A 55,239-nucleotide genomic window follows, 5' to 3' on the forward strand; every position below is an offset into this window, starting at 1 on the left:
GCAGGTGGGCATCGTCGAGGCGATGAAGCTGATGAACCGGGTCGAGGCGGGGGAGCCCGGCCGCGTGGTGCGAGTGCTGGCGGAGGACGGCGAGGCCGTCGAGTACGGCCAGCCGCTGTTCCTGCTCGCCCCCTCGCAGCCCCGCTGACCAGCGTGCGGCCGCCCCCTCCCGGACACGAGGGGGCGGCCGCGTCGTCGTGCGCGTCAGCGGACGGGTTTGCGCCCCCGCACCAGGGTGTCGGAGGCGGTCAGCGGGGTGGCGCTGACGTCGGTGAAGCCCGCCTCCCGCAGCCACGACAGGTAGTCCCGCACCGGGTACTCCGCGCCACCGGCGGTCAGCAGCTGCATGTTCAGGCTCAGCAGGTGGTTGCGCGCGGTCTCCGGGCGTTCGGGGTCGATCATCGCGTCGTAGACCATCAGGCTGCCGCCCGGCGGCAGCGCCTCGAACGCCCGGCGGGCCAGCAGCCGGTTGTGCTCGGCGTCCCAGTCGTGCATGACGTGCCCGACGACGTAGGCCTCGGCGGGCGGCAGTTCGTCGGTGAAGAAGTCGCCGCCGTGGAACCGCACCCGGCCGGTCAGCTTCAGCCGCTCCATGTGCTCGACGAACAGCGGTTCGATGGGCGGCAGGTCGAAGCAGCCCGCCGCCAGGTGCGGGTGCGCCTTGGCCAGCTCGGCGGCCAGGTTGCCGCGCGCGCCGCCGAGGTCGACCACCGAGGCGTGCTCGCTCCAGTCCACCGCGTGCGCCAGGGCGGGGCCGATGGCCCGGCTCGCCCCGTCCATCGCGGCCATGAACCGGGCCAGCACCTCGGGGTTGGCGTAGAAGGAGGCGAAGTCCGCGGCGCGCTCGTTCTGCATCCGCCCGGTGCGCAGCAGGTCGCCGAGCTTGCCCCAGCCGTGGTACTGCCAGTTCACCATCGTCAGGAATCCGCCGACGTAGCTGGGTTTCGCCTTGTCCAGGTAGATGTCCGCGGCGGCGCTGTTGCGGTACTCGCCGTCCTGCTCGACGAGCAGCCCCTCGGCGCGCAGCGCGCCCAGGAAGTCGGGCACCGCGCGCGGGTGCAGGCCCAGCCGCTCGGCGATGCCCGCCGCGTCCAGCGGGCCTCGGGCCAGCAGCGAGAACAGGTCGATCTCGACCGCGGTGAGCAGCACCTTGGCGGCCCAGAACGAGGTGCCCAGGTCCAGCAGCGCCGCCGGGCCGGGTTTCTGGTCGGTTGTGGTCATCGTGAGGGGTTCCCGTTCGCTAGTGGAGGACGTCACCGCGGGCCGGTGACGGGTTCGACGACTCCGGCGCCGCCGTCGACGGTGACGACCTGGTCGTCGGTGAGCAGCCGCGTCGCGTCCCCGGTGGCCACCACGGCGGGCACCCGGTACTCGCGCGCGATGATCGCGGGGTGCGACAGCAGCCCGCCCTGATCGGTGACCAGCGCGCCGATGTTGGGGAACAGCACCGACCACTCGGCGGTGGTCTGCGGGCACACCAGCACGTCGCCGGGACGCAGGGCGCCGAACCCGGACTCGTCGACGATCACCCGGACCGGACCGGTGTAGCGACCCGCCGAGGCGGGGATGCCGCGCACGGCAGAACCCGACCCGCCGTCGTGCGCCTCGTGCTTGGCCAGGTTCCCGGCGGCCTCCCGCCACACCCACATCCCGGCCCGCACGACCAGGCGCGCGTCCTCGGGCAGCATCTCCAGCACGGCGGCGGGCGGTCCGCCGGGGCCCTCGGGCGGGCGGCCGTAGCTCGGCGGGCCGGGGTTGGCCTGCGCCCAGGCCAGCTCGGCGGCCCGCGCGCGGACGATCCCGTCCGGCCGCTCACCGCCCGCCAGCGCGGCCAGCGCCTCGGGCAGCTCCAGCAGGAACACCTCGTCGACGCGGTCGAGCAGACCCCGCGCGACCAGCCGGTCGCCCACCACCAGCACCGCCCGGCGGATCAGCGCGGCGGCCAGCTTGGCCAGGTTGCCGCTGTCGTCGCGCAGCGGGTACGCGGCCTGGGCGCGCCGCAGCGCCCGGTTGAACCGGGGCAGGTGCTCGGGGGTGCGGGCCAGCTCGGCCCGTGCCCGCGCGACCGCCCCGGCCCGCTGCCGCACCAGCTGCAAGGCGTCCTCGGCCGGGTCGAAACCCTGGTCGAGCCTGCCGCGCACCAGCGCCAGCACCAGTTCGGGCGTCTCGGCCATCGTCGGGTTGGCGATGTCCAGCCCCGCCGCGCGCAGCGCGCAGTCCCGCAGGTAGCGGTCGAACGCCTCGGCGAACGCCGGGCTCGCGGCGGCCAGCGCCGACCGGCTGGGCGTGCGGTCGTCGGCCAGCAGCGCCCGCAGCGCGGGCTCGCCCTCGGCCAGCCGGACCAGCTCGGCCAGCCGGTGCGACGGCTCGGTGGTCCGCCCCGGCAGCCCGGTCAGCAGGACCAGGGTGCTCGGGGTGTCCCAGCCGAGCAGCTCGGCGCAGGCCAGGCCCAGCTCGCCCAGCGCGAGCATGCCCGCGCCGCCGATCCGGAAGTGCGCCTCGGACGCCTCGTGCGCCAGCTCCAGCAGCCGGGTCAGGTGCGCCCGCAGCTGGTCGTCGTCCAGCGCGGCGGGGTCGACCTCGTCGCGTTCCCGCTCCAGCGCGCCGCCCAGCCGGGGCAGCCAGTCGGCGTGCCAGCGCCGCACGGTCCCGGCGGGCTCGTCGGCCCGCACCGCGGCCATGACCTGGTTCAGCTTGGCGGCGAACCCCGCGGGCCCGTCGGGCATGGCGAACCGCGAGTACAGCCAACCGCCGATCTCGCGCAGCTCCAGCGACTGGCCGAGGCTGTAGGCCAGCAGGTGGCGCAGGTTGTCCGCCTGGCCGCGCAGCACCGTCGACCTGGCCATCGGCGACAGCGGCCGGGCCGCGTAGTTGGACCGCCGCCAGAACCCCGGCGGCGGCTGGACCGGCCTGCCCGCTGGCCTCGGCGGCGGGTCCGGCAGCGCGGTGATCGGCCTGGCCTGCAGCAGCCACAGCCGCCCGTCGGCGAAGGCCCACTCGATGTCCTGCGGGCGGCCGAAGCGCTGCTCGACGTGCCGGGCCAGCTCGGCCACCAGCAGCGCCCGCGCGGGCGTGAGCGCGTCCCGCGCCCCGGTCACCAGGGTGGCCATGTCGTCGACTACCGACCACTCCTCGGCGTCGCTCCGCCCGGCGGCCAGCCGGTCGCCGAGGCCGCGCACCGCGCTGATCCGCACCTGGTCGCGCCGCCCGGTGACCGGATCGGCGCTGAACGCCACCCCCGCGGCCTCGGCGCGGAGCATGCGCTGGATCAGCACGCCCATCCGGCGGCGGCCCGCGCCGTCGCCACGCGCGCCCTCGTAGACCGCGACCCGGTCGGTGAACGCCGACGCCCAGCACGCGCGCACCGCCGCGCCCAGCGCGGTCGGACCCCGCACGCCGAGCACGGACTCGTACTGGCCCGCGTAGGACGTGCCCACCAGGTCCTCGTCGGTCGCCGACGAGCGCACCGCCACCGGCCGCTCACCCAGCTCCTCGGCGATGGCGGCGAGGGCGCACGCCACGTCGTCGGGCAGCTCCGGCCCGTCGCGCCGGTCCACCGGCCCGGCGGCCAGCGCCCGGTCCAGCGCGTCCGCCGTGAGCACCCAGCCCGGCGGCACCGGCAGCCCGGCCGCGCTCAGCTCCCCCAGCACGGCCGACTTGTGGCCGACCTCGGCCACGTCGCCCAGCCCGACCTCGTCCAGCGGGCGCACGAACGCCACTGCCTCCACCGCGCACTCCTCACTGCCCGCGCCGCTCACGGCGCACCGACCACGACGGCCGCGTTGAACCCGCCGAACCCGCGGGCCAGCACCAGCGCGGTGCGCACCGGTCCCGGCCGGGCCTCGGTGACCAGGTCCAACGGGATGTCCGGGCTCGGCCGGACGTTGATCGACGGGGGGATCACGCCGTCCCGGACCGACAGCAGGGCGGTGGCGACGTCCAGCGCGGCCCCGCCCGCGTACAGGCGCCCGGTCATCGTCTTCGGCGCGGTGACCGGCACGCCGCGCGGACCGAACAGCGCCACCAGCGCGTCGGTCTCGGCCCGGTCCAGCTCCGGCACGCCCGCCGCGTCGGCGAACACCACGTCCACCTCCTTCGGCGACAGCCCGGCGTCGGCCAGCGCCAGCGCCGCGGCCCGGCGCAACCCCGGTTCCCCACCGGAACCGGGGCGCGGGTCGAACGTCGCGCCGTAGCCGGTGATCCGCCCGTAGCACCGCGCCGCGCCGCGCTCGCGCGCGCTGCGCTCGTCCTCCACCACCAGCACCGCGCCGCCCTCGCCCGGCGCGTACCCGTTCGCGCGCGGGTCGAACGGCAGGTAGGCGGTCTCGGGGTCGTCCGACCGGCTGAGCATCCCGGTGGACAGCTGGCACACCAGCGCGTACGGCGACAGCGGCGCCTCCGTGCCGCCGGTGACGACCAGCCGCGCGCCCGCCCGCACCACCCGGCGGGCCTGGGCCAGCGCGTCCAGGCCGCCCGCCTGCTCGGTGGCCACCACCCCGCACGGCCCGCGCATCCCGAACCTGATGGAGGTCTGCCCGGTGGTCGCGGCGTAGAACCAGGCGATGGACTGGAAGGCGGTGACGTGCTCCGGTCCCCGCGACCACAGCCTGCCCAGCTCGGCTTGGCCGAACTCGTTGCCCGCGCTGGAACTGGCCGTCACCACGGCCATGTCGTACTCGTCGAGCCCCGGTTCCTGCGACGGGTGCGCGCCCGCGTCCCGCAGCGCCGCTTCCGCCGCGCACAGCGCGAACTGCGTCCACCGGTCGGTCTGCCGGACCAGCTTCGTCGCCATGTGCTCGTTCGCGTCGAACCCGCGCACCTCGCCCGCCAGCCGCACCGGGTACCCGCTGGCGTCGAACCGGGTGATGGGTCCGATGCCGCCGCGCCCGGCCAGCGTGGCGGCCCAGTGCCGCGCCACCCCGGTGCCGGTCGGCGCCACGACGCCCAGCCCGGTCACCACCAGCCCGGCGCGGCCGCTCACGCCACCCGCCCCGGCCGGGCCAGCAGCATCGCCGACTGGAAGCCGCCGAACCCGCTGCCCACGCTGAGCACCACGTCCAGGTCGGCGTCGCGGGCGGTGCGCGGCACGTAGTCCAGGTCGCACTCCGGGTCGGGGGTGGTGAGGTTGGCCGTCGGCGGCACGGCCTGGTGCTCCAGGGCCAGCGCGCACGCGGCGATCTCCAGCGCGCCGATCGCGCCCAGCGAGTGACCGATCATCGACTTGATGGAGCTGACCGGCACCTCGTAGGCGCGCGGGCCGAGGCTGCGCTTGAACGCCGCCGTCTCGTGCCGGTCGTTCTGCCTGGTGCCCGAGCCGTGCGCGTTGACGTAGGAGATGCGCTGCGGGCCGATCCGCGCCGAAGCCATGGCCCTGGTGATCGCCTCGGCCATCTCGCGGCCGTCCGGTTTGAGCCCGGTCATGTGGAAGGCGTTGCTGCGGTTGGCGAACCCGACCACCTCGGCGTACACGTGGGCTCCGCGCCGCCGCGCGTGCTCCCGCTCCTCCAGCACCAGCACCGCCGCGCCCTCGCCCAGCACGAAGCCGTCCCGGTTCAGGTCGAACGGGCGGGAGGCGTGCTCGGGGCAGTCGTTGTTGGGCGAGGTCGCCTTGATCGCGTCGAAGCTGGCCACCGAGATGGGGGAGATCGGCGCGTCCGTCGCGCCCGCCACCACCACGTCGGCCGACCCCTCCTCGACCAGGGCCGCGCCGTGGCCGATGGCGTCCAACCCGGACGTGCAGCCGGTGGAGATCGTCGCGGCGGGCCCCAGCGCGCCGCAGTCCCACGCGACCTCGGCCGCGAAGGTGCTGGGCACCAGGTAGTCGTAGAGCTGGGGCACGCCGAACCGGTGGTCCACCACCCAGTCCCGGCCGCCGTCGCTGACCACCACGTACTCGCTCTCCAAGCCGATCGTGCAGCCGACGGCGCTGCCGATCGCGACACCGGCCCGCTCGGGCGGGTCGAACTCGACCCCGCTGTCGGCCACCGCCTGCCGGGCGGCGACCACGGCGAACTGCGCGGCCCGGTCCATCCGGCGGATCTCCTGCGGGGTCAGCCCCTCCTTGGCCGGGGAGAAGTCGCACTCGGCGGCGACGCGGGAGCGGAACGGGCTCGCGTCGAACGTGGAGATCGTCCTGGTCGCGGTGCGCCCGGCCATCAGCAGCTCCCAGAACGCCTTGGTGTCGCCCGCGCCCGGCGAGACCACGCCGATGCCGGTGACCACCGCGCGCCGTGCGCTCATCGGACGCCGCCGACGTCGGGTTGCGGCTGGGCGGGCGCGGGCAGCGGCTCGGTGTCCACGTGACCGAGCTCGGGCCGGGGGGCCAGCGGGCACAGGTGGAACACCGCCTCGGCGGGCTCGCCGGTGCTGTTGCGGACGCTGTGCCGGACGTCCTTGGGCACCAGCAGGCCCTCGCCCGCGGCCAGCTCGACCGGCTCGCCGTCGACCCGCACGGTCAGCGCGCCCGCGACGACGTAGAGGAACTCCTCCGAGTAGGGGTGGTAGTGCTCGCTGACGTACTCGCCGGGCGCCATCCTCAGCACGCCGAGGAAACCGGTCGTCGCGCCGGTGGTCGCGGGCCCGAGCACCACCCGCAGCTCGCCGCCGCGGCGCCGGTTGGGGGTGACGTCCTCGGCCGCCACCTTCGTGATCCTGGGTCGGGGCAACGGGACTCCTCTCACGCGGGCCAGTGGCCACCCACCGTCGCCGACCTCCGTGGAGAAACGCTGGGGAAGCCGTGGTGCCCGGATGGAGGTCCGCCGGCGGCGCGCACGACGGTGCTTCGAGCCGGGGGGACCACCATCGGCGGCCGGACACCGCCCAGGCGTGTCCGAGGAGTGTCCACGGACGCCGCGCCCGCCGGGCGTCCCTGACCGGGAGGTCGGCGCACCGCGATGTTCCAGATCCTCATCCCCCTCTGCCTGCTGGCCAACGGGCTCACCGCGGGCGGGCTGCTGGTCTCCGTGGTCGGCGTGGCGCCGGTGCGCCTCGCGCTGCCCGCCGACCGCGCGGTCCAGCTGCACCAGCTCCTGCTGCCGCGGCTGGAACCGCTGATGCCCGCCCTGCTCGCGGCGGGCGCGGTGCTCAACGGCGTGGCCGGGTTCTCCGCGCCCACCACAGCCACCCACGTGCTGTGCATCGTCGCGTCCTCGTTGCAGCTCAAGGCGGTCCTCGTGGCGGTGACCAAGAACGCGCCCATCAACCGGCGGCTGGCCGCGCTGGACGCGGACGCGCTGCCCGCCGACTTCGCCGAGACCGATCCGCGCGAGACGTGGCGCAAGTGGAACACCGTCCGCGCGGTGCTGGTGATCGCCTCGCTCGCGGTCAACGCCGTCATCGTCGGTCTGCTGCTGTGAAAGGCGTCCGCGTGTTCGACACCGTGCTGATCGCCAACCGGGGCGAGATCGCCCTGCGGGTCGCCCGCACCTGCCGGGAGCTGGGTCTGCGCACGGTCGCGGTGCACTCCACCTGCGACCGCGACTCGGCGGTGGTGCGGCTGGCCGACGAGTCCGTGCAGATCGGCCCGCCCTCGGCCAGGCACAGCTACCTCAACGTGCCCGCGGTGATCGAGGCCGCGGTGCGCACCGGCGCCGGGGCGATCCACCCCGGCTACGGGTTCCTGTCCGAGGACGCCGATTTCGCCGAGGTCTGCGAGAGCAACGGCATCACCTTCGTCGGCCCACCCGCCCGCGTGCTGCGCGCCCTGGGCGACAAGGCGGCGGCCCGCGCGTTCATGGCCGCGGCGGGCCTGCCAGTGCAGCCGGGCAGCACGCGCGCGCTGGACAGCGCGGTGGAGGCCAAGCGGGTCGCCGACGACATCGGCTACCCGGTCATCGTCAAGGCCGCCGCGGGCGGGGGTGGCCGGGGCATGGCCGTGGTGCGCGACCCGCGCGAGTTCACCGCGGTCTACCGGCGGACCCGTGCCGCGGCGCGGACCGCCTTCGACGACGGCAGCGTCTACGTCGAGCGGTTCCTGGACACCGCCAGGCACGTCGAGGTGCAGGTCCTGTGCGACGCGCACGGCAACGGCGTCGCACTGGGCGAGCGGGACTGCTCGGTGCAGCGCAGGCACCAGAAGCTGATCGAGGAGAGCCCCGCGCCGCACCTGCCCGCCGAGCTGGCGGAGCGGATGGCCGAAGCCGCGGTGCGCGGCGCGCTCGCCGCCGGGTTCGTGGGCGCGGGCACCTTCGAGTTCCTGGTCGGCCCGGACGGCGAGTTCACCTTCATGGAGGTCAACTGCCGCATCCAGGTCGAGCACCCGGTCACCGAGGTGACCACCGGCGTCGACCTGGTGCGCGAGCAGCTGCTCGTGGCGGCGGGCAGGCCGCTGGGCTTCACCGCCGCGGACGTGGTGCGCCGCGGCGTGGCCGTGGAGTGCCGGGTCAACGCCGAGGACCCGGCACGCGGCTTCGCGCCCGCGCCCGGCGTGCTGGCCGAGTTCGAACCGCCCGGCGGGCCGTTCACCAGGGTGGACACCCACGGCCGGGCAGGCATGCGGATCACCCCCGACTACGACTCCCTGCTGGCCAAGGTGATCACCTGGGCGCCCGACCGCGAGCAGGCGCTGGCCCGGATGCGGCGCGCGCTGGCCGAGTTCCGGGTGTCCGGCAAGGGGATCAGCACCACGATCCCGTTCCTCTCCGAAATCCTCGACCACCCCCTCTTCCGGGACGGCGCGCACTCCACCTCGCTGGTGGAGCAGGTGCTGGCCGCCCGACCGGCGTGAAAGGACCACCCGGCATGACCGCGACCGCGTCGCCGCACCTGACCAAGGACCGCGTCTTCGACCTGATCCAGGGGTACCGCAACACCAGCCTGCTGCGCACCGGCATCCGGCTGGGCGTGTTCGACTGCCTCGCCGAGGGGCCGCTGACCGCCGGGGACGTCTCCGCCCAGCTGGACCTCGACCCGAGAGGCGGCCTGATCCTGCTCAACGCGCTGGCCGCCATCGGGCTGCTGGAAGTGGCCGACGGCGTGTTCTCGCTCGCCCCCGGCGCGCGGGAGTGGCTGGTCAGCGGCAGCGCGGGATCGGTGGCCAACCTGGTCCACGTGCTGGCCAGCGACTGGGAGTGGGACGCGCTGAAGGTGCTGGACGAGGCGGTGCGCACGGGCGGAACGGTGGTGCGGGAGCAGGCCGAGACGCCGGACTTCCGCTACTGGCAGGACTTCGCCACCCACGCCACCGCCGCCACCGGCCCGACGGCCGACCTGGTCGCGCGCGAGCTGGCCGGGTGGATGGCCGCCCGGCCGTCCGTGGACGTGCTCGACGTGGCCTGCGGGCACGGCCTGTACGGCTACGCGCTGGCCGCGCGGGATCCGTCGGTGCGGGTGTGGGACCTGGACTGGCCGCACGTGCTGGAGATCGCCGCCGGGCACGCCGAGCGGCTGGGCGTGCGCGACCGCGTGCACCACATCCCCGGCGACATGTTCGAGGAGCCCCTGGGCGGCCCCTACGACGTGGCGCTGGTGACGAACGTGCTGCACCACTTCTCCGAGGAGCGCGCCACCGAGCTGCTGCGCAGGGTCGCGGGGGCGCTCAAGCCCGACGGCAGGCTCGTCGTCGTCGGGTTCACCCTCACCGACGAGCCGCCGGACCGGGACCCGGCGCCCTACCTGTTCTCGGTCCTCATGCTGGCCTGGACCACGGCGGGGGAGGTGCACACCGAACGCGCCTACGACCGGATGCTCACCGCGGCCGGGTTCACCGCGCCCGCGGTGCACCGCCTGCCCAACGTCCCGATGCGCGTCCTCATCGCCGACCGCGCCCACCCGTGACCCGCTGGGAGCCCCGATGTACCGAAGCCTGATCGTCGCCCGGTTCAACCCCGACCACGCGGGCGTGATCGCGGAGATCTTCGCCGAGTCCGACGCCACCGAGCTGCCGCACCGGCTCGGCGCCTCCGCCCGCACGCTGTTCCGCTTCCACGACCTGTACCTGCACCTGATCGAGTCCGAGCAGGACATCGGCGCGGGGGTGACGGCGCTGCGCGACGACCCGCTGTTCCAGCAGGTGAACACGCGCCTGAGCCCTTATGTGCGCGCCTACTCGCCGGATTGGCGCAGCCCCCGCGACGCCATGGCCGAGCCGTTCTACTCGTGGGAGGCGGTGTGATGGACCACGGGCTGACCGGGCGCACCGCGCTGCTGACCGGCGGGACCAGGGGCATCGGCCGGGCCGCCGCGCTGGCGCTGGCCGCGGCGGGCGCCAACGTGATGGCGTGCTACCGGCGGGACGAGGAAGCCGCCGCGTCGCTGGAGGTCGCGCTCAAGGAGACCGGCGGCGACCACCACGTGGTGCGCGCCGACGTGGCCGACCCGCGCGAGGTGGCGGACCTGGTGGCCGAGGCGGGCGCGCGGTACGGGCGGCTGGACGTCGTGGTGAGCAACGCCGCCACGGTCAGCCACCACCCGCTGGGCGAGCTGTCGCTGACCGAGTGGCAGCGCACCGTCACCACGAACCTCACCGGCCCGTTCACCCTGGTGCAGCACGCCCTGCCGCTGCTGCGCGAGGGGGCGTCGGTGGTGCTGGTCGGCTCCCGCGTGGCGCGGGCCGGGATGCCCGCCGCCGCCCACTACGTCGCGTCCAAGGCCGGGCTGGCCGGGTTGACCAGGGCGCTGTGCAAGGAGCTGGGGCCGCGCGGCATCCGGGTCAACCTGGTGGCGCCGGGGATCATCGAGACCGAGGCCACCGCGGCGCTGTCCGCCGAGCGCCGCTGCGCCTACGAGGCCAAGGCCGCGCTGGGCAGGCTCGGGCGGGTGGAGGAGGTGGCGGGCGCGATCCTGTTCCTGGCGGGCGACCTGTCCGGCTACGTCACCGGCGCGACCCTCGACGTCGACGGAGGGGTGTGAGCCGTGTACCGGGTCATGCTGAGGATGCGCGTGCGGCCCGGCGGCACCGGGCTGTTCGAGGAGGTCATCGCCGAGGTCGCGGCGGCGGTGGCGGCCCGGCCCGGCAACCTCGGGCAGCGGGTGTTCCGCGCCGACGCCGGGGGAGCCGACGGCCCGGCGACCTACTACGTGTTCAGCGACTGGGTCGACGAGGAGGCGTTCCGGGAGCACGAGCGCAGCGCGGAGCACCGGGAGCGCATCGCGCGGCTGGGCGCGGTGCGCGAGGAGAGCGCGATGACCACGATGACGCCGGTGGCGCAGTGGGGCGCGCCCGCGCTGTGAGCGCGGACCACCCCGGCGCACCGCGGGGTGGTCCGCCGCCCGCGGCGGGTCACGCCCCCGGCCCGCCGCGGTGGAAGTCCACGATCATGACATCTCGGGTGCCCGCGACGTCATTCGTCCGAGGGCATATCGGGGTCACGTCGTGCAGAACCCTGGCGTCGTCCACGTAAAGCGTTTCGGCGGGCCGGGTCATGGTCCGCTCGTGGAGGACTTCACCGTCCAACGAGTAGATCCTGGTGGCCCCACCGCGGCAGCGGTAGTCCACCACGTGCACCGCGAAGGCGTCGTTCCCGTCGCGGTGCACGCCTTCCGGCGTGGGAGTGGCGGGAGGACCGCCGCTGGTGATGCGGAAGAGGTGGACCTCGATCTCCCACGCGCCGGTGTGCGACAGGGCCTGCGACACCACGGTGCAGTCGAATTCGACCAGAGCGGTGAAGATCCGATGATCGCTGGTCGCCGCCTCGATGGCGGAGTAGTGCCGTTGGATGCCGCCCGCGTAGCCGTTGTGCTGCAGGCTCTGGTGGTAGGGGCCGTGCGGCCGCTCGCGCAAACCGCTGTCCGAGGAGATCCGGAACCGTCCGTACCTCCTGCTGCGGAACCTCTCGCCCTCCCTGAGGTAGCCGTCGACCGGGAGGCGCTCCCACGCGGTGCCGAAATTCCGCCACGCATCGGGGCAGCCGGTGCACTCGAGCACCTCTTCGGGCTCGACGAAAGCGAAACCCTCGCGCCGCAGGCGCGGAACGACCTCGGCGGCGATGCGCGCGCCGCGCGGCGGGGGGCGACCGGAGGGCGAGTCCTGTGGTGCGACCATCGAGCTCCCTTCGGGTCGGACCGCTCGCGGGCCGTGCTGCGGTGTATCGCGGTGTACCGAGGTGTAGCGCGGCGGCGAGCGAGCGCATGACGGCGTCGACTCGTGTCGACTGGAGAGAGCAATGCTGCTCCCCGGCGGGAGTTTTTGTCGACGGATCCCCGACCTAATCACTCGCACGAAGTAGTTGACGTCGATGTTCTCCGTCGATCGGGTGGCTTACTCACCTCTTGAAGTGTTGCTTCCGGTGTTCGCTGATCGTCGCAAAGCGACTGATCGTCCCGGTCGGGTGAGACCACGATTCGCTGATTGATATGAATATTCTTCTGTGAACACTCCGTGCCGCATTCTTGCGGTCAATGGGCGGTGGGTGGTTGGGATCGGCTTCCTGGACTGGTGCGATACAGTCGTGCCGACGGGATGGGCGGCGCGCGTCCACGAACTCCTCGTGTGCTGTCCTCACATCGTCGAACAGGTCAAAGTCGGTTTCAACCGGTTTCCACGTGACGGGGGTGTGCTCGCCGTGTCCCGATCAGACTTGCGGGCGCTATTCCACTCCAACAGCCGTGAGCTCAAGGCGGTGGACGTTTTCACCGATCGGGAGGACGAGTGGGCTGCGGTCATCCGGAGCCTGGAGAACCTGACCGCCGCCACCGGCGCGCCGGATTTCGACGTCAACGACCTGGAATCGCCGCGTCGCAACGTGCTGGTCTTCTACGGTGTCGGCGGAATCGGGAAGTCCGCCCTGTCGCGGGAGATCGCCGAGCAGTTGGCGGGCCAGCCCGACGGCCCGTCCCAGTGGTCCACGCCCGATCCGCCGCTGGCCAGGACGGTCCCGGTGCGGATCGACCTGGCCAGGCAGGCGGGCGTCGACTTCGAGTCCGTCGTCCTCGCGGTGCGCTTGGCCCTCACGGCCCTCGGCCGCCCGATGCCCGCCTTCGACCTCGCGTTGCGCCGCTATTGGGAGCACAACCACCCCGGCGAGCCTGTCGAGGAGCACCTGCGCGGGTACGCGACGTCGAACCGGGCGGCCAGGTCGCTCTCCTCCCAGATGCAGTCCGTGCTCGCCGACGTCGCTCAGGCGCTGGGCTTCCCCGCCACGATCGGCGCCCTGATGGGCAAGGGGCTGCGGACCCTGGTGCGGACCCTGCGCGACCGCAAGCGGCACGTGCTGGCGCTGGCCGAGTGCCACCGGCTCCCCGACCTGCTGGAAGCGGACCCGAACCTGGACGTGCTGAGCTACTGCGCCCACCTGCTGGCCTGGGACCTGGCGCACCTGCCCCGCGAGCACACCGCCACCCCGGTGGTCCTGCTCGACACCTTCGAGGACGTCAGCGATCGGGGGCAGCGGGACCACGAGCGGCTGATCCAGCGCATGGTCTGGCTGATGCCCAACGCCCTGTTCGTCATCACGGGGCGCAACCGCCTCCAGTGGGACGACGAACGCCTGGAGGGGCAGTTGGACTGGGTAGGCACCCGGTGCTGGCCGCTGACCGCGGTCGGGGCCACCGAGGAACCCCGCCAGCACCTGGTCGGCCACCTCTCCCGCGACGACTGCGAGTCCTACCTGGCGAACCGGCTGAGCCGGGACGGCAAGCCGGTCATCCCGCCGGAGATCCGCGAGGTGATCGCCCACCGCTCCCGAGGGCTGCCGCTCTACCTGGACCTCGCGGTGATGCGGTTCCTCAGCCTGTACCAGCGGTCGGGCGACGTGCCGCGTCCCGAGGAGTTCAACCACGACTTCACCGCGCTGGTCGCCCGCGCCTTCCGGGACCTCACCACCGAGGAGCGCCACGTCGCCCGCGCGGTGAGCCTGCTGGACTCCTTCTCCGTCCCGCTGGCGGCCGCGGCGGCGGGGTTGTCCCAGGAGGGGCCCGTGCTCCGCCTGATCGAGCGCCCCGTCGTCGACAGCGACCAGGGCGCGGTCCGTCCCCACCGCCTGCACGACCTGGTCCGCTCCGCGATCCTGGAGGCCGACTCGACCGGCGCGGACCGCTGGAGCCCGGCGGACTGGCAGCGGGCAGCCCAGCGCGCTTTCGACGCGCTGGGGCGCGAGTGGCGGGCGAGCAGCCGGACCGCCGACCGCAGGTTGCTGGTGGACTGCCTGCTCCAGGGATTGCGGTTGGCGCGCGACTTCGACCTGGACCTGGCGTGGCTGGTCGACGCGGCCTTCGCCTACGTCCAGGACTGCGTGTGGGAGCCGGTGGTGCTCCCGCCGCCCTCCGTCCAGGTGCCCGACGACCCGGTGGCCCAGGACAACCCCGCCGCCGCGCTGGCGGTCGCGCTCACCGCCATCGCGGGCAGGCAGCGCGGACACCGGCGGAGCGCGGCCGAGCGGTTGCGCGTGGTGGTCGACTCGGGGCGGCTGCCCGTCGAGCTCGCCGAACTGCCGCGCTACTTCCTCGCCGAGTGCGATCGCGACCTGGGCAACTTCGCGGAGTCCTTGGCCGGAATGCGGTGGGTGGTGGACCACGGCAGGCGGCTCGCGCCCAGCGCCACCCGCGGGTTGCTGCACCTGTCCCGCAGGCTCGGCCACTTCCGGCAGGCTCGTGCCCTCTGCGAGGCGCTGGGGGCCGAGGGGCGCGGGCACCGGGCTTCCGGGGAGATCTGGTGGCCGCACGGGCACATGACCAGGGCTTGCGCGTCGTTCGCGCACGGTCGTGAGGAAGCGCTGCGCCGAGGCGAGCACGGCGAAGCCGCGCTCGCCCAGGCGTGCCTGGCCTTCGCCGCCGCGTTCCAGGACCGCCACCGCGCCGACGAGCAGATCGAACGGGCCGAGCGGATGCTGGCAGGCGCCGCCATCCGCTGGGCGGAACTGCAGGTCAGGATCGCGCAGCTGCTCCGCAACGCGGGGGACGGCGACGACCTGCCCGCCGAGGCGACCGCGGTGGCGGCTGAAGCCAAGGGCAGCGGCTTGACCTCGTCGGTGGCCTACGCGTGGCTGGCCCTCTGCTTCCACATGGCGGTGCTCGACTCCGGGGGAGGGGTCGAGGCCGCGCGAGCGCGTCTCCGGGAGCACGTCAACGGCGCGGAGTTCGCCTACCTGTTGGAGATCAGCCACATGATGACGGGGACGGCTCCCCCGGCCGACCTGCCGCTCGCGGACTGGGTCGACGGCGCGGCGGCGGCAGGCGCCCGGTGGCGGCAACTGGTCCTGGACCGGCGGCAGGAGATGACCGCCGTCAGAGGGAGTTGAGTTCCGTGGCCACTTACACGTCCTTGGACGACATCGACATCCGGGCTTTCGCCCGCGACTACGGGCTGTCCGACCCGCGCCTGGAGCCGCTGGCGGGCGGCGCGGCCAACTCGAGCTTCCTGGTGCGCTCGGAACTGGGGCAACACGTCCTGACGGTCCTGGACAACCACGACATGTCCAGCGCGGTGGTCGTGGCCCGCCTCATGCGCGCTCTCGTCGAGCGCGGTGTACCCACGACCGAAGTGGTCCCGGACGCGCGAGGCCGGTTGGTGTCGGTCGTGGGCGGCAAACCCGCGGTGCTCAAGCGCTGGATCGACGGCACCGTCCTCGATCCGCTGCCCGACCGCCTCCTGCCCGAGGCGGGCAAGGTGCTGGCCACCCTCCACGAGGTGCCCACCGGTCTGCCGGGACTGCCCAGCGGAACCCGGCGGCTCTCCGCCGACCAGCGGCACCGCATCGGCGACTTCGCCGACCGGGACTTCAGCCTGTGGCTGACCGGGCGCCTGGCGCGGGTCCGGGCCGAGGACGTCCACCGCGTTCCCGTGGTGGCGCACGGCGACCTGTTCGCCGACAACGTGATCGTCCGCCCCGACGCGAGCCTGGCCGTCATCGACTGGGAAACGGCGTCCCTGGACGACCCCCTGCTCGACCTCGGCATGGCCGTCGTCGGACTCGCCCGGACGGGGGACCGGCTCCCCGCCGGTCGGGCCGAGGCGCTGATAGCGGGCTACACCAGCGTCCGCCCGCTCACCGCCGACGAGCTGGCCGCCGTGCCCACGGCGATCGAGCACGCCGCCCTGATCATCGCCTTCCACCGCTACTACCGCCACAACGTGCGCTTCCCGAACCCGGACAGGGCGGACAGCCACCAGGAGATCGTCCGGTTCGTCCACGAGCTGGCGGACTTCCGCCCCGTTCCGGTCGGGACAGGCGCGTGATCGGCGAAGGGGGGTCAGCTCACCGGCACGGCGGGCGGTAGCCGTTGACGCGCAGCCCGCGGAAGGCGAGCCGGTTCGGGGTCTTGCCGACGAAGACGAGGCCGCGCGCCTCGGCCACGGCCGAGGCGAACGAGTGCGACGGCTCGCCCAGCTCGGGCAGCCACGTCCAGCCGTCGGGGGCGAAGCTGAAGAACCTGCGCACGAGCCTGCCGTCGGTCGAGGGCACGCGGGTGAGCCACTGGGCGCCACCGCTCCAGCGCGAGGCGGAGCGCAACTGGACGTAGAGGTCGTCGGTGGCGCTGTAGGTCAGCCAGAAACCGGCCGAGTCGGACAGGTCGGCCTGGGCTTCGAACTGGTTGCCCAGCCACACCACGGCCACGTGCCACTCGGTGCCGAGGAACTCCACCCTGGCCGCGTACCCGTGGCGCTCGCGCACGAGCAGGCTGCCGGTGGCGGGCACGGTGGTGCCCTCGCCGGAGGCGAGCCACTGCTGGAACCGGTCGATCGACGGGGTCGCGCACTCGTGGCCGCGTCGGGTCGGGATGTCCGCGTGGGCGACCGCGGTCGAGCCGACGAGGCAGAACGCCACCGCGGCGGCGAGCGCCGCGAACGTCCTGGTGAAGGCGACCGCCGCGGCACCGTGCGTAGAAGCTCCGCGCATTCGCCGGAAACTAGCACACCGACCGGCGCGGTGGTGATCTCGCCGGGTGGCCGTCGGAGCCCCGGCTCCCGGATCGGGGGAAAGCCCGTTCCGCCTGCCCCACCACCGGTCCCGCGTCCGTCAGGGGACCTCAGATCACGCCCTGGCGCAGCGCGTAGGCCACGGCGTGGGTCCGGTTGCGCAGGTTGAGCCTGCTGAGCAGGTTGTGCAGCACGTTCTTGACCGTGCGCTCGGAGTAGACCAGCTTCTCGGCGATCTCACCGGTGTCGAACCCGTCCGCGAGCAGCCGGATCACGTCCACCTCGCGCGGGGTGAAGCCGTTGGGGCCCAGGCCGCGCGGGTCGGAGGCGTTCTCCTGCAGCTCCTTGAGCGCTTGCAGCATCGCGCCGAGCTGTTCGGGGGGCAGGTCGCCCCGGCCCTCGTGGGCGTCGTGGACGGCACGCGCCAGCCGCGCCTGATCGCCGGCCTCCGTGCGCGGCACCAGGACGACCAGTCCGCGCCTGATGGCGGTCCAGAGCTCGACCCGCCGCAGGTCGTCGGCGATGATCACGAGGCGCTTGATGTCCGGCGGGAGCAGCTCTCGCAGGCCTGCGTCGGCGACCGCGACCGTGACCTCGGCCTCCGCAGGCTCGTCGACCGGCTCGACGCCGGTGGCGACCTGGAACATCGCGCGCAGGCCCGAGGCGACGAGCGGGTCGGTCGCGTGAACCGAGACCCGGACGGAGGCACGACGCGCATGTCCGCCCTGGGTGTGGCGGCGGTCGATCGGCCAGGCGGTGTGCGAACTCATGTCCACAGCGAACACGGCCGTCCTGCCTGGACACCAGCTCTGCCGGGCGGCAGCTTCTCGGCGGGCGAAAGCTGCCGGTCCGGCCGCGGCGCGCGGTGCCGGTCGGCCGGGTCGGTCGCCTGGTCGGGGGCTGCCGACCGGTGGTCCCGCGCGGTGACCGTCCGGTTACGCCCAGCGCTCGGTTTTCCGCGGACGGAGTCTGCCGGTTGAATACACGTGTGCTCAAGGCGGACGAGACGATGCCTGCATTCGGTCAGGCGCTGTTGGGGCACCGGCGGGCGGCCGGTCTGTCGCAGGCGGACCTCGCCCGCGCGACGGGGATGAGCGTCCGCGCGCTGCGCGAGCTGGAGCGCGGGCGGGCGAAGTCGGCCCAGCAGCGCTCGGTCGCGCTGCTGGCCGAGGCGCTGGCGCTCAGCGGCGGCGAGCGGGAGCTGTTCCTGGCACTGGCGGAGCAGGGCCGTCGCCGCCGGAACCGGCCGGTCGACCCGGCGGTGCTGCACTCCCTGCCGCTGGTCACCGACCTGGTGGGCCGCGAGCGGGAACTGCGGGAGCTGAACGAGCTCAGCGCGCGGTCCTCGACCGGGGTCGTGGTCGTCACCGGCCCGCCCGGCGTGGGCAAGACAGCGCTTGCCGTGGCGGCGGCGCACCAGCTCGTGCGGAACTTCCCGGACGGCTGCCTCGCGATCGACCTGAACGGCGTCGGCGACCGGCCAGTGGCGCCGCGCGAGGCCCTGCGCAGGCTGCTGGTCGCGCTCGAGGTGCCGGGCGACCGCGTTCCGGAGGGGGAGGACGAGCGCGCCGAGCTGTTCGGGGTCCTCCTGCGGGAGCGGCGGGTGCTGGTGCTGCTGGACAACGCGCTCGACGAGGCGCAGGTCCGGCCGCTGCTGGGCGCCGGTCCCGGCGGCATGACGCTGGTGACCTGCCGTCGCGCGCTCAGCGGGCTCACCGCGGCGCACCGGATGACGCTCGTGCCGCTGACCCCGGCCAGCGCGGTGGAAGTGCTCGCTTCCGCACTGGGGGAGGACGTGCGGCGGACGGCGCCGGAGGCGGCCCTGGAACTGGTGTCCTGCTGCGGGAACCTGCCGCTGGCCGTGCGGATCGCGGGCAACCGCCTCGCGACGCGTCCGCACTGCTCACTGGCCCACTTCGCGGAGCAGTTGCGTGACGAGGAGGTGCGGCTGAACTCCCTGTCGGCGGGTGACCGCCAGGTGCGGTCGGCGTTCGAGGTCTCCTACCGGCGGCTGTCCCCGTCCGCGCGCCGGGTGTTCCGGCGGCTCGCGGCGATCCCCGGTGACGGCTTCGACGCCGAACTCGCCGCGGCGGCCACCGGTGTGCCGCCGAGCCAGGTGGGCGCCCCGCTCGACGAGCTCGTCGAGGTGTCCCTGCTGTACCGGGTGCCGGAGGGCCGCTTCCGGTTCCACGAGCTGATCCGGCTCTACGCGGCGGAAGTCCTCGTGGACGTGGAGCCGGTGCGGACGCGGGAGGAGCTCCGCGACGCCCTGCTCGCCCAGTTCGGGCAGCGCGACCGGGACGAGTCCGGAGCTGCGCCCGACACCGGTGCGGGGACGATCGGCGACGACCGCGGGCGGGCGCTCCCGCACGTGGGTCGCGGGATGGAGCTGACGAGGCTCTGTCGCGGCGGGGCGAACCCGGTGGCGGGTGTCCCGGAAGCCCGGACGCGGGCGGTCCTTTCGCCTGCCCGCTCGGCGGACACGCGCCGTCCGGGTGGCGCGGGCGGTGTCGCGGGTTTGCTGTCGTGCTGATGGCGGCTGGTGCGCTGGTTAGGTTGGAGCGGTGGACGACAGGACGGACACCCCGTCGCAGTTCGGCGAACTGCTGCTGAGGCACCGGCGCGCGGCCGGTCTCAGCCAGCGGGCGCTGTCCCGGTTGTCCGGTGTCAGCGAGCGCGCCCTGCGTGAACTGGAACGCGGTCGGGCGCGCGCGGCGCAGCGCCGCTCGGCGGAGGTGCTGGCCGACGCGCTGGGGCTCGCGGGCGACGCCCGCGCCGAGTTCCTCGCCGTCGCGCGGGAGGGACGCAGGCGCACCGCGCGGGAAACCGCCGCGGGCGCGGCTGAGCTGCCCCCGCTGCCACCCGACCTGGTCGGCCGCGAAGCGGAGCTGCTCCGGCTGCGCGACCTGGTCTCCGCCCATCCCGCCGTGGCGATCGTGGGACAGCCCGGCGTCGGCAAGACCGTGCTGGCGACGTTCGCGGCGCAGCAGATGCGCGACCAGTTCCCCGACGGCTGCTTCGCGGTCGACCTGCGCGGCGTGGACGAGCAGCCGCTGCCGACGCGGGCGGTCTTCGAGCGGTTGCTCCGGGCGCTGGAGGTGCCGCAGAACGAGATCCCGGCCACCGAGGCCGAGCAGTCCGGGGTGTACCGGGCGGTGCTGAGCAGGCGCAAAGCGCTGATCCTGCTGGACAACGCCGCCAACGAGGCGCAGGTCCGCCCGTTGCTCACCGCGGCGCCGGGCTGTCGCACCCTGATCACCTGCCGCCGCACGCTGGCGGGTCTGGAAGGGGTGCGCTGGCTCCAGCTCGGTCCGCTGGCTGACTCCGACGCCACCGCGCTGCTGCTGTCCATCGTCGGGGGCCGGGTCCGGGCCGCGCCCGGTGAGGCGGCGGAACTGGCGGCGCTGTGCGGCAACCTGCCGTTGGCGCTGCGGATCGCGGGCAAGCGGCTGGCCACCATGCCGCACTGGTCGCTGGACTACCTGGCCGGTCAACTGCGCGACGAGCGCATCCGGCTCACCTCGTTGTCGGCGGTGGACCTGCAGGTGCGGTCGGCGTTCGAGGTGTCCTACCGCCGCCTGTCACCCGGCGGCCGCACGGCGTTCCGCCGCCTCGCGGCCGTGCCCGGCGAGGACTTCGGCGTCGACCTGGCCCGGGTGGCGACCGGGATGACCGCCAGGCAGACCCACGCCCACCTCGACGAGCTGGTGGACGCCAGCATGGTGCTCCTCTGCGGGGAGCAGGGCAGGTTCCGCTTCCACGACCTGATCCGGATCTTCGCGCGGGAGCGGTGGGAGGCCGAGCACGACCAGGCCGAGCGCGACCGGGTCACCGAGACCGTGCTGCGCCACCTGCTGAGCACGGCGTGCGCGGCGGGAGCGGTGTTCTTCCCCGACGGCGCGCGCAGCGACGAGTTCGCCTCGCTCGACCAGGCGCGCACCTGGCTGGAGCAGGAGGCCGCCAACTGGCTCGCGGCGGTGCGGGAGGCGGCGCGGCGCGGCTGGCACCGGGAAGTGCTGGAGCTGGCCAAGTCGATGCACTGGTACTCCGACGACCACTGGTTCACCGTGCCGTGGGAGGAGGTCTTCGGCGCGGGCGTGGCGGCGGCGCGGGAGCTCGGGGACCGGTCGTCCGAAGCGCAGCAGCTCAACTTCGTCGGCTGGGCGGTGCGGCGGGAGATCCCCGCGCTGGCGGCCCACGAGCAGGCGTTGCGCGTGGCCGTCGCGGCCGGTGACGAGTTGGAGCAGGTCTGGGCGCTCGGCTACTGCGGTTCGATCTACGCCAAGCTCGGCGACGGGGAGCGCGCGCGGGAGGCTCTTCGGCGGGCCGTGGCGCTGTCCGCCCGGTTCGACTTCTGGACCGTCCAGCTGCCGGTGCGCCACCGGTACGGGAGGCTGCTGCTCCGGCTCGGCGAGGCCGGGGAGGCGCTGACCGTCATGCTCGACCTGCTGGCGCAGGCGGAGGCCAACAGCGCGGGCGAGCTGCCGCTGCCGCGCAGGCGGCTGGTGGTGATCCTGATCGAAGGAGTCGCGCTGTGCCTGCACGGCATGGGGCAGTGCGAGCAGGCGGCGGACATGTTCACCAGAGCCGGCGCGGCCTACGTCGAGAACGGCTCGAAGATGCTGGAGGCGTACGCGGCGCTGCGGGAAGGTCGTTGCCGGATCGACGCGGGTGACCACGAGCGGGCCGCCGCGGTGCTCGGACGCGCGCTCGCCCTGTACGCGGAGCTGGCGATGCCCGAGGAGCACGCCCAGGTGGAGGCCGAGCTGGCGCGGCTGCCCGGAAGCGGCGGGCGGGAAGCGCCCGCGACCGGGTTCCGCTGAGCCGCCCGCGGTCAGCGGCCGGGAACGAGGACCCCGCACGGGCTGGCGGTCGCGGTGGCGGCCTGCGGGAACTGATCCGGATGCGGTGGCGACTACTCCTACGAACGGCTTGGAGCGCACCCGGAGCCGTGGCGGGATTCGCTCCGGTGCCCGCCCACCCGCCCTCTTCCGGGAGTCGCGCCGAGTGGCGACCGCCGGTCGCCGCGAGCCGACACGACAGCGGTGAGGAGTTGCAGTCTTGCGCGTGGACATCGCCGTCTTCGACGGCATGGACGACTTGGACGTGGTGGGGCCGTTCTCGGTGCTGAGCCTGGCGGGCCGCGCCGGTCTCGGCGTGGCGGTGCGGCTGACCGCGGTCGCGGGGCCGGCCAAGGCGACCACCCAGGGCGGGTTGACCCTGCACGGGGGCCCGTGGGCGCCCCGGAACGCGGACGTGCTGATCGTGCCGGGAGGCGGGTACGCGACGGGTGGAACGGTCGGGGTGCGCGCCGAGATCGTCGACGGGCGGCTGCCCGCCGCGCTGGCCGCGGGGGCCCGGCCCGGCCTGGTCTTCGCCTCGGTCTGCACGGGCGCGCTGCTGCTGGCGGCGGCAGGTCTGGTGACCGGGCGGCCGTGCACCACGCACCACCGGGCCGTCGACGACCTGGCCGCGGCCGGTGGCGAGCCGGTCGAGGCGCGCGTGGTCGACGACGGCGACCTGGTCACCGCGGGCGGCATCACCTCCGGTCTGGACCTGGCGCTGTGGCTGCTGGAGAGGTTCCGCGGGCCGGAGGCGGCGGGCTTCGCGCAGCGGGTCCTGGAGTACGAGCGCAGGGAACCGCTGTGGCGCTCCGGGCGGCACGAGTCGCGGACTGCGGCCGACGAGCGGGAAGCGAGCGCTTGGTGAGGCGAGCACTGCTGGTCCTGGGCGCGGTGCTGCCGCTGCTCGCGGTGACCGCGTGCGGCGGCGCGCAGAGCCGGTCCTCGGCGGGGGCGGCGTCCTCGGCGACCGGACCGGTCACCGTCGAGGACTGCGCGGGCCGGGCCGTCACGTTCGGCACCATGCCGGAGCGGGTGGTGGCGCTGGACGGGTACGCCGCGCAGGCCCTGGTCCGGCTCGGCTTGGCGGACAAGGTCGTGGGCACCGGCTTCCCCGCCCCGTTCGCCGCGGACACCTCACCCCACCGCGAGCAGCTCGCGAAGATCCCGGTGCTGTCGGACAAGCCGCCGGTCACCGAGGTCGTCGCGGCGCAGCGGCCGGACGTGGTGGTGACCGCCTTCTCGGCGTTCGGCGGTCCACCCGGCAGCCCGAAGGACGCCGACCTGACCACGATGGGCGTCAAGGGGCTGACCGCGTGCATGCCCGGGGGCGGGGACGCGGGCGGTGGCGGCGCGCTGACCGACCTCACCCCGACCTACGACTACCTGCGCAAGCTCGGTGCCGTGTTCCGCGTCCCCGACCGCGCCGAGCAGGTCGTCTCGGAGCTGCGGGCACGTGCGCGGGCGGTGGCCGACCGGGTCGGTCCGGCGGGGGCGAAGCCCCGCGTGCTGGTGCTGCAGGACAACCCGGTGGCGGGGCAACCGATCCAGACCGCGGGCGTCAACACCATCGCGCACGCCCTGATCACCATGGCAGGCGGGCAGAGCCTGTTCACCGACATCTCCTCGATGCACGCGGAGGTCTCGCCCGAGCAGGTCGTCCAGCGCGACCCGGAGGTGATCTGGGTCGTCACGGACTACACCTTCGCCAAGGTGAGGGGGCCGGAGCTGGTCGACGCGGTCAAGGACAACCCGCTGCTGGCGAACACGACCGCCGCCAAGCGCGGGAGGATCGTCTCGACCTCGCAGTTCCGGGTGTCCTTCCCCAGCCCGCTCAACGTCGACGGCCTGGAGCAGCTCGCGACCCAGATGCGCGGGGGCTGACATGACCACCACCATCGACGAGCTCGCGGCCCCGGACGCCTCCCGCGCGCGGCGGCCGCGCGCGGCGGTCCTGCCCTACCCAGCCCTGCTCGCGGTGCTGGCCGCCGCGCTGGCCGGGTCGACGCTGCTGGCCACCGGTGTCGGCCCGGTCGGTGTCCCCGCCGACGAGGTGGCCCGCATCCTCGCCCACCACCTGACCGGTGGCGGTGACACCGCGGCCACCAGCGACCTGATCATCTGGCGCATCCGCTTCCCGCGCGTGCTGCTCGGCGCCGTCGTGGGCGCGGGCCTGGCACTGGCCGGGGCCGTCGTGCAGGGCGTCGTGCGCAACCCGGTCGCCGACCCGTACCTGCTCGGCCTGTCGCACGGCGCCTCGGTGGGCGCGGTCCTGGTGCTGACCACCGGAGCCGCGGCGCTGGGCGCGCTGACCCTGCCGGTGGCGGCGTTCGCCGGTGCCGCCGCCGCGATGGCGGTGGTGCTGGTGATGGCCCGCCACCGCGGTCGGCTGCTGCCGGTGCGGCTGATCCTGGTCGGCGTGGCCATCGGGCACCTGTTCGCCGGGGTCACCTCGTTCGCGCTCGCCCGCACCGACAGCTCCGCCGCCCAGCAGCAGATCATCTTCTGGCTCCTCGGTGGGCTGTCCGGCGCGCAGTGGGCCACCTTGCCGGTGCCCGCCGCGGTGGTCGCGGGAGGTGTCGCGCTGCTGCTGGTGCGGGCGCGGCGGCTGAACGCGCTGGTGCTCGGCGAGGAGGCGGGAGCCGCCCTCGGCGTCAACACCAGCAGGCTGCGCTGGTACCTGCTGATCCTCACCACCCTGGTGACCGGCACCGTCGTCGCCGTCTCCGGCGGGATCGGGTTCGTCGGGCTCATCGTGCCGCACCTGGCCCGGATGCTGGTCGGTGCCGACCACCGGCGGATGCTGCCGGTCACCGCCCTGCTCGGCGCGCTGTTCCTGCTGTGGGCCGACGTGGCCGCGCGGATGCTGATCTCGCCGGCGGAGCTGCCGATCGGCATCCTCACCGCGTTCCTCGGCGTGCCGTTCTTCCTGCTGGTCATGCGGGCCCGCGGCCTGGCCACCCAGGAGAGCGCGTCATGAGGCTCGACATCGACGCCGTCTCGGTCGCGCTGGGGGGCCGCCCGGTCCTCCACGAGGTCGACCTGACCGTGCACCCAGGGCAGTTCACCGCGCTGGTCGGTCCCAACGGCAGCGGCAAGTCCACCCTGCTGCGCGCGGTCTACCGCGCTCGCCGCCCGGACGCGGGCGCGGTCCGGCTCGACGGCCGCGACCTGTGGGCGATGCCCGCCGCCGAGGCGGCCCGGCACACCGGCGTGCTCATGCAGGAGCAGCACACCGGGTTCGAGTTCACCGTCGCCGAGACCGTGGCCCTGGGCCGCACTCCCCACCTCGGGCTGTTCGACAGGTTCACCCGCGCCGACCGGGCGGCCGTCGACGAGGCCGTGGAGCGCACCGGCCTGACGCCCTACCGGGACCGGAGGGTGGGCGAGCTGTCCGGCGGCGAGCGCCAGCGGGTGCTGCTGGCCCGCGCACTGGCCCAGCAGCCCCGGCTGCTGGTGCTGGACGAGCCGACCAACCACCTCGACATCCGCCACCAGCTCGACATCCTCGAACTCGTCCGCGACCTGGGCATCACCGTGCTGGCCGCGCTGCACAGCCTGGATCTGGCCGCCTGCTACGCCGACACCGTCGCCGTGCTGCGAGCGGGCCGTCTCGTCGGGCACGGCAGGCCCGAGGAGGTGCTCACCCCGACCGCGATCGCGGAGGTGTTCGACGTGGACGCCACCGTCCACCACGACGGTGGGGCCACCAGGTTCGCGCTGCGACCGCGCTGCGTGTGCCCCGAGCAGCTGTGCCACTGGAGCTGCCGCACCCGCAGGGCCGCCGCGCTGACCGAGACCACCGACGTCCGGTGAGCCGCACGCCCGACCGAGGGCACCCGCGGTGCCCGACATCAGGTGGTGACGGTGGTCACGGGCAGGAAGTGACGACCGCGCGGAAACCGCTGACAGCACCTCACTAGCAAGAAACTAGCTACTAGCGGGCCGCTTGCCGCGCTCCGGACCGGCGTTCACCCTGTCGGTGTGGAAGAAATGCGGTACATCAACGCCAACGGGGTGAACCTGGCATTCACCCAGAGCGGGACCGGGCCGCTCGTCGTGCTGTTGCACGGTTTCCCGGAGAATCACCACTCATGGCGCCACCAGGTCGAAGCGATATCCGCCGCGGGTTTTCAGGTGATCGCTCCGGATTTGCGGGGTTTCGGGGAGAGCGGTCGTCCCGAGCGGGTGGAGGACTACTCCGTCGTGCACTACGTGGGGGATGTGGTCGCGCTGATCGCGGCGGCCGGGGCCGACCGGGCCGTCGTGGTCGGTCACGACTGGGGCAGCGTGCCCGCCTGGGGGCTCGCGATGATGCGGCCCGACCTCGTGCGCGGCGTCATCGGGATCAGCGGACCGCCGATCCCGAGAGGACCGGTCGGCATGGCCACCGGCTCGAAGGGCGTGTTCCCGGACGGCAGGCGGTTCTACCTGGACTACTTCCAGGACCAGGGGGTGGCCGACGCCGAGTTCGACAGCGACCCGCGGGCGACGTTGCGGGGGATGCTGCACACGCTGAGCTACGAGAACCCGGCCGACGACGTCGACCAGCGGATGGTGGTCCGCCCCGGTGCGGGGATGCTCGGCACGTGGCGCGACCCCGGACGACTGCCCGGCTGGCTGTCCGAGCGGGATTTCGACGCTTTCGCGCGCCCCTACGAGGTGCACGGATTCACCCCTTCCCTCGCCTTCTACCGCAATCTGGACCGCAACTGGGAGTTGACCGCGCCGTTCGAAGGCGTCCGGTTGACCGCGCCCGCCATGCTCGTCCTGGGGGAGCGGGACGTGGTGCGATTCATGCCCGGTGTCCCGGAACTCGTCGAGCGGCTCCCGGACGAGCACCCCGGTTTTCGTCGGACGCTGGTCGTCCCCGGCGCCGGGCACTGGGTGCAGCAGGAGCAGCCCGAAATCGTGTCGAAAACCATCATCGAATTCCTCGAGGAGTTGTCATGACCTTCTTCCCGCCCACCGCCGACGACCCCGCCTGGACGGCCCGCCGCGCCGTGATCGTGCCGAGCGGGGAAGGCGAGACCAGGGTGATCAACGGCGACGTCTTCACCGTGAAGCTCAGGGCCGCGCTCTCCACCGGCTCCCTGGGGTTCCTGGAGGCCGACGTCCCACCGGGCATCGGCGCCGACCCGCACGCGCACGGCACCGAGGACGAGGCCTTCTACCTCGTCTCCGGCGACGTCGAGTTCCTCAACGGCGACACCAGGCGGCTCTGCCGCGCGGGCGACTTCGTGTTCATCCCGCGCGGCACCCGGCACGGCTACACCAACGTGGGCAGCGGGACCGCGAAGCTCCTCGTCTTCTTCACCCCCGGCGGCGCCGAGGACTTCTGGCTGGAGGTCGGCGAGCCGCCGACGCCGCGGAACATCGGGGTGCCGTGGAACGAGGAGCAGTTCAAGGCGATCGAAGACCCCCTGCGGCGGTACAACATGACGATGTACCCCGAGGAGTTCGCTCCTCACCGGCGCAATGGGAAAGAGTGAGCGGACGCTTCGCGTGGCGCTCGCATCGCGGTAGCATCGCGTGGTGAGCGCGAATGCCGAAAGGGCCTGGCCCACAGCGCACGACGACGAGCGCTGTCGGACTTTCGTCCCACTGCTGGAACTGGTGGGCCGCCGCTGGGTGGGATTGATCATCCTCGCCGGAATGCGCGGTGCCGAACGATTCGGCCAGTACCGGGCGATGGTCGGCGGAATTTCCGACAGCGTTCTGTCGCAGCGGTTGAAGGAACTGACCCGGTGCGGGCTGATGAACCGCACGGTCGTGCCGACGACCCCGGTGACCGTGCGCTACCGGCCGACGGCCGACGGCGTCGCGCTGGTCGCGGCGCTGCAGCCGCTGATCGATTTCGCCAACCGGACGCGGCTGTTCGACGCCGCCCCGGCGGACTGCTCGACCGGCGGCTAGGCGATCGCCATCCGCCCTGGTGCGGAGAGGTGTCATCGAGCTCCTGCGGTCAATGGAGGGGTAGGAAGTTGCAACCGTCCAACCGTGGCAGCGAGTAGCTGATCTCGTCGCCGGTGAGGTCACCGGGAGTGGGAAGTCACCCTGGAACCGGTGGCGGCGAGCCCGAGGGGTAAACCGGGCGACGCTGTGGCGGCAGTGCCGCGGACGAGCCTGAGCAAGCTTTTCTCCTTTTCTTCCGGTGAACCGGGTCGCCACGCCCGCGCCGGTCCGGGGCAACCCGCCGATAATCGCACTGCCACCTACTCGCCGGGTGGTGCCTCGCGGCGCAATTGGGCAAATCGGATCACCCGCGCCGGGGCAGGATTCGACGGCCGCCCTGGCCGCTGCGCGTTCCCGATTCGCTCAGACGCGGATGCGCAGCACCTTCACGTGCCGCTCGTCGAACCGCTCGAAGTGGAACCTCATGCCCGCGATCGGGCTGCCGGGGAAGTCGCCGGTGATCGTGCAGGTCACCACCAGTCCGGTGGCGGCCGGTTCGACACCGGTGACCACGTGCTCCACGAGGGGGACCTCGGCGCGCCAGGCCCGGATGGCGTCGATGCCCACGTGCTCCCGGCCCTCGTCCTCGACGAGGGCGTCATCGGTGAACAGCTCCAGGTACGCCTCGGTGTCCGGGGAAGAGGCGCGCTCGAAGTAGCGCTGGATGATCCGGGGTGCGGTGATGGTGGTCGTCATGCCGGTCTCCTGTTCGTGCGGGTGGAGCTGCGGTGGGCGCACCGCTGACGTCGGTGGCGCGGTCGTCGCCCGGGCCACCTGTGACTGCTAGAATAGAAGCGAATGACTTCGATGTTAGCAGTGACTCGTGGGAGGTCAACACGTGGCGGCGAAGATCCGACTGGAGGACCGCGAGTGCCCGCTGTCGACGGCCCTGGGCTACGTCGGCGAGTGGTGGACGCTGCTGATCCTGCACGACTGCTTCGACGGCTACAGCCGCTTCGACCAGTTCCAGGACAACCTCAAGATCTCCACCAGCATGCTGACCGGCAGGCTCAAGACCCTCGTGGCCAACGGGCTGCTGGAGAAGAAGCCGTACCAGACCAACCCGGTGCGGTACGAGTACGTGCTGACCGAGCTCGGCCGGTCGTTGCGCCCGGTGGTCGTCGCGCTCGCCGCGTGGGGGAACGCCCGGCTCGATCCCGCCGAGCGCAGCATGATCCTCGTCGACGCGGAGACCGGGGAGGAGGCGGAGCCCGTCCTGGTCGACCGGAAGACCGGGCGGCGGGTCGACGGCGACGACTTCGTCTTCACCGCGGGCCCCGCCGCCAGCGCCGCCTTCCGGGACCGCTACGCCGCCACCGCCGAGGCGGTCGGCGGGCGGTCGGGTCGGTGACGCCGACGGCCTCGGATCGCCGCTGACTCGACGTCGCCGCCGACGTTGTCCGTCCACTGTGGATGATCGGCGGTCGGTGCGCCGGGCGTGGTGGACCGCCGTGCGCGGCGGGGCGGGGTTGCCCGCGTCGGGAGTGGCTGCTAACTTAGAAGTCACTTGGCCGTCGCATCGACGGCGACTCCCGCTGCCCGTGGCATCGAGGAGATCCGCTCTGCGCGGGCAGGCGATCACCTTCGGCACGGGCGCCGCTCCAGCGCGCCCGACCGGCCCGCCTCCCGCGAATCACCCGGAGGAACGCATGAAGACCTGGTTCATCACCGGTGGCACCCCTGGCGGGTTCGGCATGGCCTACGCCGAGGCCGCGCTCGAACTGGGCGACCGCGTCGTGCTGACCGCCCGCCGTCCCGACGAGCTGGCCGAGTGGGCCGACGGCCACGGTGAGCGGGTGCTGGTCCTGCCCCTGGACGTGACCGACGCCGAGCGGGTCCGGGCCGCGGTCTCGACGGCCGAAGCGCGGTTCGGCGGCATCGACGTGCTGGTCAACAACGCGGGGCGCGGCTGGTACGGCTCGGTGGAGGGGATGGACGAGACGGCGCTGCGCCGCCTGTTCGAGTTGAACTTCTTCTCGGTGGTCACCACGACCCGTGCGGTGCTGCCGGGGATGCGGGCCCGGCGCTCCGGGTGGATCGTCAACATGTCCTCGGTGGCGGGGCTGCGCGGTGTCGTCGGTTTCGGCTTCTACACCGCCGCGAAGTTCGCGATCGAGGGGCTGACCGACGTGCTGCGCCAGGAGGTCGCGCCGCTGGGGATCAAGGTGCTCGCGGTGGAGCCGGGAGCGTTCCGCACGCGGGCCTACGCGGGGTTCGCCGACGAGCCGGTCGAGGAGGGCATCGCCGACTACCGGCCGATGCTCGAATCCGTCCGGGCGGGCATGGTCGAGCAGGACGGCAAGCAGCCGGGAGACCCCGAACGCGGCGTCCGCGCGGTCATCTCGGCGATGGGGTGGGAGAACCCGCCGAATCGGCTGGTGCTCGGTGCCGCCGGGCACGCCGCGGTCGTCGAGCAGTTGCGGACCGCCTTGGCCGAGGTCGAAGCGGGGGAAGCGCTTGCCAAGGCCGCGGACTTCCCCGCTGACCAGGTGTCGCGGCAGCGCTCGCCGGTGGCCTGACCGGTCAAGGCCGGACCGGGCGGGTCGCTTTCGCCGGAATCGCGAGGCGCACGAATGCGGGTTCGCTGCCACCGTGCTCTGTCTGCGGCTCGCCGCAGGTGCGCGCGGACATGTCGAAAGTAAGGAATTCACTCGTTCGGCTGATCAATTCCACTCTGCGTAAAATTCGCGGCAGCACGGGGCCTCATCAGGGGGAAGTGGCGGGATGGGCGCCACCCGGGAAGCGGCACGAGCAGGCCCGAGCGCCCGTCCGGCTCCCCGCGATCGTCCGGCCACGCCGTTCCGGCGCACGTGAGCGCGCAACAACCGGGTCGACCCCGTGATACAACGGTTGAACCCCGAAAACCGCCGCAGTAGTGAGTGGGGAGCCTTTGTCCAATCCCGTGTTCCGCGGTGTCGACGACCTGCTGACGCTGGTGCGCAACCTGGTGCGCAGGCCGCGCTTGTTCGAGCGGGACCGCGAACTCGGCGTGCGCGGTGACCTGCCGCTGCCGCTGGTCTGCCTGGTCCGCGAGCCCGGCGCGGACGGTTTCCTCGCCCGCCTCGACCAGGCGCTCGACGCCAAGCTGCCGAAGGTGCCGCACGTGCTGGTCGACGTGGCCGAGCCCGGCGAGCGCTCGGAGGCCGTGCTGCCGCTGCTGCACCAGCTCCACGTCAAGCTGCGCGACCAGCAGTTGGGCCGCAACCCGCTCCGGCGGTTCGACCACTACGAGCTGGCCCACCACCTGACCGGTGTGGAGCTGCCGCCCCGGCAGGTCAAGCGGGAGGAGCCCGTCGAGACCGCGCTGCGCGCGTGGAGCAGCGGCTCCCCGCTGTCCGGCCCGGCGGCCGAGGTCGCGGACAAGGCCGGGGAGCGCGCACAGCTGGTGATGGCGCTGGCGAAGTTCGCCGGACGCCTGATCGGCCTGTACTGGGGCCGCGACCGCGTCCCCGGACTCGGGCGCGAGCGGCGGTGGTTCATGGGCCAGCCCTACATGGTGCCCAGGCACTCCCACGACTTCCTCGACTTCGCCGCCCGGCTCACGCGGGAGCGCCGGAACTTCGAGAACCCCGAGCAGGTGCGCAAGCTGCTGGTGCACGCCTTCCTGGAAGACCTGCGGGTGGCCTACCGGCGCACCAGGCTGCGGTTCCTGCCCCGCCGCCGGGGACTGCGGCGCACCGCCTACGTCACGGTGCTGCTGGACAACGTGGACGCGCCGGGTGGCTGGGAACTGCTGCGGCTGGTCAACGAGGTGCGCAACGAGACCGGCCAGCTCGACCCGCTGCTGATCATCACCGCCAGCCGCGAGCAGCCCGCTCGGCTTGCCGAACCGCCGGGGCCGAACAAGCCGAGCGTGGCCAAGAAGGCGCTGCGCGCCTGGAAGGACCGGTTGCCCAGGCGGCGGCAGCTGCTCGCCGAGGACGCCCGCTACCTCTTCGTCACCCTGCCCGGTGCCGTCCCGCCCGACGACGCCGGGCTGGACGACCAGGACAGGCAGGCGTGGGAGTCCGAGGCGCGCGAGCAGCCGAGGCCGGAACCGCGGCTGGCGCGCCGGGGCGTGGGGGAGATGATCGCGGTCTGCACGCTGCTGGCCGCGCTGGTGGCGCCGGTCATGGCGATCAGGGACCACTGGCGCGCCGACTGCGCCTTCTTCGGTGCGGTGTCCGGCGGTGTCGCCACCGCGCTGGCCCGCATCGGCGGTCACGACCAGTGCGTCGGCTACAGCGACCGCGACAGCCAGGTGTTCGGCACGAACGCGCGGCTGCGCCTGGCGCAGGAGCACGTCTTCGCGCAGAACCGGATCGCCGAGCGGCTGCACCGGGACGTCCGCGGCCGCCCCTACGTCAGCCTGGTCTACTTCGCGGGGCTGACCGCGAACGACAGCGCCCCGGCCACCGAGCACTCCGTGGCGGAGGAGCTGGAGGGCCTGGTGATCCGCCAGCGCGAGCAGAACACCACCACCTCCACGGCGGAACCGCTGCTGCGCGTGGTCGTCGCCAACGGCGGCACCGGGATGGCCGCCGCCGCGACCGTGGCCCGCGACATGATCGTCCCGCTGACCCGAGCCGATCCGAGCATCCTGGGCGTGGTCGGCCTGGACCGCAGCGTCGCCCAGACCGAGGAGGTGATCGCGGAGCTGGGCAGGCACGGCATCCCGACGCTGGGCACCACGCTGACCAAGGTGGGGCTGGGCGAGCTGTCGCCGCTGTACTTCCAGCTGGTGCCCGACAACGGCAAGCAGGCGGAGCTGCTCAGCGAGTACGCGCGCCGCATCGGGGCGACGGCGGTGACGATCTACCACCCGCCGGTCAACGGGCCCAACACCTACGTCACCTCGCTGGTCCAGGTCATGCGCGACCGGCTCGGCGGCACCGGCGTCGGGGTGTCCACGACGGGGTGGGACGACTCGCCCACCGATCTGCCCTCGCTGTGCGCCGACCAGCGCGACCGCAGCCGCGAGATGGTGTTCTACGCGGGGCGGGAGGACGACTTCGGTGACTTCCTGCGCACCGTGCGCCGCAACTGCGCGGACCCCACCGCGCTGCCGCACATCGTGGCCGACGACGCGACGTCCCGGTTCGTCGCCCACGCCCCTGGCCGGGCCCAGAACGAGTTCAACGGCCTGAGCATCTCCTACGTCGGGATGGGCGGGCTGGTGGTGCTGGCGGGGCAGCGCTGCGTCGAGGGCAGGTCGGAATCGCTGGCGGGCGGGGCCTCCGCTCTCGACGCCTTCTGCGCGGGGTACCGGGAACTGCGCGAGGAGCTGGCGTCGCTGCCCGCCGAGGACCGTCCCGTGATGCGGTGGCCGGGGGAGCGGGTCGGCGGCCTCTACGACACGGCTGGTCTGTTCGTGGACGCGGTGCTGCGGCTGGGGGCGTCCGACCCGCCGCCGCACCGGGCGGCCGTCGCCCAGGTGTTCCGCGAGATGACCTTCCTGGGCGCGACCGGGGCCATCGAGTTCCGTGAGTCGCGCATCGCCAACGACCGCAACCTCGCCGTGCTGACCATCGCCAACGTCCGCGACCTGGAGGGCGGCGAAGGCGTTCCGCGCTGCGTGCTGATGATCGGCACGCTCTACAGCGCGGACCAGCCCAGGGAGGGCAACGGGTGCCCGCGGCCGCCGGGGCCGTGATCGCGGTGGACCGCGCCGCGCGGTACCCGCGGCGATCAGCCGCCGCGGGTCAGGAAGCCCGCTCGGCGGGGGTCAGCATGGCGACCGTGCTGTGGGGCGCCTCCTCGCCGAGCATGATCTCGTAGGTGTCGTCGTTCGCGGCTTCGGCCGCGCGCGTGAACATGGCCCGCTCGAACTCGACGAGGGCGGCCTCCGGGTCGTCGGGGTGCGCGGCGATGGCCCTGCCGAGTTCGGCTCCGTCCAGCATGGCCAGGTTGGCCCCTTCCCCGTTGGGCGGCATGAGGTGGGCGGCGTCGCCGAGCAGGGTCACCCCCGGCACGCGGTCCCAGCGGTGTCCGGCGGGCAGGGCGAACAGGCGGCGCAGGACCGGCGGGGTGTCGCTGCCGGTGATCAGGGTGGTGAGCTCGGGGGCCCAGCCGTCGAACTCCTCGACGGTCCGCGCGGTCACGGTCGCGGCGTCGTCGGGGTCGACGTCGGCGAGCCAGTCCCGCGGCTTCAGCAACTGCGCGTAGGCGTGCAGGGTTCCGCCGCTCTCCCGGTGGGCCAGCAGGCCCCTGCCCGGCGCGAGCGCGAACAGCGATCCGGCGCCGACCGCCGCCGCGGCGGCGGGATGGCGGGCGTCGGCGTCGAACAGGAACGTCTCGACGAGGCAGACGCCGGTGTACCGGGGTGTGCTGTCGGACAGCAGCGGGCGCACCCGTGACCAGGCGCCGTCCGCGCCGACGAGCAGGTTCGTGACCACGGTGGTGCCGTCGGCCAGCCTGACCTCGTGGCGGCCCGCGCCCAGCGCCCGCACACCGGTGACCTTGCTGCCCCACCGGACGGTGCCGCGCGGGAGCGAGTCGAGCAGCAGTCGTCGCAGCGCGCCGCGCTGCACCTCGGGGCGCGCTCCCGTGCCGTCGTCGGGGCGGTCGAGCAGCACGGTCCCCGTCCGGTCGAGGACCCGGTAGGACTCGCGCCCCTCCAGGACGAGTTCGCGCAATCCCCCGAGCAGGCCCGCCGCGTCGAGCGCCGCTTGGCCGCTCCAGGGCTGGACGTCGAGCATCCCGCCCTGGCGGCGCGTGGTCGGCGATGGCTCCGCCTCGTGGACGGTGACGGGGACGCCGTGCAGGTGCAGCACGCGGGCCAGCACGAGACCGCCGAGACCGGCTCCGATGATCGTGACAGGGGTGGTCATGGGTTCCTCCGGCGCACTTGTTGGATCGGCGATCCAAACGCTAGCACGATTTTGGATCGGCGATCCAAAGCCGGCATGATGAGCGCCATGGCGAAGAGGGCCCAACGGCGCGCGGACGGGCTGTCCAGGGAGCTGATCGTCAAGGCCGCGACCGAGCTGCTGGACGCGGGCGGCGAGGCCGCGCTGACCCTGCGCGCGATCACCGACCGCTTGAGCACCGGCTACGGGGCGATCTACCACCACGTCGAGAACAAGGGCGACCTGCTCGCGGCGGCCACCGACGAGGTCGTCGCGGGCGTGATGACCGGGGTGGTCGTCGACGCGGAGCCGCGCCAGGCCCTGCGGGCCGTGGCACTGGGCCTGTTCGACGCCATCGACGCCCACCCCTGGGTCGGCGCCCAGCTGTCCAGGGAGCCGTGGCGTCCCGCGCTGCTGGAGGTCTACGAGCGCGTGGGCGGACTGCTCCACGCGCTCGGCGTGCCCGAGCGGTCGATCTTCGACGCCGCGGGCGCGCTGGTGAACTACGTCCTCGGAGTCGCCGGGCAGAACGCCGCGAACGCCAGGCTCCTCGCCTCCGGCGAGGCGGACCGGGCGGTGGTGCTGTCCACCGCCGCCGCGCGGTGGGCGCGGCTCGACCCCGACAGGTACCCGTTCGTGCACAAGGCGGCGACGCGGCTGCGCGAGCACGACGACCGCGAGCAGTTCCTCGCGGGCGTGGACATCTTCCTGGCCGGTATCGCTGCCCTCCGGTAGAGCGGTCCGGCAGGCCGCCGCCCACCCGGACGCGGCGAGCCCGCCTCGGGTCGGGGCCGAGGCGGGCTCGCGCTTCCCGCGGCGTCAGTCCGTGTCGAGGGCGGTGGTGATGTCGGCGATGGCCAGCGGGAACTGGCCCACCGGCGTCACCGCGCCGTTGACCAGGTTGACGGTGTAGAGCGTGGCGTTGCCACCCTTGGGGGCGAACGTGGCGAAGCCGGTCAGCGCGGTCGCCTTGCCGTTGACCAGGTCGGTGTGGATCTCGAAGCCCACGCTGCCGTCCGCGTCCACGCCGAGCTTGCCCAGCGGTGCCAGCAGGCCCTTGTTGGCGGGCGACTGGATGATCAGCTCGTCGCTGGCCGGGCTGATGACGTCCAGCTGGGTTCCGGTGTCCGGGTTGAGGTCGTTGTTGGTGTACGCGGCGGCGGTGACGCCCCTGGTCGGCCCGTCGGCGGGCGGCGTGCTCAGCACCGCGTCCTCGACGGTGCTGTGGTCGGAGAGGTTGTGCCGCAGGTTCTGGCCGGTGTCGCTGACCACCCGCAGCCGGTCCGCCGCGGGGTTGAAGTCGACGCCGAAGTTCCTGCCCTCCAGCGGGACCGACAGCTGCGAGACCTTGGTGAAGACCACGTCGGGTGTCGTGGGCGGGGTCTTGATCGAGTAGATGCCACCGGCGTTGCCCAAGCCGTACATCAGGCCGTCCTGGACGCGGGTGTCGATCCCCAGCAGGGTCTTGTCCCCGGTCAGCCCGGTGACGCTGCGGACCCAGTCCAGCACCTGCGGCTTGTCGGTGGTGAAGGTGGCCATCAGGGTGCCGTCGGCGGTGATCCCGTACGCCCGCACGCCGGGGGCCTGGGCCCAGCCGCTGCCCGTCCCGGCTACCACGACCGCCGCCGTGGTGGACACGACCGCGGTCACCGCCGCGATTGCTTTCCTGGTGGCTGCTCTCATCGGTTCTTCCCCCTGGGGCGTTGGTGGGCTGGGCGGGGTGCGACGGTGTCAAGAAGCTAGCCGGCGGGTCTGGACGCCCATTGGACGTGGACTGGACTACGCACTTCAGCGCCTTGTGGGCCTCCGGTGGGGGCAGCAGATTGGTGGGTAGGGCGAATCGGAGGATCGGCTGATGACGTTCAAGCGTGTGATGGCCGCGCTGGCGGGGTGCGCCGCGGTGTGCTCGGCGGTGTCCGCCACCGGGTTCCCGCCCGCCGCGAGCGCGCAGGAGCGCACCTGCGCCTCGACACCGCTGCGCACCGAGCGGGTCGAGCTGGGCGAGCCCGGCTCGTGGCGCTACACCTTCGGCGTCACCTGGTGCGCGGGCAACGGCGCGGTCCTCTGGGCGGACCCGGAGACCACCTACGAACTGCACTCCGCCGACTGCGCGTGGCTGGGGAACCTGGAGGAGTACTCCGGGCCGCTGCCCGGAAACGCGGCCTGGCGGGAGTTCAACATGAACGGGTTCGCGTGCCGCCGGGGTGGCGGGGTGGAGGCGGTGAACCCCTGGGGTGAGTTCATCCTCCGTCCCGACGGCACCTACCAGGTGCGCAGCGGCGTCGAAGCGGACTCCTGAGCGAGGTCAGGGCTCGGCCCGCCGCAGCACGGCGCGGGCGTGCCGCTCGCCGGGGCGGTGACCGGTCTCGCGGTGGACGGCGAGCGCCCGGCGGGCGTGCCAGGCCGCCTGCGCCTGCTCGCCCGCCTCCAGCAGGACTTCGGCGAGCACGCCCAGCGCCAGGCCCGCCAGCGCGCGGTAGCCCGCTCGCTGCGCCAGGGCCAGCGCCTGGCGCGCCGGGTCGGTCCTCGCGGTCGCCGACGCGAGGCCGATGAGCGCGTCGACCTCGGGGTAGCGGTCACCGGTGTCGCGGATCAGCGCGAGCGCCCGCTGGTAGTGGTCGACCGCGTCCTGCCGCTCCCCGCGCGCCTGGTGCACGGCGGCGAGCACCACCAGCGCTTCCGCCTCGGTCCGGGGATCGCCGCTGTCACGGGCCAGCGCGAGACCCGCGCGCGCGTGGTCCATCGCCTCGTCCGGGCGGTCGAGGGCGCGGTGCGCCGCGGCCATGAGACTGCGCGTCTCGGCCTCGACGCCGCGGTTGCCCGCCTCGCGGTGCAGGCCGAGCGCCTCGGTCAGCAGTGCGAGGCCCTCGGCGGTCCGCCCGAGGGCGAGCTGGGTCCGGCCCAGGTTGGTCAGGTTGATCGCCTCGCCGTAGCGGGACCCGATCCGGCGGTACCGCTCCAGCGCCAGGGTGTAGAGCTCGGCCGAGCGCGCCAGCCCGCCCATCTCCCAGTGCACGAGGCCGAGGTTGCCCAGCGCCACGGCCTCACCCGCCGGTTGGCCGATCGCGCGGCTGAGCGCCAGCCCGCGCTCGAACCGGGCGGCGGCGACCGCGAGCCGCCCCGCCTGCCAGTGCACGCAGCCGAGGTTGCCCAGCACGGCGGCCTGGGCCTCGACCCAGCCCGCTCGGCGGGCCAGCAGCAGCGCGTGCGCGTGGTGGCGGACGGCCTGCCGGTACCGGCCCTGGCGGAAGTGCAGGTCGGCGAGGTTGAGGCGGGTGGCGGCCCGCGCGCGGGGATCGCCCGCCGCCTCGGCCGCGGCCAGTCCGGCTTCACCCGCCGCCAGCCACTCCACGCGCCGCGTGCACATCCAGAAGTAGCCGCGCAGGGCGTCGGCGAGCAGCCACGCCACCGGCTCCGGCCCGGCGCTCGCGGCGTGCCGGATCGTCGCGACGAGGTTGCCGCGCTCGCTGTCCAGCCAGTTCGACGCCTGCGCCGCGGTCGTGACACCCGCGGGCGGGCGCACCCCACCGCCCGAGGAGCCGCCGGAGGAGGGCAGCCGCAGCATGTGCGGGTAGAGCAACCGGGCGGCGTGGTCGACCGAGACCAGGTACCAGTCGTGCAGGCGGCGCAGGGCCGCTTCGCGTCGTGCCGGGGACTCCTGCCGCTCCCACTGCTCGGCCGCGTAGAGGCGGAGCAGGTCGTGGAAGCGGTAGCGCCCCGGCGCGTGCCGCTCGACCAGGTGCGCGGCGGCGAGCCGGTCCAGCAGCCGGGCGGCGTGCGCCGGGTCGGTGTCCGCGAGGGCCGCGACCGCCTCGGCGGTGAAGTCCGCGCCGGGCACCACGCTCAGCATCCCGAACAGCCGCCGCGCCTGGTCGGGCAGCGCGGCGCAGGACAGCTCGAAGGCCGTCCGGACCGCGGTCTGCTCGTCGCCCCGCACCGCCAGCGCGGCCAGCACGTTGCCCTCCCGCAGTTCCGCGACGTGGTCCTCGATGCCGCGGCCGGGGTGCTCGGCCAGGTTCGCCGCCGCGATCCGCAGCGCGAGGGGCAGGTGGGCGCACAGCTTGGCGAACTGCAGCGCCGCCTCCTGCTCGGCACGCACCCGCTGGGGCCCCAGCACGTGCCCCAGCAGTTCCACCGCGTCGTCGGGGCTGAGCACGTCCAGGGTGAGCGAGCGGGCGCCGTGCGCGGCGACCAGGCCCGCCATGCTGTCGCGGCCGGTCACCACCACCACGCACCCCGACCCGGCGGGCAGCAGTGGTCGGACCTGCTCGGGGCCCGCGACGTCGTCCAGCAGCACCAGCGCCTTGCGGTCCGTCATCAGCGTCCGGTACAGGGCGGCGGCGGTGTCCGGGTCGAGGGGCACCCGCTCGGCGGGAACGCCCAGGGCGGACAGGAACTGCGCGAGCACCTCGACCGGCTGCGCGGGCGTGCCGTGCGCGTGCCCGCGCAGGTTCGCGTAGAGCTGCCCGTCGGGGAAGCGGTCGCGGACGCGGTGCGCCCAGTGCACGGCCAGCGCCGTCTTGCCCACGCCCGCGGTGCCCGAGATGGCCGCGATGGTCACCGCGCCACCGGATCTCCCGTGGTCGGGCAACAGGCTGTCCAAAGTGGACAGCTGATCGGCTCGGCCGGTGAACCCGAGCGACTCGGGGGGCAGCTGCTTGGGCACCGGGAGCTCGGCGCGCGGCGCCGGGGCGGCGGGCGCGGTGTCCTGGCCGTCGCGCAGCAGCGCCCGGTGGGCCGCGAGGATCTCCGGACCGGGATCCACCCCGAGCTCGTCGAGGAGCCGGTCGCGGACCTCGCGGTAGACCTGGAACGCCCTGGCCCGCTGCCCGGCCGCGTGGTGGGCGCGGATCAGGCGCGCTTGGGCGCGCTCGTCCAGCGGCTGCTCGGCGGCGATCCGGTCGACCTCGCGCAGGACGTCCGAGGCGGCGCCGGTCCCGATCATCGCGTCGCAGTACCTGGCCAGCAGCTCCAGGCGGACCGCGGTCAGCGACACGACCTCCGGGTGCTCGGCGAGGGCGGGGACGTCGAGCAGGACGGGGGCGTGCCACAGCCGCAACGCCTCGCCCAGCGCCGCCGCGACACCGGCCGCGTCACCGTCGCGGTGCGCCTCGTCGGCACGGGCCACCAGGTGCCCGACCCGCAGCAGGTCGATCTCCAGCGCGTCGGGCCGCAGCGCGTAGCCACCGCCGACGTGCCGCAGGACGCCTCCGCTCGACCGCGGCGCCCGATCCGGCTCCAGCAGCCTCCGCAGGTGCTTGACGTGGGTCTGGAGCACGTTCACCGCGCTGCGCGGAGACCGCTGCCCCCACAGCGCGTCCACCAGTTCCCGCTGGGCGACCACCTCGCCGCGGGCGAGCACGAGCAACCCCAGCACCGCCCGCCGCGCGGGCGGGCCGACGGGGACCTCCACGTCGCCGCGCCACACCCGCAACGAACCGAACACCCGGATACGCACGGCCCTGGCTGCCATTGTGGGCCCCCACGATCGCTACAGGTCCAAGATCGTAAGTGAGCCCGTGACGGCCGCACAAGGGCGGCGTGGCGCTCGCCCCGCCGGTTTTCCGCCTGTGGCGTAACCGGTTCCCGCCGGATGCGCGCGGACCTACCGTGGCCGCGTGAGTTCACGGATCACGGGCACGGCGGCGGGCGTGCCGTTCACCGCGCTGCCGCCTCCGGGCGGCGGTGCCGCGCCACTGGTCGTCACCTGGCACATGCTGGACGCGCCGAGGTCGGACGCCGCGTTCGCCGCCGCGCTGCCGATGGCCGGGCTGCCCGCGTGGCGGGTGCACCTCGGGATGCCGATGTGCGGGGCGCGCATGGTCGGCGGCAGCACCGACGCGGTCGTGGCGCTGATGCGCGAGGACCCGCTGATGTCCTTCCTGCACCCGTTCGTCGAGCAGGCGAGCGGGGAGTTCCCGGCCGCGCTGGCGTCGCTGCGCGCGCGGTTCCCGGTCGGGGAGGGGCCGATCGGGGTGCTGGGCGGGTCGCTGGGCGGGGCCGTCGCGCTGCGGGTCCTGGCCGAGGGCGAGGTCCCGGTCTTCGCGGGCGCCGTGGTGAACGCCGCGATCCGGATGCGCTCCGTCGTCGAGCTGTTCCCCGGCGACTACCCGTACGACGCCGAATCCCGGCAGGCCGTGGACGGCCTGGACTTCGTCGCCAAGGCGGACGCCATCGCCGGTCGCGCGCCGCTGCTGGTGGTCAGCGGCGAACTGGACCACCCGGCGCTGCGCGCCGACGCGCTCGACCTGGCCGCCGCCGTGGGGGAGCGGGCCGAGCTGCTGTCGATCCCGGGGTTGGCGCACCCGCTGGCCGAGGAGCCGGGCATCGAGCCCGCGCCGCAGCTGCCGACGGCCCGCGCGGTGGACACCGGCCTGACCGACTGGTTCCGGCGCCACCTCCCGGACGCGAGCCATCCGGGCTGACCGGTCGCGGGCTGGATCGCGCGGCGGCACCGGGAGCAGCATTGCGGGCATGACGAACCCACCCGCAGACCCGGCCGAGGAAGTCCTCGCCGAAGCCATGGGGCACCTGTACCCCGCCGCGCTGCGCGCGGCCGCGCTGCTCGGCGTCGCCGAACAGCTGGCGGACGGGCCGCGCGATCCCGCCGACCTGGCGGGCGCGGTCGGCGCGAACGCCCCCTACCTGCGCAGGCTGCTGCGGTTCCTGGCCACCCGCGGGGTCTTCCGCGAGGACGAGGACGGCAGGTTCCACCTCACCCCGCGCGCGGACGTCCTGCGCGCCGACGCCCCCAGGACGGTCAAACCGTCGGTGCTCGCGATCACCTCGGAGTTCATCTGGCTGCCCACCACGCACGTCGTGGAAGCGGTCCGCCACGGGCGGCCTGCCTTCGACCGGCGCTTCGGACACCCGTTCTTCGACCACCTCGCCGCGCACCCGGCCGAGGCCGCGCTGTTCAACGAGGGCATGGCGAACTTCTCGGCCACCGAGGACGAGCGGATCACGGCCGCCTACGACTTCCCCGGATCGGGCGTGGTGGTCGACGTCGGCGGGGGCTACGGCGCCCTGCTGCTGGGGGTGCTGCGCGCCCGTCCGGGTCTGCGCGGCGTGCTGTTCGACCAGGAGGCCGTGCTGGCGGGCCACGTGCTCGGGCGGTTGGGCGAGGACGACCGCTGGGAGGTCGTCGCGGGCGACTTCTTCGAATCGGTGCCCGAGGGGGACCTCCACCTGCTCAAGAACGTCCTGCACGACTGGAGCGACGAGCAGTGCGTGCGCGTCCTGGGCAACTGCCGCCGCGCCCTGCGCCCCGGCGGCCGGGTGCTCGCCGTCGAGGCGGTCATCCCACCCGGCAACGACCCGCACTTCGGCAAGCTGCTGGACATGTCCATGCTCGTGCTGCTGACCGGGCACGAGCGCACCGAGCCGGAGTTCCGGGAGCTGTTCGACCGCGCCGGTCTCCGGGTCACCCGCGTGGTGCCCACCGCGGGCGCGCTGTCCCTGGTCGAGGCGGAGGTCGCGGACTGAGCCCGGTCAGCCCGCGGGGGGAGGCGGCGTCCGCGCCGACCGGATCGCCGCGACCCGCCTGCCGAGCACGCCGTGCCGCGGCCCGAACAGGTAGGCCAGCAGGAACACCGCGCCCTGCACCAGCACCACCATGCCGCCGGAGGCGGTGTTGAGGTGGTAGCTCAGGTACAGGCCGACCACCGACGCGCAGACCGACAGCGCCGGGGCGATCACCAGCATCCGCCCCAGCCGGTCGGTGAGCAGGTGGGCGGTCGAGCCGGGGATGATCAGCATCGCCACCACCAGCACCACGCCGACCACCTGCAGGGCCACCACGCAGGTCAGCGCCAGCAGGCCCAGCAGGGCCGCGCCGATCAGGCGCGGGTTGAGCCCGATGGCGTGGGCGTGCACGGGGTCGAAGGCGTAGAGGGTGAAGTCGCGGCGCTTGAGCAGCAGGACCAGCAGCGCGGCGCCGCCGATCGCGGTGATCTGGACGAGGTCGGCGCGGTCGACGCCGAGCAGGTTGCCGAAGACGACGTGGTGCAGGTCGACCTGGCTCGGCGTCACCGAGATCAGCACCAGCCCCAGGGCGAACAGCGTGCTGAACACGATGCCGATCGCGGCGTCCTCCTTGACCCGGCTGGTGTCGCGGACCACGCCGATGAGCGCGACGGCGAGGAACCCGAACACCGCCGCGCCCAGCGCGAAGGGGACGCCCACGACGTAGGCCAGCACCACGCCCGGCAGCACGGCGTGCGACACCGCGTCCCCCATCAGGGACCAGCCGATGAGCACCAGCCAGCAGGACAGCACCGCGCACACGGCGGCGGCGGTCACCGTGGCGGCCAGCGCCCGGACCATGAACCCGTAGCCCATGGGCACCACGAGCAGCTCGTGCGGGCTCACGCGGGTTCCCCCTCGCGGAGCCCCACGTCGAGCCCGAACGCGCGCGCGAGGTTGTCCGGCCGCAGCACCTCCTGCGGGCTGCCGTGCACGAGGACCCGGCGCATCAGCAACACCGCCTCGTCGGCCAGGTCGGGCAGCGAACGCAGGTCGTGGGTGGACACCAGCACCGCCGCGCCGTCCGCGGCCAGTTCCCGCAGCAGCCGCGTGATGGTGCCCTCCGACCGCTTGTCCACGCCCGCGAACGGCTCGTCCAGCAGCAGCACGCGGGCTTGCTGGGCGATGCCGCGGGCGACGAACGCCCGCTTGCGCTGCCCGCCGGAGAGCCCGCCGATCCGCCGGTCCGCGAGGTCGGTCAGGCCGACCCGGTCCAGCGCCCGGTCGACCGCCTCGTGGTCGACGCGGCGCGGGCGGCGGGTCAAGCCCAGTCCGCCGTGCCGCCCCGTCATCACCACCTCCCGCACCGACACCGGGAACGCCCAGTCCACCGCCTCGCTCTGAGGCACGTAGGCCACCGTGCCGCCGCGCCGGGCCAGCGCGGGCGGACCGCCCCTGACCCGCACCGCGCCGCGTTCCGGCCGCACCAGGCCGGTGATCGTCTTGAACAGCGTGGACTTGCCCGAGCCGTTCACGCCCACCAGCCCGCACACCCGGCCCGCGCCCAGCGCCAGGCTGACCCGGTCCAGCGCCAGCACGTCGCCGTAGCGCACGGTCACGCCGTCGACCTCCACCGCGTTCACCCGGCCCCCCGCGTCAGCGCGCCCGCGATGGTCCGCGCGTCGTGGCGGAGCAGCTCCAGGTAGGTCGGCACCGGACCGTCCGCTGTGGACAGCGAGTCCACGTAGAGCACGCCGCCGAAGGCGGCCCCGGTGGCGGCGACGACCTGCCGCATCGGGGCGTCGGACACGGTGGACTCGCAGAACACCGCGGGGACCGCGTTGGCCCGCACGAACTCGATCACGTCCGCTACCCGCCGCGGCGTGGCCTGCTGCTCGGCGTTGACCGCCCACAGGTAGCGCTCGGTCAGCCCCGCGTCGCGCGCCAGGTAGGAGAACGCGCCCTCGCAGGTGACCAGCGCCCGCTTGTCGGGCGGCAGCACCGCCAGCGCCGCCACCAGGTCGTCGTGCACCCGCCGCAGCTCGCCCCGGTAGCGCTCGCCGTTGGCCCGGAACGCCGCGGCGTGCTCGGGGGCCAGCCCGCTGAACGCCTCGACCAGGTTGTCCACGTAAGTCCGCACGTTCAGCGGCGACATCCACGCGTGCGGGTTCGGCTTGCCCGCGTAGGCGTCCTCGGCGATGGCGACGGGTTCCACGCCGTCGCTGACCACCACGTGCGGCGCGTCGACCTCGGCGACGAACCGCTCGAACCACGCCTCCAGGCCCAGCCCGTTGTCGACCACCAGGTCCGCCTCGGCGGCCTTGGCGACGTCCTCGGGGGTCGGCTCGTAGCCGTGGACCTCCGCGCCCGGCTTGGTGATGGACTCGACCCGCAGGTGCTCCCCCGCGACGGTGGCGGCGATGTCGGCGAGCACCGTGAACGTGGTCAGCACCACCGGCCGGTCGTCCGACGCCGTGGCGTCCGTTCCGCCGCACCTGGTGGTGAGCAGCGCCGCCGCGGCGGCGGCCGCGCTGATGACGCTGATCCGCTTGGACATGCCCGGACCGTAAGGTGGGGTTGGTCCGGTCGACAGGCCCGTGCACCGAAAAGCGAGCGCGGCCACCTCTTCCGGCCCCTGGGGGGCGACACCGCGCAGACGCTGGGCAGCGGTCCTGCCGACGAGCGGTTCCGGTGTTGGGCCATGTGGTGGGCGTGTCGGCCTTGCGGCCCGGCGACGGGCATGAGGGATCATGCGGGCCATGACGCTGCTGCTCCTGCCCTGCGACGTGCTCAACCCCCGCCGTGTCGACGAGCACTTCGCGGCAGAGGCGGAGGCCGCTCGCGCGGCCGGGCTGGAGGTCGCCCTGGTCGACCACGACGCGCTGGCCCGCTCGGGCGACGCCGACCGGGCGGTGCGCCGGGTGCCGGAGGGCGGCGAGGCGGTCTACCGGGGGTGGATGCTGCGCGCGGAGCGGTACGCGGCGTTCGCCGAAGCGCTGCGGCGGCGCGGCGTGGTGCCCAAGACCGGTGCCGAGCAGTACCGCCGGGCGCACGAGCTGCCCGGCTGGTACCGCGACCTGGCCGCGGTGACGCCGCGCTCGGCGTGGACCGGGGGCGACGACCGGGCGGACTTCGACCGCGCCCGCCGTGAGCTGGGCGCCGGTCCGGCGGTGCTGCGCGACTACACCAAGTCGATGAAGCACTACTGGCACGAGGCGGCGTTCATCCCCGAGCTCGGTGACGGCGACGCGGCGTGCGTCACGGTCGACCTCGCCCTGCGCGAGGACGGGGCGTGGCGGGTGGTCGAACTCGGCGACGGCCAGGTCAGCGACCGGCCCGCCAGCATCCCGCCCGCAGCCCTGATCGACCTGCTGCGCGAGCTCTGACCAACCCCGCGCCCGCGCGACTGCCCGGACGGGCTACTCGGGGCAGCGCCGGACCGCGAGCAGGGCGATGTCGTCGGTGGCGGGGGTGCTGCCCACCATGGTGGCCATGATCCGCACGCAGGCCGTCTCGGACGGCGTCGGGGACACGGCCTGCCGCAGCTGTTCCAAGCGCTCGTCCAGGTTCGCCTCGCGACGCTCCACCAGGCCGTCGGTGTACAGCGCGACCAGGGCGCCGGGCGGCACGTCCACCTGGGCGGCGCGGCGGCCGGAGACGGCCAGGTGGTAGCCGAGCGGCGGGCCGACGGGCACGTCGACGAACCCGGCCTCCATGCCCGGCACGGCCAGGACGGGCGGCAGGTGGCCCGCCAGGGCGAGGTCCATGCGGTGGGTCGCGGTGTCGATCACGGCGTAGGCGACCGTGGCCATGGTGTTGGCCTCGAAGTGGCTGGCCTTGCGGTCGAGCTTGCCCAGCACCTCGGCGGGGTCGGCGAACTCCAGGGCGTAGGCGCGCAGCGCGCTGCGCAGGCGGCCCATGACGATCGCGGCGGCCAGCCCGCTGCCCACCACGTCGCCGATCACCAGCCCGACGCGCCCGCCGGGCAGGTGGAACACGTCGTACCAGTCGCCGCCGACACCGCTGTCGGTGCCGGGGACGTAGCGGGCGGCCATCTCCCAGCCCTCGGTGGCGGGCAGGTGACTGGGCAGCAGGCTGTCCTGCAGCACGGCGGCCGCGGCCCGCTCGGACTGCGACCGGTGCATGTGCGCGGCCACCGCGAGCCGGTCGGCGACCAGCTGCAGCAGCTCGACCTCGGTGTCGGAGAACCGCCGGGGCGCGGTGCTGCCGACGTGCAGCACACCCACCAGGTCGCCCTGGGCGGTCATCGGCACGCCCAGCAGGACGCGCAGGCCCCGCTCCCACAGCAGGGGGTTGACCACCGTGGACTCGTCGACGTGCTCGACCCGCACCGGCTCCCGGCGCTGGGCCACCTCTCCGGCGAAACCCGTGCCCACCACCACCCGGACGCCCTGGAAGACCTCCTCGTCCAGGCCGGAACTGGCCCTGGCCACCAACTGCTCGCCGCTGGCGTCGGCCAGCAGGACGGTGACGGTGTCGACCGCGAACAGCTCGCGCACCCGCCACAGCAGCACCTCGAACAGCTTGTCCAGCTGGAACTCCAGCAGTGCGCTGTCGGTGATCGCTTCCAGCACGCGCAGCCGCAGCTCCGGGTTCTGCCCGTCGTCCATCCGAACAATCCCGTCCACGTTCCGACCCCCGCACGACCAGTGAACAACACGAGCACGTGACGGGCGTCATACTGCTGGTGCCGAACACATCAGAGTACCTGGTGAATAGTGAGCCTAGCTAATCAGATCGTCGCGGTGAGGGTTTTGAGCTGGTCGAACGACTGGCGCACGATCCGCGCCAGGTCCTGGTCGGCAGGCCCGCTCAGCCAGTGCTCGAACGCCACGCGCAGGACCGCGATGCCCGCCTCGGCCGCCAGGCTCGCCTCCGGGTCCGCGACACCCCGGCGGCGCAGCCCGTCGGCGATGGCGGCGGACAGCGATGCCAGCTTGATCAGTTCGCGTTCCCGCAGCTCCGCGTTGGCCGAGATGATCGAGTAGCGCTGTCGGGCGGTCTCGTGCTGCCCTCCGAGCACCGCCGCGGCGGCGTCGAGGGCGGCCAGGACGGCCGTCATCGTCGACGCCGAGGCAGGAGCGTCCTCGACGGCTTCGGCGAGGCGGTCGAGCAGGACGGCCGAGCTCGCGAAGAGCACCTCGCGCTTGTCGGCGAAGTGCCGGAAGAACGTCCTGGCCGTCAGCCCCGCCCGCTGGGCGATCTCGGCCACCGTCGTCTGCTCGTACCCGCGTTCGACGAAGAGCTCCATCGCGGCCTGCCTCAGTCGGCCGCTCGCGTCGGGCTCCCATCGACTCATGGCGCGATCCTAGGACATGTCACGTGATGACATGGTCTGCCACGTTGAGGTGACCTCCATTGCGGTCCGCCCACCCGCTCGGTACTGCTCCTGGTAGCCGTCGCGCCGAAGGAGGCCCACGTGAACCCGGATCTGCTGCGCAACTACCTCGTCCAGCACCACGTGGGACGCCGTGACCTGCTGCGCCTGGCGGGCGCGGCGGGCGCGGCCCACCTGGTGGCCGCGGCTCCCGCCGCCGCGGCACCCGACGCGGGCGGCCTGGACGACACGCCGTTCGACTACGCCGACCCGGCGAACCTGGCCGACTGGGCGCCCAGCCGGTACGGGCCCGACGACCAGCGCGGCGCGCTCAACGAGGTCACCCCGGCCAAGACCGCCGCCGCCCTGGCGCTGCTGCGGCCCCGCCGCGAGGTCACCACCTACAACCTGGGCGAGCTGATGTGGAACGGCTTCCCGGCGTTCAGCACCGACCCCCGCCGCACCTACGAGCAGCGGCTCACCATCTGGGGCTACCCGCCGCCGCCCGGCTTCCAGGAGCAGGGCGGCGTCCTGGTGTCGCTGGAGCCGCTGGGCGCCAACCGGGTCAGCGTCCACGAGGAGCGGTTCGAGGCGGAGTTCTCGACCAGACACCCGAAACCGCTCGCCACCACCTTCCAGATCGGCAGCCAGCTGGACAACCTCAACCACGTCGGCGCGGCCGAGTTCTTCTACAACGGCCTGCGCGGACCGGACATCGCCCGCGCCCACGGCACGATCCGGCTCGGCGCGGAGAACGTGGGACCGGTGGTCACCCGCGGCGTGCTGCTGGACGTGCTGGGCGTCAAGCTCGCCCAAGGCCGCGCGGAGGACCTGGCGGAACCGACGACAGGTGGTCGTCCGCTGCTGCGCGAGAACTACCGCATCACCGTGGAGGACATCCGCGACGCCCTGGAGTTCGGCGGCGTCGAACGGGTCGAGCCCGGTGACGCGGTGCTGTTCCGCACCGGCTGGAGCGGGCTGCTGGCCCACCGGCACCCGGACGACCTCGCCCGCTGGGCGGGCTCGCGCGGCCTGCCCGGCATCTACCTGCGCGAAGCCCGCTGGCTGGCCCGCTCCCGGCCGGCGATCGTCGGCGGCGACACCTGGGCGCTGGAGGTGCTGGGCAACCCGGTCAACGACGACGGCAGCGCCTTCCCGGTGCACCAGGAGCTGATCATGCGCCACGGCATCCGCATCGGGGAGTCCTACGTCGTGGACCGTCTCGCCGCCGACCGCGTGCACGAGTTCGTGTTCATCGTGACGCCGCAGTACTCCCAGGGGGCGACCGCGGGCAACACCCCGCCCGCCGCGCTGGGGCAGCCCCGGCGGCGCTGAACGGCCGCGTGCCCGGCACCACGTGGGTGGCGCCGGGCACGCGGGTCCATCAACTGCCTGCGCAGGTGAGCGTTGGCGTGCTGGGTGATCCGGTGGACGACCCGAGGAAGCCGAACGTGGTGCTCGCGCCCGCCGCCAGCGAGCCGTTGTGGGAGGCGTTGCGGGCGGTGATCGACGCACCCTGGTTGGTCAGCGCCGTGTTCCACGACTGGTTGACCACCTCACCGCCTGCCGCGGTCCAGGACACGCTCCAGCCGTTGATCGCCGACGCGCCCGCGGTGACCCGGACCTCGGCCTGGAACCCACCGGACCACTGGCCGGTCACGGTGTAGGTCGCGGCGCAGCCCGCCGTGCCGGGCGCGGTCGTGCCGCCCCACCCCTCCGCGGAGTCCAGCCAGGCGATGCGGCGCGCCGTCCAGTCCCGCAGGTGCTGCACCTGGCCTTCCCAGGTGGGTGCGGTGGGGGTGATGAAAGGACCGACCATCCGCGTGCTGAGGATCGGCCAGCGCTGGAAGTTGCGCTGCGCGGCGTTGGTCAGCGGCCGGGCCAGCGCCTCGATCCTGGTCTGCAGCGCGGAGTCGGAGAGCACGCCGCGGCGCAGCGACTGCCAGCGCGCCTTGAGCTCGGTGACGAAGGCGGGGTCGCGCAGCAGTTGGGCGTACCAGTCGTTGGCCACCGGCTGCCGGGTCTGCAGGTGCTGCCAGCCCGCCGCCTGGTCGTTCTGGAAGTACCCGCCCACGCCGTAGGTGAGGTCGAAGTCCCACAGCGGACCGGCGAAGATCTTGGTGTCCCGGTCCTTGTAGAAGTGGGAGCTGCGGATGTAGGCGTCCATGTTGCGGCTGAGCTCGTTGACGATCAGGTTGTCGATGAAAGAGCCGACGTCGATGTACTTCCGGTAGCCGGTCGCCGGGTCGGCGAAGTTCGGCGCTCTGAGCACGTCGTGGAACTCCTGTATGTGGTTGCGCAGCCAGTCCCGCTGGGCGGGCTGCAGCGGCGACGGGTCGACCACTTCGAGGTAGTTCCAGCAGGAGGCCGCGGGGCCGGTGCACGGCAGCGTCGGCTCCTCGGCTGCCAGCCACTCGAACTTCCAGATGTACCCGCCCTGGATCGCGGGCAGGGTCGTGTCGGTCTCCTTGAGCTTCTTGAGGTTCAACCGGTTCTTGCTGTTCTTGATCGTCTCGATGAGCAGGTAGACGCCCATGTAGTCGTTGGCGCCCACCGGGGTGGTGTCGGTGTTGAGGTAGAACTCGACGAACGAGTACCGCGGGGCCTTCAGCCCCATCTCCCTGCCCAGCTCGAAGGTAAGCGCTTCCCGGATCAGCGACTTGTCCGGGTAGGGCCCGCGCAGCACCCAGTCGGAGTCGGCGGGCATCCCCAGCACCGGGTAGTCGGCGTCATCGTTGGCGTTGTCGTGGAACTCCATGCGGTACGGCGTCTTCTCGAACATCGCCGACGACTGCCCGCGCAGCCGGACCCCGGCACGGGTGGCCACCGCCGGGGCCTCGGCCAGCGACGTGGTTCCCCCGCTGCCGGGCTGGAAGATCATGGCGGCGGCGTCGATGTCCTGGCGTCCCGGCTTGCCCGCGCCGTAGGAGTCGATCAGCACCAGCGGCAGGTCGTGCGCCGTGGTGGTCTCGCGCGCGGCGTACATGGCCGTTCCGGGGGCCCCGGAGGCGGTCCCGCCGACGAACGCCTGCGCGCGCAGCTGGGTGGTGCGGGTGAACTGCAGCGGGGTGCCCTGGTAGAGCTGGGACTGCGCGGTGGGCAGCGTCCCGTCGGTGGTGTAGCGGATCTGGGCCCCGCTGATCGCGGTGCTCAGCGACACCGACACCTGCCCCTGGAAAGTGCCGCTGGGCACGGAGAAGACGATGTCGCCGGTCAGGTCGCCCGCCGCGCTCGCGGCGGGGTCGGCGGCCTGGCCGCCGGGGGCGGGGGCGGCACCCGCCGATAACGGGACGAGGAGCCCGGCGAGGAGCACGGCGGCGACCGCGACCCCTCCGGTGCGGTGAGTCAGACGCACGATGCCTCCTGCTCGGGTCGGTGGGACGTGGTCGGTGCCTGCTCCACCGACGGGATGGTGCTGCGGAAGTGGCGGCGCAGCGTCCGCCGCCACGGCACGTCGGGCAGGTCCAGGCGCAGGGCGGCCAGCCCGGTGGCGTACTTGGAGATGCGGACGGGCCGGATGCCCATCTGCCACAGCATCCGGTCGACCGGGGTGGCGGCCGAAGCGCTCTTGGTCTCGACCACGGCCAGCGCGGGCAGCCGCAGCGTGGACTCGGCGTCCCGCCAGGTCAGCCCCAGGTCGACGGTGACCCGGCTGGCCGATGCGGGCAGCAGCAGGGTGGCGCGCTGGTAGTCGGTGATCAGGACCGGGTCCAGGGAGCTGCCCGCCGCGGGGCCGAGCGACTCGCGGGTGAGCGCCTCGTCGATGAAGTCGCGGCCGGGGCGCACGGTGCCGCAGTCCCGCGGGTGGTACGGCAGCCGGTGCTTGGTGATGCTGCCCCGCGCACCGCTGATCTTGACCTCCAGCCAGCACTCGGCGGAGTCGAGGTAGGTGCGGGTGCGCACCTTGAACCGGCGGCGCCTGCGGTAGGCCGCGCAGTGGTAGCTGGCCAGCCGAGGGGTGTCGAAGTACACCGACTCGTAGCGGAAGGTGCGCTGCCCGCCGATGTCCAGCACCTTGGCGAACGGCTCGACCTGCTCCAGCAGGCGCGGCAGCGTCGAGGTGGGGATGAGGTACTTGCGGTCCACCCTGGTCTGCAGCGCGGCGCGGTCGACCAGTTCGGCCAGCCCGACGGCGGCCAGCCGGGCAAGGGCCGCCGTGACGGGCGTCGTGGTCATCGGTGTGCTCCCGACCGTGCGGGGGTCCCCGTCGCGGCGGGCAGGCCGCGGTCGGTCAGCGCGTACCGGACGTCGACCACGGTCGTCTCGTTGACCATGTCGAGCCGCTGCACGGTGACGGCGTGCACCCTGGCGTTGAGCAGCTGCTCCAGGTGGGCGATGAGCGCGACGTGGTCGGTGATGGCCGAGTCGAGCACCAGGATCTGGTGCCGGTAGTTCCGCAACAGCCGCCGGTGGTCGCCGAGGAACATCACCACGACGATGAGCGCCATCAGACCGCCGTTGAGCCACACCGAGCTGGTGCTCAACGCGCCCAGGATGCCCAGCGCGAGGGCGGAGAAGTAGTACGCGACCTCGTGCTGGTCCAGTTCGGTCGAGCGCAGGCGGATGATGGACAGCACGCCGAACAGCGCCATTCCCAGCCCGAGCCCGGCGCCGACGTTGCTGGAGCTCAGCGCGCTGGCGACGGCGAGGACGCCCGCGTTGACCCCTAAGTAGGCGACGACCAGGTCGCGGCGGCGGTGGCGTGGGAAGTAGAGCCCGAACACGAGCAGTACCACCGCGCAGATGTCGATGGCGAACAAGACGAGCTGGGACATCTCGTACGTTCCTCCTGAGCCGCTGCTGGTCGGCCAGGCGCCGCCCGCGTCTTGGCGGGGGTCTGCAGGACGGTCGCCGAAACTTTTCGTGCCTTCAGGTAAACTTTCGGGAACCCGTTCGAAACCATAGGTGCATGACGGGTGTCACGTCAATGAACTTCCGGCACGCCAACGTATACCAAAAGGGCGAATCTGCCCCAGGTTGGACCGATTAAGCTGCGGTCCGAGCACCTCTTGAGGCAGGCAATGGCCGGTGTCGACGGTCGGAACCCCGAAGCGTCTCGGTTCGAAAATTTCGTAGCCCCGGAGGTGGGTCGCTTGAGCCGAAAGGGTGAATCAGCGGCCGGCGGCCAGCACCGCGTCGGCGATCACCCGGTGTCCCTCCGGGGTGGGGTGCACGTCGGTGAGACGGCAGAAGTAGGTCAGCGAGCACACCCGCGCCACCGGCGCGGGGATCGGGCCGTAGGTCGGGTCCTGGGCCACCTCGGTCAGCGGCCCGTAGCCGCCGGTAACCTCGGTGATGTCGACGAACTTCGCCCCGACCTTCTCGTACTCGGCCCTGAGCGCGGCGTTGAAGAAGTCCCGGAACAGGGTCACCGACAGCCGGGCGAGGTCCTGGCCGTTGCCGAACGCGGGGGACACCCACGCCCCGAGGAACACGTCCGGGTAGGTCAACCCCACGATCGGCGCGTCGCCCGCGGCGTCGCGCAGGGCGGGCAGCATCGCGGCCAGGTTGGCCCGGACCTCGGTCACGGCCCGTGACGCGCACGCCAGCGCGTCCGACGCCCGCGCGCACGGCGCCAGGTCGTTGCCGCCGATCACCACGGTCACCAGGCCGATCCGCCCCCGGTGCTCGCGCAGCACCCGCACGGCCGCGTCGAGCTGGGTGAGGCCCTGCGGGTCCGGTGCGCCGGTGGCGCGGTTTCCGGGTGCGCACCCGGCTTCACCGCGCATCTGCGCGGAGGTGGCGCCGCTGCACGCCAGGTTGATCAACCGCAGGTCCGACTGCTCGGCCACGAGGTGGGCGAAGCCGTCCGGCGAGGAACCCGCCCCCGAGCCGGCCTCCGCCGGTCGGTAACCGGTCGCGTAGGAATCGCCCAGCGACACGTACACGCGCTCGGCGGGCGGTGCGCTGCTCGTCGTCGGGGCCGATGGGTTGGTCGACGTCGTCCCCGGAGTGCCCGCAGGTCCGGCCGTGCACGCCGCGAGCACCGTCAGCAGTGCCGCCACCAGTGCGGATCTTCCCACTCCCGGCACGTCGACCCCTCCCGTTCGGAATACGACCGGGTTCCCAGCCTACCGGGCGGCAAACCTCCATCCACAGTGGACCGTGCTGGCAGTGCCGGTCGGCGGAGGATGTCCGGTCCTGCGGGGCGGCCGGCCACCGCTACCGGTCCAGGACCTGCTCGCGCAGGATGTCCGCGTGCCCGCAGTGCTGGGCGAGCTCGCGCAGCACGTGCAGGTAGACCCAGCGCAGGGGGAGCGGTCCGCGCCGGTTGCCGTGCAGGACGTCGTCCAGCGCCAGGGAAGACGTCGTCAGGCGGGAGGCTTGGCACGCTTCGCGGTGCGCGCGCCGCACGGCGGCGATGGTGTCGTCGTCGGTGAGCACGAACGACTCGTCCGCCGTGGCGGGGATGCCGATCTCGGCGCGCGAGCGGCACGTGACGGCTTCGTCGAACCAGACCCGCTCCACGAAGGTCGCGTGCTTGACCAGGCCCAGCAGGGTGGTGCGCGACGGCACCAGTGAACGGCGGGCCTGCTCCTCGGTCAACCCGTCCAGGCAGTCGCCCAGCGCGCGGCGGTGCTCGTCGAGGAACGCCTCGAACTGCGCCCGCAGGGGTCGGTCGAAGACGTCTTGGCTGGACGGCGCCGAAGAGGACATGCGCGCAGCGTCGCAGGAGCGTGTGCGCGGATCAACCCGCGAAAGCGGATTTCGGCTTTCCGTGTGAAAAAAGATTGTGCCGCGATCCCGCGTGGTGCATCCTTGTGGCACATCGGGAAACGGGAGTCGGGAGCAGGTCATGGCGGACATGTGGCGACGAGGTGCGCAGTGCCTCCGCACGTGCCTCTGCCTCTGCCTGTGGCTGTGCGGCCTGCCGCTGAACCGCGCGGTCTCCCCGCCGTGACCTGAACCAGGTCGGACCGGCAGGAGGCCGCCCATCGGGAAACCGATCCGGGCGGCTTCTCCTTTTGCCGGTCATTTCACCGAGGTGGCGCGCTTCGGAAGCGGAACGGTCTCCAAAACCGTTTCCCGAGGGTTCGACTCCTTCCGCCACTGCTCGACGCCGCCCATTTCCGCACGGGCGTCGGTGTGCTCGTCGACAACTTCGGAGCGGTTCTAGCCCAACCGGCAGAGGCGTCTGGTCGAGGACCAGTCCAGTCGGGGTTCGAGTCCCCGGAACCGCACTCCGGCCCCCGTAGCCCAACGGCAGAGGCACCGCGTTCAGGACGCGGCCAGTCCAGGTTCGAATCCTGGTGGGGGCACGCGGCGCGTTCGGCACCGGCGGAGGACGCCGGTGTCGGGCGTAAGCGCCGAAGCACGACTCCGGCCCACGTCACGACGGTCGTGAGGCGGCCTGCAAAGCCGTCCGTTCAGGGTTCGACTCCCTGGTGGGTCTCCACACCCGTTCCGGCGAAGCGTCCGATGTGGACTGCTGGGAAGCGCTGGCGCGCCTCATTGTGGCCGGGAGCCCTGCTACCCGGAGTTCCGCCGCGTCAAGCGATCTCGGCGCTGCCTTCACGGTAGATCTTCGCCGATGCTATGCGTCCGTCGCGCAGCTGGTAGAAGCCCGCGATGGAGAAGGTCAGCCGCTCACCGCCGTCGCTCAGCTCCTCGGTCAGCTGACAGGCGGCGCGGTCGCCCACGACGAGCAGGTTGTCGACCACCAGGCTCGGCAGCAGTCCCGCCATGGCGTTCCCGAACAACTCGGCCAGTTCGGCACGTCCCCGCGCCACGCTGGTTCCGGTGATCCACACCGCGTCGTCGGTGAAGCCCGCCAGCAGACCTTCGAGGTCGCGGGAGTTGAACGCGTCCACGTGCTCGCGGATCACCTCGGCCGCCCCCGGTCGCGGTGGGGTCGGAGGCGGGTGCTCCCGGCGACGCCGGGCGGCCTCCGCGCGGACCCGCTTGGTCCTGCTCGTGGTGGCGAGCAGTTCCAGCAGGTCCGGGGAGACCGCTTCGGCCGAGATCTTGCGCTGCAGCCAGTCCGACGCGCTCCGCAGGCGTTCCTCCTCCGGCACCACGCCC

At 73.3% G+C, this 55,239-nt stretch carries 50 protein-coding genes and 4 tRNA genes (1 of these 54 running past the window's edge); 31 read left to right on the forward strand and 23 right to left on the reverse strand.

Annotation, left to right across the window (positions count from 1 at the left end):
- Positions 1-31: 31 nt before the first annotated feature.
- A complete protein-coding gene (locus IEZ00_RS38135) occupies positions 32-148 on the forward strand; it encodes a biotin/lipoyl-containing protein (RefSeq protein WP_373293179.1) in 117 nt (38 codons plus the stop codon).
- A 56-nt stretch (positions 149-204) separates the two neighbouring features.
- Here IEZ00_RS38135 and IEZ00_RS21845 read toward each other — a convergent pair whose 3' ends face one another.
- From IEZ00_RS21845 to IEZ00_RS21865, 5 genes are read right to left on the reverse strand one after another with little or no spacing between them, the layout of a single operon-like run.
- Positions 205-1,221: a methyltransferase gene (locus IEZ00_RS21845; protein WP_189225173.1), complete on the reverse strand. Its 1,017-nt coding sequence runs from the start codon at positions 1,219-1,221 to the stop codon at positions 205-207.
- A gap of 32 nt (positions 1,222-1,253) precedes the next feature.
- Positions 1,254-3,728 (reverse strand): PEP/pyruvate-binding domain-containing protein, encoded by a 2,475-nt coding sequence (locus IEZ00_RS21850; protein ID WP_189225174.1) that lies wholly within the window; start codon positions 3,726-3,728, stop codon positions 1,254-1,256.
- 26 nt (positions 3,729-3,754) lie between these two features.
- Positions 3,755-4,981 carry a ketosynthase chain-length factor gene (locus IEZ00_RS21855; protein ID WP_189225175.1) on the reverse strand — a complete coding sequence of 409 codons (1,227 nt, stop codon included), beginning with the start codon at positions 4,979-4,981 and terminating at the stop codon, positions 3,755-3,757.
- Positions 4,978-6,240: a beta-ketoacyl-[acyl-carrier-protein] synthase family protein gene (locus tag IEZ00_RS21860; protein ID WP_189225176.1), complete on the reverse strand. Its 1,263-nt coding sequence runs from the start codon at positions 6,238-6,240 to the stop codon at positions 4,978-4,980. Before IEZ00_RS21860 ends, IEZ00_RS21855 begins: the two co-directional genes overlap by 4 nt.
- Positions 6,237-6,665 (reverse strand): cupin domain-containing protein, encoded by a 429-nt coding sequence (locus IEZ00_RS21865; RefSeq protein WP_189225177.1) that lies wholly within the window; start codon positions 6,663-6,665, stop codon positions 6,237-6,239. Before IEZ00_RS21865 ends, IEZ00_RS21860 begins: the two co-directional genes overlap by 4 nt.
- A gap of 228 nt (positions 6,666-6,893) precedes the next feature.
- Between IEZ00_RS21865 and IEZ00_RS21870 the strand changes: the two genes are divergently transcribed.
- From IEZ00_RS21870 to IEZ00_RS21895, 6 genes are read left to right on the forward strand one after another with little or no spacing between them, the layout of a single operon-like run.
- Positions 6,894-7,355: an anthrone oxygenase family protein gene (locus IEZ00_RS21870; RefSeq protein WP_189225178.1), complete on the forward strand. Its 462-nt coding sequence runs from the start codon at positions 6,894-6,896 to the stop codon at positions 7,353-7,355.
- A gap of 11 nt (positions 7,356-7,366) precedes the next feature.
- Positions 7,367-8,725 carry an acetyl-CoA carboxylase biotin carboxylase subunit gene (locus IEZ00_RS21875; protein ID WP_189225179.1) on the forward strand — a complete coding sequence of 453 codons (1,359 nt, stop codon included), beginning with the start codon at positions 7,367-7,369 and terminating at the stop codon, positions 8,723-8,725.
- Positions 8,726-8,739: 14 nt separating this feature from the next.
- Positions 8,740-9,774, forward strand: a complete 1,035-nt coding sequence (locus tag IEZ00_RS21880; RefSeq protein WP_189225180.1) for a class I SAM-dependent methyltransferase — start codon at positions 8,740-8,742, stop codon at positions 9,772-9,774.
- Between the two features lie 16 nt (positions 9,775-9,790).
- Positions 9,791-10,111: a TcmI family type II polyketide cyclase gene (locus tag IEZ00_RS21885; RefSeq protein WP_189225181.1), complete on the forward strand. Its 321-nt coding sequence runs from the start codon at positions 9,791-9,793 to the stop codon at positions 10,109-10,111.
- On the forward strand, positions 10,111-10,848 hold the full coding sequence (locus IEZ00_RS21890; protein WP_189225182.1) for an SDR family oxidoreductase: 738 nt from the start codon (positions 10,111-10,113) through the stop codon (positions 10,846-10,848). The genes IEZ00_RS21885 and IEZ00_RS21890 overlap by 1 nt, the downstream gene beginning before the upstream one ends.
- Before the next feature lie 3 nt (positions 10,849-10,851).
- Complete coding sequence (locus IEZ00_RS21895; protein WP_189225183.1) at positions 10,852-11,169, forward strand: antibiotic biosynthesis monooxygenase family protein; 318 nt, start codon at positions 10,852-10,854, stop codon at positions 11,167-11,169.
- Between the two features lie 49 nt (positions 11,170-11,218).
- Here IEZ00_RS21895 and IEZ00_RS21900 read toward each other — a convergent pair whose 3' ends face one another.
- Positions 11,219-11,980: a 2OG-Fe dioxygenase family protein gene (locus IEZ00_RS21900; RefSeq protein ID WP_189225184.1), complete on the reverse strand. Its 762-nt coding sequence runs from the start codon at positions 11,978-11,980 to the stop codon at positions 11,219-11,221.
- Between the two features lie 520 nt (positions 11,981-12,500).
- Here IEZ00_RS21900 and IEZ00_RS21905 point away from each other — a divergent pair.
- Both IEZ00_RS21905 and IEZ00_RS21910 read left to right on the forward strand, forming a co-directional pair.
- On the forward strand, positions 12,501-15,173 hold the full coding sequence (locus tag IEZ00_RS21905) for a P-loop NTPase family protein (protein ID WP_189225185.1): 2,673 nt from the start codon (positions 12,501-12,503) through the stop codon (positions 15,171-15,173).
- Between the two features lie 5 nt (positions 15,174-15,178).
- Positions 15,179-16,111, forward strand: coding sequence for a phosphotransferase (locus IEZ00_RS21910; RefSeq protein ID WP_189225186.1), 933 nt, complete (start codon positions 15,179-15,181; stop codon positions 16,109-16,111).
- Positions 16,112-16,130: 19 nt separating this feature from the next.
- Here IEZ00_RS21910 and IEZ00_RS21915 read toward each other — a convergent pair whose 3' ends face one another.
- Together IEZ00_RS21915 and IEZ00_RS21920 are read right to left on the reverse strand one after the other, a co-directional pair.
- Positions 16,131-16,772, reverse strand: coding sequence for a hypothetical protein (locus IEZ00_RS21915; protein WP_189225187.1), 642 nt, complete (start codon positions 16,770-16,772; stop codon positions 16,131-16,133).
- 130 nt (positions 16,773-16,902) lie between these two features.
- Positions 16,903-17,562: a helix-turn-helix transcriptional regulator gene (locus tag IEZ00_RS21920; RefSeq protein ID WP_189225188.1), complete on the reverse strand. Its 660-nt coding sequence runs from the start codon at positions 17,560-17,562 to the stop codon at positions 16,903-16,905.
- A gap of 239 nt (positions 17,563-17,801) precedes the next feature.
- Here IEZ00_RS21920 and IEZ00_RS21925 point away from each other — a divergent pair, with 239 nt between their 5' ends.
- From IEZ00_RS21925 to IEZ00_RS21965, 9 genes are all read left to right on the forward strand, one after another.
- Positions 17,802-19,325, forward strand: a complete 1,524-nt coding sequence (locus IEZ00_RS21925; RefSeq protein WP_189225189.1) for an XRE family transcriptional regulator — start codon at positions 17,802-17,804, stop codon at positions 19,323-19,325.
- Between the two features lie 31 nt (positions 19,326-19,356).
- Positions 19,357-21,615 (forward strand): ATP-binding protein, encoded by a 2,259-nt coding sequence (locus IEZ00_RS21930; protein WP_189225190.1) that lies wholly within the window; start codon positions 19,357-19,359, stop codon positions 21,613-21,615.
- A gap of 244 nt (positions 21,616-21,859) precedes the next feature.
- The gene (locus IEZ00_RS21935) at positions 21,860-22,501 is read left to right on the forward strand and encodes a DJ-1/PfpI family protein (RefSeq protein ID WP_229795991.1); all 642 of its coding nucleotides are present in this window, start codon (positions 21,860-21,862) and stop codon (positions 22,499-22,501) included.
- Positions 22,498-23,517 carry an ABC transporter substrate-binding protein gene (locus IEZ00_RS21940; RefSeq protein WP_189225191.1) on the forward strand — a complete coding sequence of 340 codons (1,020 nt, stop codon included), beginning with the start codon at positions 22,498-22,500 and terminating at the stop codon, positions 23,515-23,517. The genes IEZ00_RS21935 and IEZ00_RS21940 overlap by 4 nt, the downstream gene beginning before the upstream one ends.
- 1 nt (position 23,518) lies before the next feature.
- Positions 23,519-24,613, forward strand: a complete 1,095-nt coding sequence (locus IEZ00_RS21945; protein WP_189225192.1) for a FecCD family ABC transporter permease — start codon at positions 23,519-23,521, stop codon at positions 24,611-24,613.
- On the forward strand, positions 24,610-25,449 hold the full coding sequence (locus tag IEZ00_RS21950) for an ABC transporter ATP-binding protein (RefSeq protein WP_189225193.1): 840 nt from the start codon (positions 24,610-24,612) through the stop codon (positions 25,447-25,449). Before IEZ00_RS21945 ends, IEZ00_RS21950 begins: the two co-directional genes overlap by 4 nt.
- A gap of 177 nt (positions 25,450-25,626) precedes the next feature.
- The gene (locus tag IEZ00_RS21955) at positions 25,627-26,586 is read left to right on the forward strand and encodes an alpha/beta fold hydrolase (protein WP_189225317.1); all 960 of its coding nucleotides are present in this window, start codon (positions 25,627-25,629) and stop codon (positions 26,584-26,586) included.
- Positions 26,583-27,125, forward strand: a complete 543-nt coding sequence (locus IEZ00_RS21960) for a cupin domain-containing protein (RefSeq protein WP_189225194.1) — start codon at positions 26,583-26,585, stop codon at positions 27,123-27,125. The genes IEZ00_RS21955 and IEZ00_RS21960 overlap by 4 nt, the downstream gene beginning before the upstream one ends.
- Positions 27,126-27,168: 43 nt before the next feature.
- On the forward strand, positions 27,169-27,549 hold the full coding sequence (locus IEZ00_RS21965; protein WP_209620058.1) for a winged helix-turn-helix transcriptional regulator: 381 nt from the start codon (positions 27,169-27,171) through the stop codon (positions 27,547-27,549).
- A 402-nt stretch (positions 27,550-27,951) separates the two neighbouring features.
- On the opposite strand, the gene IEZ00_RS21970 is transcribed toward IEZ00_RS21965, so the two are convergent.
- Positions 27,952-28,284 carry a nuclear transport factor 2 family protein gene (locus IEZ00_RS21970; protein WP_189225196.1) on the reverse strand — a complete coding sequence of 111 codons (333 nt, stop codon included), beginning with the start codon at positions 28,282-28,284 and terminating at the stop codon, positions 27,952-27,954.
- Between the two features lie 142 nt (positions 28,285-28,426).
- Between IEZ00_RS21970 and IEZ00_RS21975 the strand changes: the two genes are divergently transcribed.
- From IEZ00_RS21975 to IEZ00_RS21985, 3 genes are all read left to right on the forward strand, one after another.
- Positions 28,427-28,939: a winged helix-turn-helix transcriptional regulator gene (locus IEZ00_RS21975; RefSeq protein WP_189225197.1), complete on the forward strand. Its 513-nt coding sequence runs from the start codon at positions 28,427-28,429 to the stop codon at positions 28,937-28,939.
- Between the two features lie 298 nt (positions 28,940-29,237).
- Positions 29,238-30,107, forward strand: a complete 870-nt coding sequence (locus tag IEZ00_RS21980; RefSeq protein ID WP_189225198.1) for an SDR family NAD(P)-dependent oxidoreductase — start codon at positions 29,238-29,240, stop codon at positions 30,105-30,107.
- Between the two features lie 371 nt (positions 30,108-30,478).
- A complete protein-coding gene (locus IEZ00_RS21985) occupies positions 30,479-33,220 on the forward strand; it encodes a type 1 periplasmic-binding domain-containing protein (protein ID WP_189225199.1) in 2,742 nt (913 codons plus the stop codon).
- Between the two features lie 49 nt (positions 33,221-33,269).
- On the opposite strand, the gene IEZ00_RS21990 is transcribed toward IEZ00_RS21985, so the two are convergent.
- Positions 33,270-34,397 (reverse strand): FAD-dependent oxidoreductase, encoded by a 1,128-nt coding sequence (locus IEZ00_RS21990; RefSeq protein ID WP_189225200.1) that lies wholly within the window; start codon positions 34,395-34,397, stop codon positions 33,270-33,272.
- 87 nt (positions 34,398-34,484) lie between these two features.
- Between IEZ00_RS21990 and IEZ00_RS21995 the strand changes: the two genes are divergently transcribed.
- Positions 34,485-35,150: a TetR/AcrR family transcriptional regulator gene (locus tag IEZ00_RS21995; RefSeq protein WP_189225201.1), complete on the forward strand. Its 666-nt coding sequence runs from the start codon at positions 34,485-34,487 to the stop codon at positions 35,148-35,150.
- Between the two features lie 84 nt (positions 35,151-35,234).
- Here the strand turns inward: IEZ00_RS21995 and IEZ00_RS22000 are convergent, their stop codons facing one another.
- Positions 35,235-36,098, reverse strand: a complete 864-nt coding sequence (locus IEZ00_RS22000) for a DUF4394 domain-containing protein (RefSeq protein ID WP_189225202.1) — start codon at positions 36,096-36,098, stop codon at positions 35,235-35,237.
- 172 nt (positions 36,099-36,270) lie between these two features.
- On the opposite strand from IEZ00_RS22000, the gene IEZ00_RS22005 reads away from it, so the two are divergent.
- Positions 36,271-36,714, forward strand: coding sequence for a hypothetical protein (locus tag IEZ00_RS22005; protein ID WP_189225203.1), 444 nt, complete (start codon positions 36,271-36,273; stop codon positions 36,712-36,714).
- A 6-nt stretch (positions 36,715-36,720) separates the two neighbouring features.
- Here IEZ00_RS22005 and IEZ00_RS22010 read toward each other — a convergent pair whose 3' ends face one another.
- Positions 36,721-39,873 (reverse strand): AfsR/SARP family transcriptional regulator, encoded by a 3,153-nt coding sequence (locus tag IEZ00_RS22010; RefSeq protein WP_229795974.1) that lies wholly within the window; start codon positions 39,871-39,873, stop codon positions 36,721-36,723.
- 160 nt (positions 39,874-40,033) lie between these two features.
- On the opposite strand from IEZ00_RS22010, the gene IEZ00_RS22015 reads away from it, so the two are divergent.
- Entirely contained in the window at positions 40,034-40,840 is an 807-nt protein-coding gene (locus IEZ00_RS22015) for an alpha/beta hydrolase family protein (protein WP_189225205.1), read from the forward strand.
- A gap of 49 nt (positions 40,841-40,889) precedes the next feature.
- Complete coding sequence (locus IEZ00_RS22020; RefSeq protein WP_189225206.1) at positions 40,890-41,900, forward strand: methyltransferase; 1,011 nt, start codon at positions 40,890-40,892, stop codon at positions 41,898-41,900.
- A 6-nt stretch (positions 41,901-41,906) separates the two neighbouring features.
- Here the strand turns inward: IEZ00_RS22020 and IEZ00_RS22025 are convergent, their stop codons facing one another.
- Genes IEZ00_RS22025 through IEZ00_RS22035 form a run of 3 tightly spaced genes read right to left on the reverse strand, consistent with a single transcriptional unit; the run spans position 41,907 to position 44,436 of the window.
- Positions 41,907-42,755, reverse strand: coding sequence for a metal ABC transporter permease (locus IEZ00_RS22025; protein ID WP_244991202.1), 849 nt, complete (start codon positions 42,753-42,755; stop codon positions 41,907-41,909).
- 26 nt (positions 42,756-42,781) lie between these two features.
- Positions 42,782-43,522 carry a metal ABC transporter ATP-binding protein gene (locus IEZ00_RS22030; protein WP_189225207.1) on the reverse strand — a complete coding sequence of 247 codons (741 nt, stop codon included), beginning with the start codon at positions 43,520-43,522 and terminating at the stop codon, positions 42,782-42,784.
- Entirely contained in the window at positions 43,519-44,436 is a 918-nt protein-coding gene (locus IEZ00_RS22035; RefSeq protein WP_189225208.1) for a metal ABC transporter substrate-binding protein, read from the reverse strand. Before IEZ00_RS22035 ends, IEZ00_RS22030 begins: the two co-directional genes overlap by 4 nt.
- Before the next feature lie 202 nt (positions 44,437-44,638).
- Between IEZ00_RS22035 and IEZ00_RS22040 the strand changes: the two genes are divergently transcribed.
- Complete coding sequence (locus tag IEZ00_RS22040) at positions 44,639-45,265, forward strand: ATP-grasp domain-containing protein (protein ID WP_189225209.1); 627 nt, start codon at positions 44,639-44,641, stop codon at positions 45,263-45,265.
- A gap of 33 nt (positions 45,266-45,298) precedes the next feature.
- On the opposite strand, the gene IEZ00_RS22045 is transcribed toward IEZ00_RS22040, so the two are convergent.
- Positions 45,299-46,510 carry a PP2C family protein-serine/threonine phosphatase gene (locus tag IEZ00_RS22045; RefSeq protein WP_189225319.1) on the reverse strand — a complete coding sequence of 404 codons (1,212 nt, stop codon included), beginning with the start codon at positions 46,508-46,510 and terminating at the stop codon, positions 45,299-45,301.
- A gap of 122 nt (positions 46,511-46,632) precedes the next feature.
- Positions 46,633-47,199, reverse strand: a complete 567-nt coding sequence (locus tag IEZ00_RS22050; RefSeq protein ID WP_189225210.1) for a TetR/AcrR family transcriptional regulator — start codon at positions 47,197-47,199, stop codon at positions 46,633-46,635.
- A 120-nt stretch (positions 47,200-47,319) separates the two neighbouring features.
- Between IEZ00_RS22050 and IEZ00_RS22055 the strand changes: the two genes are divergently transcribed.
- Positions 47,320-48,552, forward strand: coding sequence for a cyclase family protein (locus tag IEZ00_RS22055; protein ID WP_189225211.1), 1,233 nt, complete (start codon positions 47,320-47,322; stop codon positions 48,550-48,552).
- Between the two features lie 49 nt (positions 48,553-48,601).
- On the opposite strand, the gene IEZ00_RS22060 is transcribed toward IEZ00_RS22055, so the two are convergent.
- The 5 genes from IEZ00_RS22060 to IEZ00_RS22080 form a co-directional block, all read right to left on the reverse strand.
- Entirely contained in the window at positions 48,602-50,572 is a 1,971-nt protein-coding gene (locus IEZ00_RS22060; RefSeq protein WP_229795975.1) for a CotH kinase family protein, read from the reverse strand.
- Positions 50,563-51,393 (reverse strand): polyphosphate polymerase domain-containing protein, encoded by an 831-nt coding sequence (locus IEZ00_RS22065; protein WP_189225212.1) that lies wholly within the window; start codon positions 51,391-51,393, stop codon positions 50,563-50,565. The genes IEZ00_RS22060 and IEZ00_RS22065 overlap by 10 nt, the downstream gene beginning before the upstream one ends.
- Positions 51,390-51,992: a DUF4956 domain-containing protein gene (locus tag IEZ00_RS22070; protein ID WP_189225213.1), complete on the reverse strand. Its 603-nt coding sequence runs from the start codon at positions 51,990-51,992 to the stop codon at positions 51,390-51,392. The genes IEZ00_RS22065 and IEZ00_RS22070 overlap by 4 nt, the downstream gene beginning before the upstream one ends.
- A gap of 336 nt (positions 51,993-52,328) precedes the next feature.
- Positions 52,329-53,240, reverse strand: a complete 912-nt coding sequence (locus IEZ00_RS22075; protein WP_189225214.1) for an SGNH/GDSL hydrolase family protein — start codon at positions 53,238-53,240, stop codon at positions 52,329-52,331.
- A 139-nt stretch (positions 53,241-53,379) separates the two neighbouring features.
- Positions 53,380-53,874, reverse strand: a complete 495-nt coding sequence (locus IEZ00_RS22080) for a DinB family protein (RefSeq protein ID WP_189225215.1) — start codon at positions 53,872-53,874, stop codon at positions 53,380-53,382.
- A 327-nt stretch (positions 53,875-54,201) separates the two neighbouring features.
- On the opposite strand from IEZ00_RS22080, the gene IEZ00_RS22085 reads away from it, so the two are divergent.
- The 4 genes from IEZ00_RS22085 (at position 54,202) to IEZ00_RS22100 (ending at position 54,613) form a co-directional block, all read left to right on the forward strand.
- Positions 54,202-54,270, forward strand: a tRNA-Trp gene (locus IEZ00_RS22085).
- 54 nt (positions 54,271-54,324) lie between these two features.
- Positions 54,325-54,398, forward strand: a tRNA-Leu gene (locus IEZ00_RS22090).
- Between the two features lie 5 nt (positions 54,399-54,403).
- A tRNA-Leu gene (locus tag IEZ00_RS22095) sits at positions 54,404-54,476 on the forward strand.
- Between the two features lie 63 nt (positions 54,477-54,539).
- Positions 54,540-54,613: transfer RNA gene (locus tag IEZ00_RS22100), tRNA-Cys, on the forward strand.
- Between the two features lie 94 nt (positions 54,614-54,707).
- Here IEZ00_RS22100 and IEZ00_RS22105 read toward each other — a convergent pair.
- On the reverse strand, positions 54,708-55,239 hold the 3' portion of the coding sequence (locus IEZ00_RS22105; protein ID WP_229795976.1) for a nuclear transport factor 2 family protein. It continues 263 nt past the right edge of the window; the window shows 532 of its 795 coding nt (coding positions 264-795); its start codon lies beyond the right edge, outside the window — the gene reads right to left on this strand; it ends in the stop codon at positions 54,708-54,710.

Source organism: Saccharothrix coeruleofusca (assembly GCF_014648515.1).
GTDB lineage: Bacteria > Actinomycetota > Actinomycetes > Mycobacteriales > Pseudonocardiaceae > Actinosynnema > Actinosynnema coeruleofuscum.

What these genes read in the sequence shown, in the direction of transcription:
- IEZ00_RS38135 (WP_373293179.1), top strand. Translation starts at nt 32, where the DNA reads ATGAACCGGGTCGAGGCGGGGGAGCCCGGCCGCGTGGTGCGAGTGCTG.
- IEZ00_RS21845 (WP_189225173.1), bottom strand. Translation starts at nt 1,221, where the DNA reads ATGACCACAACCGACCAGAAACCCGGCCCGGCGGCGCTGCTGGACCTG.
- IEZ00_RS21860 (WP_189225176.1), bottom strand. Translation starts at nt 6,240, where the DNA reads ATGAGCGCACGGCGCGCGGTGGTCACCGGCATCGGCGTGGTCTCGCCG.
- IEZ00_RS21870 (WP_189225178.1), top strand. Translation starts at nt 6,894, where the DNA reads ATGTTCCAGATCCTCATCCCCCTCTGCCTGCTGGCCAACGGGCTCACC.
- IEZ00_RS21880 (WP_189225180.1), top strand. Translation starts at nt 8,740, where the DNA reads ATGACCGCGACCGCGTCGCCGCACCTGACCAAGGACCGCGTCTTCGAC.
- IEZ00_RS21885 (WP_189225181.1), top strand. Translation starts at nt 9,791, where the DNA reads ATGTACCGAAGCCTGATCGTCGCCCGGTTCAACCCCGACCACGCGGGC.
- IEZ00_RS21890 (WP_189225182.1), top strand. Translation starts at nt 10,111, where the DNA reads ATGGACCACGGGCTGACCGGGCGCACCGCGCTGCTGACCGGCGGGACC.
- IEZ00_RS21900 (WP_189225184.1), bottom strand. Translation starts at nt 11,980, where the DNA reads ATGGTCGCACCACAGGACTCGCCCTCCGGTCGCCCCCCGCCGCGCGGC.
- IEZ00_RS21915 (WP_189225187.1), bottom strand. Translation starts at nt 16,772, where the DNA reads ATGCGCGGAGCTTCTACGCACGGTGCCGCGGCGGTCGCCTTCACCAGG.
- IEZ00_RS21920 (WP_189225188.1), bottom strand. Translation starts at nt 17,562, where the DNA reads ATGAGTTCGCACACCGCCTGGCCGATCGACCGCCGCCACACCCAGGGC.
- IEZ00_RS21925 (WP_189225189.1), top strand. Translation starts at nt 17,802, where the DNA reads ATGCCTGCATTCGGTCAGGCGCTGTTGGGGCACCGGCGGGCGGCCGGT.
- IEZ00_RS21945 (WP_189225192.1), top strand. Translation starts at nt 23,519, where the DNA reads ATGACCACCACCATCGACGAGCTCGCGGCCCCGGACGCCTCCCGCGCG.
- IEZ00_RS21950 (WP_189225193.1), top strand. Translation starts at nt 24,610, where the DNA reads ATGAGGCTCGACATCGACGCCGTCTCGGTCGCGCTGGGGGGCCGCCCG.
- IEZ00_RS21955 (WP_189225317.1), top strand. Translation starts at nt 25,627, where the DNA reads ATGCGGTACATCAACGCCAACGGGGTGAACCTGGCATTCACCCAGAGC.
- IEZ00_RS21960 (WP_189225194.1), top strand. Translation starts at nt 26,583, where the DNA reads ATGACCTTCTTCCCGCCCACCGCCGACGACCCCGCCTGGACGGCCCGC.
- IEZ00_RS21970 (WP_189225196.1), bottom strand. Translation starts at nt 28,284, where the DNA reads ATGACGACCACCATCACCGCACCCCGGATCATCCAGCGCTACTTCGAG.
- IEZ00_RS21980 (WP_189225198.1), top strand. Translation starts at nt 29,238, where the DNA reads ATGAAGACCTGGTTCATCACCGGTGGCACCCCTGGCGGGTTCGGCATG.
- IEZ00_RS21990 (WP_189225200.1), bottom strand. Translation starts at nt 34,397, where the DNA reads ATGACCACCCCTGTCACGATCATCGGAGCCGGTCTCGGCGGTCTCGTG.
- IEZ00_RS21995 (WP_189225201.1), top strand. Translation starts at nt 34,485, where the DNA reads ATGGCGAAGAGGGCCCAACGGCGCGCGGACGGGCTGTCCAGGGAGCTG.
- IEZ00_RS22000 (WP_189225202.1), bottom strand. Translation starts at nt 36,098, where the DNA reads ATGAGAGCAGCCACCAGGAAAGCAATCGCGGCGGTGACCGCGGTCGTG.
- IEZ00_RS22005 (WP_189225203.1), top strand. Translation starts at nt 36,271, where the DNA reads ATGACGTTCAAGCGTGTGATGGCCGCGCTGGCGGGGTGCGCCGCGGTG.
- IEZ00_RS22020 (WP_189225206.1), top strand. Translation starts at nt 40,890, where the DNA reads ATGACGAACCCACCCGCAGACCCGGCCGAGGAAGTCCTCGCCGAAGCC.
- IEZ00_RS22025 (WP_244991202.1), bottom strand. Translation starts at nt 42,755, where the DNA reads ATGGGCTACGGGTTCATGGTCCGGGCGCTGGCCGCCACGGTGACCGCC.
- IEZ00_RS22035 (WP_189225208.1), bottom strand. Translation starts at nt 44,436, where the DNA reads ATGTCCAAGCGGATCAGCGTCATCAGCGCGGCCGCCGCCGCGGCGGCG.
- IEZ00_RS22040 (WP_189225209.1), top strand. Translation starts at nt 44,639, where the DNA reads ATGACGCTGCTGCTCCTGCCCTGCGACGTGCTCAACCCCCGCCGTGTC.
- IEZ00_RS22045 (WP_189225319.1), bottom strand. Translation starts at nt 46,510, where the DNA reads ATGGACGACGGGCAGAACCCGGAGCTGCGGCTGCGCGTGCTGGAAGCG.
- IEZ00_RS22050 (WP_189225210.1), bottom strand. Translation starts at nt 47,199, where the DNA reads ATGAGTCGATGGGAGCCCGACGCGAGCGGCCGACTGAGGCAGGCCGCG.
- IEZ00_RS22065 (WP_189225212.1), bottom strand. Translation starts at nt 51,393, where the DNA reads ATGACCACGACGCCCGTCACGGCGGCCCTTGCCCGGCTGGCCGCCGTC.
- IEZ00_RS22070 (WP_189225213.1), bottom strand. Translation starts at nt 51,992, where the DNA reads ATGTCCCAGCTCGTCTTGTTCGCCATCGACATCTGCGCGGTGGTACTG.
- IEZ00_RS22080 (WP_189225215.1), bottom strand. Translation starts at nt 53,874, where the DNA reads ATGTCCTCTTCGGCGCCGTCCAGCCAAGACGTCTTCGACCGACCCCTG.